Here is a 42879-nt window from a genome sequence, read left to right as displayed (position 1 = left end):
GAAATATCGATCGATTTATTCGTAAGATAGATACCTTAAACACAACCAAAGCGCCTTTAGCACCCTTAGCTCCTATCCCCGTTACCAATAACTCGAAAGATGACAAAAAACAATTGAACACGCGATATCCTATAGGTTCTTTTATTCGGTATCGAGTGGCAAATCAAGTTTATAATAGTTCTTTTGAAAAGGTTGATATTGATTGTTTAGCCAAAGTTGTTGGATATGTTAAGGATGACCAAGATAATCAATATCAAATAGCAGTCAAAGGGATCCGTTTTGTGGATTCTGGAAAGCTGAAATTTGTTACTAATGATCAGTCTAAAATTTGGCAGACAGAAGTTTGTACCATTAAGGAAAGTACATTTAATGTTGAAAACCAAGGACAGACTCATTTCAAAATGCACTTTATTCAACAAGGAGAGGTCTTGAGTAGTTAAAATCGGTACAGGTTTTAATTTTTAATTGAAGGGGGAGAGTTGGGATTGAGCGATCGCCCCTTCAATGCCGAAACCCTTGGTTCTTGCAGTAATATCAGTTTCTCCGATCGCAGACAGACATACCAGGGAGTGGGTTGGGTTTGCAAGGTTTCCCATTTCTCCTTAAAGATTTCTGCCTGGAGATGGTAGTCGCGGTGATGATTCGGGGGACGATTTAAGGTGAGATATAACGTCATCCGGTGAGGACTTTCGCTGGTGTCGGCTAACCAGCACTCAAAGGTATTCTCTTGGTTAAGATCGGCAACAAAGGTAATATGATGCGCTCGAATGGCAATTTGAGTCAATGTATCGGGAATGGGTTTATGGGTGGTTAAGGCACAATTCCAATCAATGGCTAAAATTTGCCCATCTTCAACGACAGTCGCGCGGGAGAAGTTCTTGCAAGCGGTGATTCGAGCCACGGGTTCATACCGAGGTTCGGTAAAGATATCTTCTTTGCTGCCAAAAGCGATCGCCTCTCCTCGATCTAAAACCAAGAGGTCTTGGCAAATGCGATAGGCTTCTTCCAGATTATGGGTGACAAACAGGCTCACTCCAGGATAACTCTCTAGGCGATCGACTAATAATTTCACCATCTGTAAATGCAGATAGGTATCTAAGGCGGAGCAGGGTTCATCGAGGAGGAGAATATCCGGTTGACTGGCTAAAGCTCTGGCTAAGGCGACTCGTTGCTGTTGTCCTCCAGAGAGTTGCTCGGGATAGCGATCGCCAAATCCCGATAAGTATACCGCAGCTAACTGCGCTTCGATATCCGCGCGAGTCATGTTCACTGATTTGGGAATACCAAAGGCAATATTTTCCGCGACAGTGAGATGGGGAAATAGGGCATAATTTTGGAAGACAAGCCCCACGCGGCGCTCGGAGGCAGGCAGATTAATTCCCTGTTCTGAATCATATAAGACTCGACCATTGAGAACAATGCGACCGGAATCTGGGGTATCTATGCCCGCGATACAGCGCAAAATCAGGCTTTTGCCTGCGCCAGAGCTGCCTAAAATCCCCAAAACTTGGCGATCGCTGCTAGTAAATGATACATCTAAAGCAAACTCGCAGAGTGTTTTGCGAATCTGCACGCTCAAATACGGTTCAGACGCTCGATAAACTCGACGATTGACTTGCCGAGAGGAGAGTGACGCTGGAGAAAGCGTCTTCCAACTTTTACTCTTAAACTTACGCCATAAATTGACTAAAGTTACCATCAACAGAGACAAACCAAGCATTACCATGCACCAAAACCAAGCTGTTTCCATAGAACCCGATTCCACCGCTAAATAAATCGCCATCGGAATCGTTTGGGTTTGGTGAGGAATATTTCCCGCTAACATTAACGTCGCCCCAAATTCCCCTAAAGCACGGGTAAATGCTAAAGTCGCTCCCGCCATCAAACCAGGGAACGCCAGAGGTAAACTAATGCGCCAAAAGATCGTCTGTTCTCTTGCGCCCAGGGTTTGAGCCGCTTGGGGAATCGTGCGATCGATTTGTTCAAAGGCAGCTAATGCCGTTTTGTACATCAGTGGAAATGCCACCACCGTTGCTGTAATCACAGTGGCATACCAGGTAAAGACAATATAAATGTTAAACTGGGCAAGAAAAGACCCGATTGGCGTATTTTTCCCGAATATAACCAAGAGGAAAAAGCCTAAAACGGTAGGGGGCAAAACCAAGGGGGATAAAAATAATCCATCCAAAATCGATTTGGCTTTTCCCCGATACCGGAATATCCAGTGAGCAGCAGTGATCCCTAGGAAAAAAGTGATAATCGTGGCAAGCGTTGCCGTTTTCAGGGAGATAAACAAGGGAGAAAAGTTATCGATCATGGCAAGTCCGTGGGGGAATGGGGGAATAGGGGAATGGGGGAATAAATAACAGATTTAATCTAGCAAGTGAGCTATTCTAGCTATCTTTACCGCCATTGATGTACCCCATAGCAAAGGAAACTGCTGTATTAATCCACAGCAAATATTACATCAGAAGCTTTTATCACAGCGAACGCTTCTTTTCCTTCTGCTAATCCTAAGTTTTCGGCGGACGCTTTAGTAATCACTCCAGTGACTTCTACACCGGACGCAATTTCTAAAGTTATTTCAGTATTCACTGCTCCAGTGACCACTTTTTTCACGGTTCCTTTTAAGGCATTACGAGCGCTAATTTTCATTAAATTTATTGGGTTTATAAATCGATCTGTATTCTATCGATATTGCCAGAGAAAAAGAGTATCATAGAGAACAAAATTAGAGTTTTTTTACAGTCTATTGAGCCAGTTGAAATCCATATTCTTGGAAAATAGATTGTGCAGATTCTGTCCAGAGAAAATCAATAAAATGTTGGGCTGGTTCGGGAGATTCTGTCTGCTGTAAAACAGCAACGGGATAAAGAATGGGAGAATGATCGGTTTCGGGAGCTGTGGCAACGATAGTTATTTTATCAGAGAGGATCGCATCCGTTTGATAAACGATTCCCGCATCCACATTTCCCGATTCGACATAAAAGAGGACTTGCCGCGCATCTTTAGCTAAGACAAATTTGGGGCGCAGCAATTCATATAGCTTGAGTTGAGTGAGGACTTCTTTTCCATATTGTCCTGCGGGGACTGTTTCTGGATTTCCTAGAGCAATTTTAGCGATATGCTCTTGAGTTAAGTCGGCAAACGCTTTAATCGAGTTTTTTGTTTTGGGAGTCACTAAAACAACTTGATTTTTGAGTAAATTTTTCCGAGTTTTGGGTTGTAATAAATTCTTGCGCTCTAGGGCATCCATTTGTTGAGGGGAAGCAGAAATAAAGACATCCACTGGAGCGCCTTGTTCAATTTGTTGTTGCAGGGTTCCGGATGAAGCAAAGTTATAAGCAATGAGAGTATCTGATGCCTGTCGTTGATAGGCTTGGGCAATGGGACGCATGACATCCTGAAGACTGGCAGCGACAGATACGGTTAGCTGGGTTTGGGTTGAAGTATCAGGATTTCCAGAACTACAGCTTATACAGACAGTAAGGGTTAGAGCTGTAATGAGATAAAAAAATCCTCGTTTTTTCACGATCGTCACCCCCAAGGTTGTGAGAATGTTTAGATAACCAGGATAAACGAGAATTTTTTAACGCTTAGAAGAGTTGAGCCTCAATAGCTTAAAGCATGGATTTGGTTAACTGCTTGACGGTTTGAAAATGCTCGAAACTGGGAGTTTCAATGTCTCCATCAGCTAATTTTTCTAGTTCGCTGGCTAAACGACGTAAATAGTCAGCTTGTTTTCGGATTCTGTGACTGATTCCTGTATCTCCTGATGCTAGACATTGCGGACATACATCTGTGATATATTCATCAGAACTGCGATAGGCTCGGGCAATGATTTCTTCGGCAAAGAAAATGGTACCACAGAGATGGCATTGGCATTTTTCATCAAAATAGTTACTTTCTAACTGGATTTTCATCAATAGTTTCCTCAGCCGCTTTCTTATCGTGTTTTGATCTAACTTTGATGGACTTGTGCGTTGACTGGATGTCGTTTAACTAGAATTCTAGTATTGGACACTACCATTTTAACAACTTCTTTATCAATCCTGGGGAAGAGATGAGTTGTTCAAAGTAAGAATATCCTGATAAAAAAGCATGGAGGAAGCGATATAGCGCTGCGCGCTAGGGAATGGGGAATAGGGAATAGGGAATAGGGAATAGGGAATGGGGAATAGGTGCTAGATTTTAGTATTGAACCGGAGTCCTAACCCACTCTTTCTCTGCTATAGCGGTTTAATCGGACTTGATATGACGCTAAGAGGAGTGGAGTTCCTTTGTATTGGGGAGATTCGTATGATCTAACAGATCTAATACTTCCTGTTGAGTTAATCCGCGCTTGAGTTGAATGGCGAGAGCGCGCACCTGCTCTAGCAATTGTTGAATTTCTTGTTGTTGGAGAGTAATCTGTTGCTCTTGAAGTAAATTGTACAAGAGCGATCGCCCCGAATGCTTGCCTAAAACTAATTGGTGTTCTAATCCAAGTTCCGCCGGATCGTAAGCTTGATAGGTGTGAGGATTTTTCAGCAAGCCATTAACATGAATCCCCGCTTCATGGGTAAAGGCATTGTCGCCAACGACTGATTTCCAGCGAGGGAGAGTATCTCCCGAAGCTTGCTGTACAAACTGAGAAATATCTCGTAACTGATGGGTATCAATTCCTGATTTTATCCCGTACAGATGTTTGAGGGCGATCGCCACTTCTTCTAAGGCTGCATTTCCGGCTCGTTCTCCCAACCCGTTAACAGTGGTATTGACGGAGGTGGCTCCCGCTTTGACTCCAGCTAAACTATTGGCGACTGCCATACCTAAGTCATCGTGGGTGTGCATTTCGATTGGGAGGGTAAACTGTTGTACCAATTGGCTAACGGTGTCATAGGTGGCAAAGGGATCGAGAATGCCGATCGTATCGCAAAATCGAAATCGACTGGCTCCCCAATCTTGAGCCTTTTGAATCACTTCACTCAGAAATTCGGGGTTCGCGCGGGAAGAGTCTTCTCCTCCGACGGAAACATAGAGTCCACGATCGATCGCAAAAGTAATACTTTCCTCTAGCTGTCGCCACAGTTGAGATATCTTGCCGCCAAACTTCACCTGGATCTGAATGTCGGAAACGGGAATCGAGATATGAACTCGATGCAGTCCACAGGCAAGGGAGGCTTGAATATCTTCAATTTTAGCCCGATTCCAACCGATTAACTCCGCTTTGAGTCCTAAATCAACGATCGCCCGGATGGCATCTGCCTCTTCACCTCCCATTACCGGAATCCCGATCTCCAGTTCTGGAACCCCCATGCGATCGAGGAATTGGGCGATCGCCACTTTTTCCGCCAGGGTAAACGCCACTCCAGCCGCTTGTTCTCCATCCCTCAAGGTAGTGTCATTAATATTAATACTCATGGGTAATCTTCTCCTGTAATTGGGCTTCCAGGGATTCCAGGCGATCTCTTAAAGTGGCGATCGCACTTCCATAAACATCGGGCAAATTTCCATGAGCTAACGGATCGAGGGATTTGCCATAATTTCGCACCACGCGACCCGGAATTCCCACCACCGTGCAATGATGGGGAACATCCTTGAGAACCACTGCCCCGGCACCAATGCGAACATGATTACCAATCTGGATATTCCCTAAAATTTTGGCTCCTGCACCGATAATGGCATGATGTCCGAGGGTGGGATGGCGTTTGCCTTGTTCTTTCCCCGTTCCCCCCAACGTCACCCCTTGGTAAATCAGGGCATAGTCGCCTAAAATTGTCGTTTCTCCAATCACCACCCCCATACCGTGATCGATACAGATGCTCTGTCCTAAACGAGCGCCGGGATGAATTTCCACACCCGTGAAAAACCGAGCGATCGCCGATAGGAGGCGAGGGATTAACCCAATCTGGCGACAGTGCAAATAATGGGCAATGCGATAGAAAATCAAGGCGTGCCATCCGGGGGAACAGAAAAACACCTCTAAAGTATTTCTCGCGGCTGGATCGCGCTCGAAGATCGTCTGAAAATCGAGCCAAATCTCTTGCCAGAGCGATCGCCCCGGCTCATCAGAATAGCCAGGAACACTAGAACTTATCGTTTCATTCACCATGAGTCCATTCCTCACTGAATTTCGACATCAACCACAACCTAAGCCATCTCCTTGACATGCAGAAGCGGCTGCGGCGAGTCGAGTGCATTCAGTTTGTTTGCGCCGTTTGAATTTTGACAGGTCTTCCCCGTCATACACAGCTTTTAAGCCTAGGTTAATAAACCCACTCAGTTCAATAGGCGTAATGCCACATTGACTCAAGATCTGCTTGGGATTTTCTCCCATGCCACTGGCTAAAACAGCACGACAATCTTGCAAGTTATTGGCTAATTTTTGCCAGCGCTCAAATCCGGTTCCCATTTCTGGAGTTAACCGTTCTTCAACCAAGTTATATCCATTTTCTGTCTGTTCCCAAATTTGCAATTGTGGCGCTTGTCCCAGATGCTGATTAACTAAAACGCCTTCAACAGTTGCTACAGCAACATAGGGGCGATTGCTGACTTGTTGGGGGATTTTCCGTTTGGAAGACTCTGCCAAACAACCGGCAAATTCCTGCGATCGGTCTTCACCCAAAAGTCCGACTGCATCAGCCCGACAGCGCGTACAATGGCGCATTTGTGGCAAATACTGTTCGCACTCTTTGCGAATTTGATTCATCATCTTGCCATTGGGTTCAGTCAATTCCTCAAAAGGAGTATCTGGAGTCGGGAACATCGCCATCGCATTGAACAAATCCGCTCCTAATTCTGCTCCTTTTTTCGCCACTTCCACCGCATGATGGTCATTAATTCCCGGCATGATGATGCAGTTGATTTTCACCACTACTCCGGCGGCTTTTAAATTCTTAATCGCTTCCAATTGCCGCTCTAGCAATAACGTGGCTCCTTTTAAGCCTTGATAAACCGTCTTGCCATCCCGAACCCAACGATAAACCTTGCGCGTAATTTCCGGGTCTACTGCATTCATGGTAACGGTGACATGACTGACCCCAATTTCCGCAATTTTGGCAATATATTCCGGCTTTAAATTCAGTCCATTACTCGACAGACAAAGAATTAATTCTGGGTATTCTTCCCGCAATAATTCCATCGTCCGTAACGTTTGCTCTGGATTCGCAAAGGGGTCTCCCGGCCCAGCAATTCCCGCCACAGTAATTCGGGGTTCTTTCTCCAACACTCCATTCATATAATAAAGTGCCTGTTCTGGAGAGAGAACATTACTGGTTACTCCCGGTCTACTTTCATTCACGCAATCATATTTGCGATTGCAATAATTACACTGAATATTACATTTCGGCGCGACGGGTAAATGAACTCGTCCATATTGTCCTTTTACATCGACATTGAAGCAAGGATGTTTTTCGTAATCAATGGCGGTAGTCATTTTAGGTTCTCCGTGATGGTTGGTTTAGGGAATGGGGAATAGGGAATAGGGAATGGGGAAGTGGGGAATGGGGGAGTGGGGGGATGGGGGAATGGGGAGACAACTAATTTCTCCGTGTCCCCGTTTCCCCGCGTCTCCCTATCTCCCCATCTCCCCATCCCCCTATCTCGATATCTCGCTGTCTACAAATAGCCATACCCCACGGGGGAATCGGCTTGTTTCTTATCGATAACGGCGTTAACAATCTGATCGAGAAGGCGCTGAGTTCCTCGATAGCCGAGGTGCAGTAGGCGCTGTCCGCCAAAGCGATCGTGAATGGGGAAACCGACGCGAATCATGGGGATTTGATGTTTGCGAGCAATGGGATATCCTTTGCTGGTGCCAATGATCAAATCGGGTTTAATTTGGTCAATTTGTTCGCCAATTTCGTAGAAATCTACATTGTCGCGGACGGGGACGGGTTCTCTGACGATATCTGCGGTGACGGCTTCTATGGCGGCAGAAAGTTCGCCGCTATTGCCTCCAGAGGCGCAGAGAATCGGTTTAACGCCAACTTCGGCGAGGAAAGCGGTTAATCCTACAACTAAATCTTCCTCTCCGTAGACTACGGCGCGTTTACCAAAGACGTATTTGTGAGCATCGACATAGGCATCGACTAACCGTCCCCGCTCGGATGCATGAATTTGGGGGATGGGTTGTCCGGTGAGTTCTTGCAGGGTGTTAAAGAAGCGATCGCTCTCTCGCAAACCGATGGGGAGTCCCAAGGGGTGCAATGGTAGGTTAAAACGCTCGCGTAACACTTCTCCTCCGGTGCTGCCTGTGCCTTGCAAGACTCGTCCGAGTTCCAAAGTGGCGATCGCCCGATCCATAGCGCGAATATCAGCAACCGGGGTTCCGCCTTCTGGAATCGTCAGATAATCCAGTTGCGCCGGCCCATCCAATGTATCCGAAAAATCAGGTAAAATTGTAGCTTTAATGCCAAAATCTTGGACAACTTCTCGCAGATAGCGCAGATCTGCCGGAGAAACTAAACCCGGCAATACATTTAGGGAACAGGAAACGGAAGGAGCTGAACTTTCTACCCCCACCAATTGTTCAATAACGGCTTTAACCGTGGCATGAAATCCTTCCGCGTGAGTGCCACTATAGCTCGGAGTTGCCACCCGTACCAAAGTCGGTAATGGCTCCTCTTCTTGACCAAATTCTTCTTGAAATTCCAATAAGAATCGTTTCACATCATCGCCGATGGTTTCCGTTAAACAAGTGGTGGCAATTCCCACGACATCGGGATGGTATTTCTCCATGACATTGAGAATACCTTTTTTCAAGTTTGGCCCGCCCCCATAGACGGCATGTTTTTCACTCAGAGAAGACGAGGCAATATCAATCGGTTCTCGGAAATGACTAATAATATAACGGCGCATATACGTTGCACAGCCTTGAGATCCATGCAAGAAGGGAACGCATCCTTCTATGCCTCGAAAAGCAATACAAGCTCCTAGAGGTTTACAGAGTTTGCAGGCATTGGTTGTGGAGACATAAGCCTCGGTTTTCTGCTTGATTTTTATTTTACCCATGATTTTTCCCTCTCCCAAATTGCAACGATCAAAATTTGTCGATTACTCCGGCTGGTTACGTCGAGGCACAAATTGCCAAATGGGAGACATCACCGTAGAGTGAACTTCTTTGGCAAAATTGAGCATTCCGACAAATCCTTCCAGGGCTTCTTTTCGTTCGTGGTTGTGGTCGCAGAATCCAATCCCCAATTTATAGGCAATGGGGCGTTCTTTAACTCCACCCACAAAAATATCCACATCCTTTTCTTTCAAAAAACCAGATAATTCTAAGGGATTAGAATCATCAACAATAATGGTTCCTTCATCGGTGATTTCATGCAGTTCTTGATAATCTGCTTGGGTTCCGGTTTGTGAGCCTACCATGACCACATCCATCCCCAATAACCGGAATGCTTTGACTAAGGAAAAGGCTTTAAATGCACCACCGACATAAATGGCTGCGGTTTTTCCTTCTAAGTCTTTGCGGTATTCGTTCAACTGTCCATAAAGGGTGGATAATTCAGAGCGCACTAACTCTTGCGCTCGTTGCAAAATGGTGGGATCGTCATCGAAGAACCGAGCAACTGAATATAAGGCTTCTGCCATATCTTCAATGCCAAAATAAGAGACTCGCAGGAAGGGGACATCATAGTCTTCTTGCATCATTTTGGCTAAGTCCAGGGTTGCCCCAGAGCACTGCACCACATTCAAGGCTGCACCATGCGATCGCTGAATGTCTTTGATCCGTCCATCTCCAGTAATATTAGCGACTACTTGAATGCCTATTCGCTCAAAATATTCACGGATAATCCAAATCTCTCCAGCCAAGTTAAAGTCACCCAAAATATTAATACTGTGGGGAGAAATGCCGGTGGTATCGCCCATGCCCACTAAGCGAAACATGGCTCGACAAGCGGCATTATATCCGGCTCGTTTATTCCCCTTAAAGCCTTCGGACTGTACGGGAATAACCGGAATGCCTTTTTCTTGGCTTACTCGTTTACAAATTCCTTCTAAGTCGTCTCCAATAATACCCACAATACAAGTTGAATAGACAAATGCACCATTGGGATGATGGCGATCGATTAATTCACATAGGGCTTGGTCGAGTTTTTTCTCACCACCAAAAATCACATCTCGCTCTTGTAAATCTGTGGAAAAACTGAGTCGATGTAATTCTGGGCCGGAAGAGAGCGCGCCACGAATATCCCAAGTATACGCCGCACAACCAATGGGGCCATGAACCAAATGAATGGCATCGGCAATGGGGTAAAGAACGACGCGAGAACCACAGAAAACACAAGCTCTTTGGCTAACCGCACCCGCCAAACTTTCTTTATTGCAAGCAAACTCAAAAGGGCTATTTCCTTTGCGGTGAATTTGTTGCTCTCGCTCTCTTAAAATTCCAGTCATAATTTTGTCCGAATGAGAAGTAATAAGGAAGGGCGCATGGCTTGCGCCCTTGAGGGTATAAATCTTCCTTGACAAAGGGAGGTTATGGCTGTCCCCAACCTGACTCGTGGGGATGGCTTTAAGTGGCAAATAAGTATTCTTCAGCCGGTTGATTGTCTTCAAGTGCATCGAGAATTTCATCGATCGCATCCTCATCCACTTCCCCGTACCAATAGTTGTCTGGATAGACCATCATCACGGGGCCATGATCGCAGAGTTTCAGACAACCGGTAGAAGAGACCAAGACATTATCGAGTCCGCGATCGACCAATTCACCTTCGAGATACTGAATTAAACTCACTGCCTTCTTCTTGTTGCAAACGCCCTGAGCTTCTCCCTTGGTTCTAAAAGAATTACAAACAAAAATGTGGTGTTCGGGTTTCGTTAGTTTACTCATGATATCCTCCTGATTTAGACACAAAGGTTGAGACAGAGCCGACCTGAATCGGCTGTTGCTGACACGAATACGGGGTTGGGGGATCTAGACCATACCCCCTCACCCTTGAGCAATTAATGTTACAGAGCTAACTCAAAGATTTCATCGGGGTCATCCCGATCTTTGCGTTCCAAAATCGTGTTGATAATGTTGCACAACAGATGCATACTTCCCTTATAGCCAACAGAGGGGAAGAAACTGTGACCAACACGGTCTAAAATCGGCCAACCAAACCGGACTAAGGGGATATCTTCCGAACGGGCAATATATTTGCCATAAACGTTGGTAATGAGTAAATCAACAGGATTAGTCTTGATCAATTGATGTAGATAGAACAGATCCGTGTCATCTTTGACGATCGCATCGGGAACCCATTCTTCCAAGATTTCTTTACAGCGTGTGGTGAAATATTTGGAAGCTGTTCCAGTGATTACATACATGGGTTTAGCACCACAACTGACGAGAAACTCAGTTAAGGGAACAATTTGATCGGGATCTCCAGCTAAAGCCACTCGCTTGCCATAGAGATATTGCTGCATATCCGTCATCAGGTCTACTAACCGACCCCGGTCATCTTTCAAGGACTCTGGAACGGCTGCACCTGTGGTTTCTATAATCGCTTGGATAAAGCGATCCGTTGCGGCAATACCGATGGGTAAATCCAACAACTGATAGGGAACCTTGCATTTATTTTCCAGTTCTTTCGCCGCTTGTTTCGAGGCATCTGGCCCCAGAGCCAGAGTTGCGATGCTATCGCCAGTAGTATGCAACGCTTCCACTGAGGTTCCTCCCTTGGGATACATCTCAAATGTTCCCGTTTGCGGCGTATCCACTACATCACTGGTATCTGGGAAGACCACGGAGTTCACCCCAATTTGATCGAGGAGATGCTTAATCTGGCGGATATCGGACGGTTCTACATATCCCGGAATCACATTAATTTGCTGTTGGGGAGTTTCAGTTTTCTCTGAAAGGTACTTGACAATCCCAGCCGTCATATTAGACCAACCCGTCACATGAGTTCCCACATAACTGGGGGTATTGGCATGAATTACCACTTTACCTTCTGGGATAATCCCACTTTCCCGCGCTTCCCGAATCAACGTCGGAATATCATCCCCAATGGTTTCTGACAGACAGGTGGTATTAATCGCAATTACATCAGGGTCGTACAGTTTGTACATAGTCGTGAAAGCTTGGCGCAAGTTTGCACCACCACCAAAGACCGCTGAACCTTCAGTAAACGAACTGGTTGCTGCCATAATCGGGTCGCGATAATGACGAGTTAGGTGCGATCTATGGTAAGAACAACATCCTTGTGAGCCATGGGAATGGGGTAAGCATCCATGAATTCCTAATGCGGCGTACATAGCCCCGATGGGTTGGCACGTTTTGGCGGGGTTAACCCGTAGCGCTTTACGTTCTACAACTTCTTTGGGGGTTGCTTCTAACATGATTTTCTCTCCGAGTTGGGATGAATGAAGGGTGAGAGTTGCAACGAGTTCAGGACAAACCCCCTGCAACTGGAGGAGGGAGGGTAGGGGCTTTCCAGCCCGTTAACCCTAATCCCAAGGGGCTTTGATGTATTGCCAAGTGGGGCTATTGACTCGTAGATCCACATCTTTGGCAAAGTTGACTGCACCTCGGAAACCAGCAAAGGGCCCACCGTAGTCATAATTGTGCAACTGCTTGCAAGGTACGCCGAATTTCTCAATCACGTACTTGTCTTTAATTCCAGAACCAATCAGATCGGGTTTAAAGCGTTTGATCAACACATCGAGTTCATGGTGAGAAATGTTGTCTACTAGCAATGTGCCTTCACCCATATCGGGCATCATGCCTTTGTAGTCATTCATGATATTCTCGTTACGCAGACGTTCCATTTCTGCGTCCGATGGAGGATTATAGCGCTCTGGATCCCGTTCTACATCCAATTCTTCAATGTTGCGACTGTCTGCATCCACCTTGATATTCGGTAGGGCTTGCCGTCCTTCGTAGTCATCCCGGTGAGCAAACTCATAGCCTGCTACAATGGTTTTCATGCCGAGATCTGCAAACAGTTCTTGGTAGTGATGGGCCCGGGAACCGCCAACGAACAAGAATACCGTTTTTCCTTCGAGTCGTTTGCGGTACTGGGTCAACTGAGCTTCGGCGATCGCCAATTCTTCCACAATCACGTCTTCTACCCGTTTTGTCAAAGCCGGATCGTTAAAGAACTTGGCAATCTTACGCAGACTCTTGGCAAAAGCATGAACGCCAATAAAGTTCACTTTCATCCAAGGCGTACCATATTTCTCTTCCATCATGTTTGCCATATAGTTAATGGAACGATGGCACATGACCAGATTTATTTTGGCTAAATGAGCCTTGATCGCATCATCATAAGAGGCATCGCCACTAAATGTGGAAACCACTTTAATGCCACATTTTTCCAGCACCCGCTCAATTTCCCAAGAGTCACCCCCGATGTTATATTCACCCATCAGGTTAACGGTAAATCCTTCGATTTCTTCCGTTTCAGTATCATTTCCAATCCAATGTTGGAAGAAACCATTGTTGGCAATATGGTGTCCTGCGGATTGACTGACTCCTTTATATCCTTCACAGTTAAAGGCAACGACCGGAAGTCCGAGTTTCTGCGTCATTTCCCTAGCCGCACCTTGGATATCATCTCCAATTAATCCCACCGGACAAGTGGAGTGAATCGTAATCGATTTGGGTTGGAAAATATCATAGGCTTCTTGCACAGCCTGTTTCAGCTTATTCACACCACCAAACACAACATCATGTTCGTTCAAATCGGTAGAGAAGCAATAGTGCAAAAAATCTTTGCCATCTTCTCTCGGTTTAAACTGATTGCGTCGAGTTAACCAAGAATAATAGGAACACCCAATCGGACCGTGAACGATGTGTACGCAGTCACCAAATGGCCCCACAACCACACCTTTACATCCCGCAAAAGCACATCCTCTCTGAGTAATAATTCCGGGAGTTGTACGGGCATTAGCGTTAATTTCTTGCTCCGGAATAGATGGGTCACGAACAACAATATGTTTGCTCCGTTTGCGAGCGACTTTTTTCGGATAGGCTTCAATAATTTCCGCAATACTATCCTGGGTCTCTTCCAGACTTATGGGAGACGGAGAAAGCATCACACCTTGTTGTGCCTGTTGGGATACTGATTCAAAATCAGTCGTCGGTGATAATTTTTCAGTCATGGTTTTCTCTCCATTATGTTTGGGGTTCGTAAAGACGAGAGAAGAGAACAATACTTAGAGTTGATCTGCTTTGTATTTCCGCTCTCCCGTCCCGAATTAATCTCACAGTAAATCCGGCTAGTTTGAGATAAATTCTCCTATCATTCGATATCAACTAGATTAGGGACTACTTTAGGCAAAAAACATGCCTGAACCCATTTCATCGATCGCAAAATTACCTTTTTCGCGAGTCCGGATCCGAATACTGTCGAGTACTGGTACTACAAAGATCTTGCCGTCTCCAGCATTCCGGGTTTGATTGATCTTGATGATGGTATTGACTACTTCTTTGACCAACTCATCAGGAACAACTAAACTAACCAAACGCTTGGGAATTAAGCGAGGAACATGAGCAAGTAAAGGCAATACCTCTGATGCATCTTCAGGATGCTTATTTAAGGCATCTACCACTTCTGCTTCCATGGCTTGCCGTCCTCGACCTACAACTTTTACGGCATTAAATCCAGGAAAACCTGCCTTAATCAAGGCTTCTTTGGTCTCATGCATTTTGTTCATGCGAATAATCGCAATCACTTCTTTCATGTCTCTTTCCTCAGTGTTAATCTACAGTAGAATTACAATTGTTAGGGGTTAAACGATCGGTTAAACTGGAGATTCCTATTGGATATATTCTTAGGAATAATATGACCCCTAACAATCAGCAATACAGCGATCAATCTGAATTTAAGTCGTCACTAAAGTTCGAGGAGAAGTTTCAGGTGTGGAAGGGACTAAAACTTGAGCCGTTTCTTTAACACCTGTACTGACGGTGTAGACTTCTTCAACTGGAGTTACGAAGATTTTTCCATCTCCATAGGCTCCTTCGGTTCCGGTACGGGCGCTGTCAAGAATAATCCGAATTACAGTGTCTTTATCTTCGTCGGGGACGACGAACATTAACAGTTCTTTGGGCAGTTCATCGTAGTGAACGTTCCCAATTTTCAAACCCCGTTGTTTGCCTCGACCGTAAACATCAATTTTGGTGACGGCGGGAAAGCCTGCGTTCAATAAGGCTTGCATCACATCAGTGGCTTTTTCTGGTCGAACAATGGCTCGAATAGCGACTGGCATTTGAGTTTTTCCTCCTCAAAAATGAGAAAATACAACAAAAGGAATGGATGTCCGTTGAGAATACGGGTGTATCCTTAACCGAATAATCCATATTTCACGAGTAATTTTTCCAGGTCATCATTAGACACGGGAGTAGGAATGACTTGATTGGTATTTTCATCAATGGCTTTAGCCAAGTTGCGATAATGTTGCGCTTGTTCGGATTCGGGAGCGTATTCAATCACCGTCTTCCGGTTTAATTCTGCCCGTTGTACCATGTTGTCCCGTGGCATGAAGTAAATCATTTGTGTGCCTAATGCGTCGGCTAAAGCCATGATCAGTTCTGCTTCTCGGTCAACTTTACGGGAGTTACAAATCAATCCACCTAACCGAACGCCACCAGACTCGGCATATTTCATAATACCTCGACAAATGTTGTTGGCAGCATACATTGCCATCATTTCACCAGAGGTGACAATATAGATTTCTTGAGCTTTGCCTTCGCGGATGGGCATGGCAAATCCACCACAAACTACGTCTCCTAAAACGTCGTAGAAGGCGTAGTCTAAACCAACTTGTTCTTCATAGGCTCCGAGTTGTTCGAGCATACTGATGGAGGTAATAATCCCCCGTCCTGCACAACCAACACCCGGTTCTGGTCCACCAGATTCAACACATAAGGTTTTCCCAAAGCCTTCTTTGCGGATGTCTTCTAAGTCTACGTCATCGCCTTCTTCGCGTAAGGTATCTAAGACACTTTTCTGGTGTAAGCCACCGAGCAGTAACCGAGTGGAGTCAGCTTTGGGGTCACAACCGACAATCATGACTTTGCGGCCTAATTCAACTAACCCAGCAACTGTATTTTGAGTGGTGGTTGATTTACCAATTCCGCCTTTTCCGTAAACAGCGATTTTCCTCATGATTAAACCTCCTGTTTGGGGTAGTTAAGTAATGGCTTACAGAAGAATCAATAGAGTGGGGTGGTTTAAGACTTCCTCTCTCTATTGACAAACATAAGCCACTACGATTAAAGAGAATAACTTCTGAAACACTGACAATATACTCTGCAAAGTTTTCCTCGATCTAGATGGATTCAGGAATGACTTTACTTTTCTTGCCTACGAATATAGTTATAAACTTTTAAAAGCAAAATAACTGTATATGTGACTACACAAAAAATATTTTTCACTCAATAAAAGTGATCTTGCTTACTTTTTCTGTCTTTTAATTTTAAACAATTACTTTGTTGTTAATTCTTTCTATTTTCTTAGCAAAAACTGGATTATGAAAATGCAGAAATTGATATTATTTAAATATTTTTAAAAGTTAATTTATTATAACAAGATTTTTAATATATTCCCCAAAAAACAGGGCTATATCATGACTAAAGCACGGCTAAACCGTGCTTTAGATAAGGGTTATATGGATTATTTAGAGAAGATAGAGCAGGTTTGTTTCTAAGTCTATAGAGTGCTATTCAATGGCAACGACGATTAAATCATCTGAGACGCGATCGCGCAAAGTTTGCTCAATGCCTTGCTTTAGGGTTGTCAGCACGCTCGGACAACTGCCACAGGCTCCTTTTAAGATGACTTTAACAAGATTACTTTCTATGTCGTAAAGCTCCACATCACCGCCATCCATGGCTACCATCGGACGAATTTCATCATTTAAAATTTGTTGAATTAACGTAATCTTTTGTAATGTGGTTAATGAGGGCAGCTCAGATGCCGGTTCTGGAGAGGCACTGGCGAGTTTTTCGGCTAATTCGACGCAGGTTTCAACAGCAACCTGGTTCATATGCTGCTGTTGTTTTCGTTCTTGGGTCACTTCAGCCAAGATATCGTCAATCTCAGCCAGACAAGAACCACAACCGCCGCCTGCTTTGATATAGTTGGTGACTTGTTCGGCTGTGGTGAGATGATTGTCCTGGATAATGCGTTTAATTTTGCCTTCGGTGATGGCAAAGCAGCGACAAATTAAGGGGCTTTCGTCTTCTTCTTCGGCTTCTAGGGGAATGCCTTTGTAGTTGTAAATGGCTGCTTCTAGGGCTTCTTGTCCCATGACGGAGCAGTGCATTTTTTCTTCGGGAAGCCCTCCTAAAAAGTCGGCAATCTCTCGGTTGCTGAGGGTTAGAGCTTGATCGAGGGTCATGCCTTGAATGAGATCGGTTAAGGCAGAAGAGGAGGCGATCGCACTGGCGCATCCAAAGGTCTGAAACCTGGCATCAATAATTTGTTCGGTTTGAGTATTGACTTTTAGGTGCAACCGCAAGGCATCGCCACAAGCGATACTGCCGACATCACCGACAGCAACAGTTTCATATTCTTCACAGTCGGAGGGGGTAATTTCCCCCATATTATGAGGATTGTTAAATAAATCGATCACTTTATCCGTATAGTCCCACATAGTTCTAGCAGCTCCCTTGAGTTTGAATGGTTAGAAAGGTTGGTCAATGGCTATAGATTTAGCGAGTTTGAGCCAGTTGTTTATCCCCCACTGAACTCAACCAACCGTGCTGTTCGTCGGTGGCATCTTTGAAGGGGGAAATTTGGCGGAGTCGTTCTACAACTTTGGGCATCACTTGCAATACTTGGTCGATTTCTGCGTCGGTGGTATACCGAGATAGGCTAAAGCGAATGGAACCGTGCAAAATGGTGTAGGGCAGTCCCATCGCTTGCAGAACGTGGGACGGTTCTAGGGAACCGGAGGTGCAAGCCGATCCGGAGGAGGCACAAATTCCATAGCGATCGAGGGAGAGTAAGATGGCTTCTCCTTCGATGTACTTAAAGCCGATATTGGTGGTGTTGGGCAGTCTTAAGGCAGGATGTCCATTAAGCTGGGTATGGGGAATGGTGGTTAAAATGCTTTGTTCGAGGCGATCGCGCAACTGTCGGACTTGCTTATTTTCAGTCTCCATCGACTGCATCGCCAACTCAGCCGCTTTCCCTAGAGCAATGATACCGGGTACATTTTCCGTTCCTGCACGTCTGCCTCGCTCCTGATGTCCCCCAATTAAAAGGGGCCGAAACCTTACCCCTTTGCGAACATACAAGGCCCCAATACCTTTTGGAGCGTGCAACTTATGTCCAGATAACACCAGAAAATCCACGGTACTCTCTTTCATGTTCAGGGGCACTTTACCCACCGCTTGTACCGCATCTACATGGAACAAAATGCCCCGTTCTTTGACAATGCGCCCAATTCTTTCGATGGGGAAGAGGGTTCCCGTTTCATTGTTCGCGCACATGACGGACACTAAAGCCGTATCCTCTGTCAACGCTGCCTTCAATTCATTTAAATTGAGTTGCCCTTTCTCATTTACGCCTAAATAGGTGGTGGTATAGCCTTGCTTTTCTAACCGCTTACAGAGGTTAATAATGGCCGGGTGTTCAACTTTAGTGGTAACAATATGGCGCTTATCGGGATAACTGGCTAAGGCAGCCCGAATAGCAGCATTATCCCCTTCTGTACCGCAACTGGTGAAGATCATTTCATCAGGTTGAGCGCCTAATAATTGGGCCACATGTTCCCGTGCTTTTCGTACCGGTTTGGCCAATTGTCCTCCGAAGGTATGCATACTGGAAGGATTCGCATAATAGTCCTGTAAGTAGGGAAGCATGGCTTCTAAAACTTCGTCGGCAATCCGGGTGGTTGCATTATTATCGAGATAAATTGTTGAGGGTCGTACGTCCATGGTTTCGATGAGGATTGAGGATAATTTGGACAGGCATGAATAGCTAAAAACCGGCAATAGCACGTGTTCTACTTGATGGAGATCCAACGTGCTGGTCTGGGTTATCTTGGCGCTATATTGATTGAATAGATTTCTCAACCCATTGACTATAAAAATCTAAGACAGCAGTTTCGATTGTGTTGTAAACTTGTACGACTTCAATCCCGGCTTCTTGCAGGCGACTTTCCGGTAGTGCACCAATTCTAGCCACTAAAACTGCTGTGCAGTCGGATAAGGCGGCAATATTCTCGCTGAGGTCTCCTGGGCCTCCTTCTGGGCCGTGACAATAGGGTTTAACGGTGCGATTTTCCAGAAATTGAGCTTGATGAGCATCAACTTCATAGATGAGGAACTCGCGAGCATGGCCGAAATGCTCGTTGGTTAAACCCTTGTCCTTACTGGCTACTGCAACTCGAATTTTGGGGGGGGGTTTGACAACAGTTGAAGCTGTCATAGTCATAATCTCCTTGCCTGAATGAGAGTTAGGGGCTATCGAGGCAAAAAGGAGAGTGTTATCAGTGTGTTATCCGTATTACCCAATCAAGAGAGTCAATACCTGATAAATCGGAAAAATCTTGACTCTTTATTGATCGGACGTTTTATAGATTCGTTATTCTCTTGTGCCAGTTATACCTCATCTGAATAGGAAGATAAGTTTGATCAATCACAACTTTATGTTTTCTTCATAATCCTTTAATTGCATTCTTGACTTGCATGATGATTATCGGGAAAATGCAACCTTTAAACAATTCAGTGAAAGTTGACCTGGCGATCGCTAGTTTAAAATGACCATGAATTTAAAGTCCTAGGTGAGAAGAAGCTCCCCATAAAATTCGGGGATTACGTTGAAGAAAATCCAAGAAAAAAATAGATGGATTAACGGAATGATTGGACAATAAAGTTAGCTATCAACAGATAAAAGCCCTAGAAATCAATCGTCTATTCATATAGACAAAGTATAGACAAAACTCACATGAATTGAATTGGAAAAATGTGATGTTTTTCAAAAAAAGCTGGTACGCTTAAGGGAATCGTACTGTCGGAGTTAGTAGGCTAGTCATGGTATTTACATTGCCGATAGAAACAACCCAAACGAATTCACAATTGAGTTTAGGGCGAGTTTTGGTCGTCGAAGATGAAGAATTGATTCGAGAAACGGTCGCCTTATCCTTACGGGATGAGGGATTTGAGGTGATCGCGGCTGAAGATGGTCGGGGAATCGTGGAATTATTTCATCAACAACAGGAAGGAGGCGATCGCCCTGTAGACTCTATTGATGCGATCGTTCTCGATCTGATGCTACCTTCGATCAATGGTCTTGACCTTTGCCGTTGGCTGCGTCAAAGAGGTCATACTGTACCAATCCTCATTCTCAGTGCCAAAGGCTCAGAAACCGATCGCGTCGTCGGATTAGAAGTTGGAGCAGATGACTACCTTACCAAACCATTCGGCGTGCGAGAATTAGTGGCCAGAGTGCGCGCCCTCCTGCGGCGCAACCGCTATCCCATTCCCGAATCTTGTCCCTCAGTCCTGAGAATCAAAGACATTACCCTATTGGCCCAAGAATGCCGCGTCATCGTCCGCGACCAAGAAATTAACCTCTCTCCCAAAGAATTCCGCTTACTCGAACTCTTTATGAACCATCCTCGACGAGTATGGTCGCGAGACCAACTGATCGAGCGCATTTGGGAACCCGACTTCATGGGAGATACCAAAACCGTAGATGTACATATTCGTTGGCTACGCGAAAAAATTGAACTCGACCCCAGTCACCCAGAATATTTACTGACTGTTCGTGGATTTGGATACCGCTTTAGCTAACTAAAATCGCCCCATTGAAAATGCGATCCAAACCCTAGGCGATGAGGTGATAATCAAGAGAAGCTATGATTGTGCCACTACTCGGATTCTTACTGGGATTAGCGGTAGGCTTGTTCCTATGGCTAGGATGTCAATTTCGCTTAGAACAACAAATCAAGCGAATCCTACCTGAATTGACCTCTGGTTCAGGACTGATGCGCCGGTTCCCCGAACGTCTAGTAAGGGCGATCTCCCATCAACGGAAACATCAATACCATCTACAACAAGATATAGATTACTGGAAATCAATCCTCACTTGTGCCCCCCTAGGACATTTACAAGTTGACGATCAAAATCAACTCATCTGGTGTAACGCCCAAGCCTATCAACTCTTTGGCATTAGTCCTCCAGAACTCAACAGTCCTCGCCTACTGCTGGAAATTGTCCGCTCCTATGAGTTAGATGAACTGATCGAGCAAACCCGCACGACCCAAAAACCGGTCGAAAAATACTGGAACTTTCAACCCATTGCGCCAACAGTAGAACCGCAGAATACTCAGAGATCGCTCAAACCCAAAATTGCCCTGAAAGCCTATAGTATTCCTCTGTCGAAAGGTCGCGTCGGAGTTTTCTTGGAAAACCGCCAAGAACTGCTCACTTTAGCCAACCAGCGCGATCGGGCCTTTTCCGATGTTGCCCATGAACTCAAAACTCCCCTGACCTCCATTCGTCTCGTCGCCGAAACCCTTCAAACTCGCCTCAATCCCCCCCTGCGCAACTGGATCGATCGCCTCCTTTCCGAAGTCATTCGCCTTAGCGATATTGTCCAAGTCCTTCTCGATCTAAGTCAACTCGAACGGGGATCGACCTATAGCCTGAACTGGAAACCCATCAACCTACCTGACCTGATCCGCTCTTCGTGGATCGCCCTCGAACCCCTAGCCCGTCAGAAACAACTCCAACTGCAATATTCTGGCCCAGAACGGCTATTGATCCACGGCGACGAACATCGCTTATGTCGCGTGTTCATTAATCTCCTCGACAACAGCATCAAATACAGTCCCCTCCAAGGTCAAATATGGGTTAAACTCAGTATAGAAGAATGCCCAAACTCAACCACTCCATCTCAGAAATGGGTGCATCTTGAAGTTATTGATGGCGGTGTAGGTTTTCCAAAAACTGACTTACCCTATATCTTCGAGCGCTTCTATCGGGGAGAACCCTCCCGTGCCCGAGTCCTCTCTAGCAGCCAAACTTCTCCCGCTCTGTCCTCCAATTCATCTGACCCTCCCCGTACCGCCTTAACTCACAGTAGTGGATTAGGATTGGCCATTGTCCGGCAAATTGTTGAAGCTCATCAAGGATGGGTGAAGGCCAGTAATCATCTAGAAACCGGAGGAGCATGGATTGAAATTTATCTACCTCAACAGCCATCAGGGGATTTGAATAAACCTTAATCTCTACCTTGATTAATTCTCGCCTCCCCTAATCCGTTCAGACTACTGAGTTAAGGCAAAGGTAATCATTTTGAGTTTTTTAATTTTGAATTTTTAATTGAACTCCCCCCCGTTCTGGGCAACTTCTTGTAAGATTTGTAAAGATTACCCAGTTGTCAGCAACTGGGACTGCCAGTCAAGCAAAACTTTTTTCTTCGCTAACCTCTTAACCTAACCCTAAAACTGGTGAGTATCACAACAATGATGGAGGCTGATTCGAGTCATCTACCCAGGGATGAACGATTACAAAAAATTTTATCTCGTTGGGGTGTCGCGTCCCGACGACAGGCAGAGGTGATGATCCAACAGGGTCGCATTCGCATTAATGGTCAAGTGGTGCATCAACTCGGCCAGAAAGCGAACCCCGATCGCGATGCGATCGAAATTGATGGTTCTCTCCTTTCCCTTCACCATCGTCCCCAACCCCTTTATATCTTACTGAACAAACCCTTAGGAGTGATTTGTACCTGTGCCGATCCTCAAAATCGCACTACCGTTTTAGACCTCCTTCCTCCTACTCTGTCTCACCATACCGGTCTTCACCCGGTCGGTCGCTTAGATGTTGATTCGACGGGGGCAATATTGCTCACCAATGATGGAGACTTGACCTTTCAGATGACTCACCCTCGCCATAGTATCCCCAAAACCTATCGCGTTTGGGTCGAAGGAATTCCCCCAGAATCGGTTCTCGAAGACTGGAGAAACGGTATAGTCTATGAAAACATCCAAACTCTACCCGCTAAAGTCAGGCGAATGAGATCGCAAGGCACTCACAAAACTTTGCTGGAAATTGTCTTATGGGAAGGTCGGAATCGGCAAATCCGTAAGGTGGCCCAAACCCTAGGGTATCCCGTGCTGAGTCTCCATCGGAGTGCCATTGGCTCAATTCAACTCAAAGCCTTACCTAAAGGGCAATATCGATATCTGAGAACCTTGGAAATTACAGCTTTGAGAGGAAACTGTGGTACAAACAGATCGGTGGTGAAGGAGCGTAATTGATGAAGAAACAGAAAACCATACAATCCTCAGTCAATGAGTTTGATTCCTTGAAGAGCGTCTTAATTGACCTGGGGTCTCAATTACGAGATCGCCGTCAGGAAAAAGGTTTGAGTTTAGACTACATTGCCACAAAAACCCGTATCCGACAACGCCTGCTTGGGGCGATCGAAGAGGGAAAACTCGAACAACTCCCAGAACCCGTTTATGTCCATTATTTCCTTAGACGCTATGCCGATTTTTTAGGACTCGATGGTTCTAGTTTTGCCAGTCCCTTCCCTTCAGAGTCTCGATTTAACTTGCTTAAGGCCTCTTGGATGCGTTGGCCCATGTGGCAACTGCGCCCGGTTCATTTGTATTTGTTATATGTGGCTATTATTTTTGGTTCTGTCAATGGCCTATCCTATTGGATTGAGCGTTCTGTGGGGTCGTCTGTCGATTATTTAGTTGAACAACCTGCACCAGAAATCGAAGCGATCGCCTCTAGTCCCCCTTCACCCCTAGGGATTCCCTCGGAACCCTCCCCCGCTTCCCTAGTCGTCAAATCTGAACCCGATCCGAACTCCATCGAACCGGTTCGGGTCAGCGTGATCGTCACTGAACCGTCTTGGATATTAATTGAAGCGGATGGAGAAACCGCTTTTGAAGGAACTCTGACTGAAGGAACCCAACAAACCTGGGTTGCCCATCAAAAATTGATTATTGTAGCGGGTAATGCTGGAGCGGTTTCTGTTGCCCTCAACGAAGGGAAATCTGAAAAACTGGGAGAACCGGGTGCTGTAGAAGAAGTGATCTTTACAGCGAACCAGCTCTCCCGCAGTTAACTGCCCTTTGAGGATCTACCATAGAGTTGGGTGAGCAGTTGGAGGCGATCGCACAACCATGTACCAATCGAGTCTGGACGATAACGCCAACTCCAATTTCCCTCAGCCTGTCCAGGAGTATTCATCCTTGCTCGCTCATCTAAACCCAAAAAGTCCTGCATGGGAATAATGGCCCAATTGGCCACAGAAGACAAGGCTAAACGAATTAAATCCCAATGAATACCATTGGGACTCAAATGACCCAAATAATTCACCACGCGATCGCACTCCCAATCGGGTAGATCGTTCTCAAACCAACCCAAAGTCGTATTATTATCATGGGTTCCCGTATAAACCAAGCAGTTGCGCGGTAGATTATAGGGCAAAAACGGATTGCCAGCATCGGAACCAAACGCAAAATGTAAGACCCTCATCCCTGGAAATCCAAACTTATCCCGCAGAGCTTCCACCTCTGGGGTAATCACTCCCAAATCTTCAGCTAATATGGGCAGCTTACCTAACATCTGCTCCAATTTCTCAAAAAACGCTTCTCCAGGGGTGGGCATCCAAGTTCCATTCATCGCCGTTTCTTCCCCTTCAGGAACCGCCCAAAAGGACTCAAACCCCCGGAAATGATCGATCCGAATCCAGTCCACATACTCTAACATGGTCTGGAAGCGATGAATCCACCACTTAAAATCAGTCTTCTCTAGATACTCCCAGTCATACACTGGATTTCCCCATAACTGACCCGTTTCACTAAAATAATCCGGGGGAACACCTGCCATCAGTTCCGGTTGACCGGTTTCTGGATCGATCAAAAAGTTGTCCCGGTTAGCCCAGACATCCGCACTATCATGGGCAACATAAATGGGAATATCCCCAATAATGTCCACATTCTGCTCATTGGCATAGGCTTTGAGTGCTGCCCATTGTTGAAAAAACTTAAATTGGGTAAACTGGTGGTAAAAAATTCTCTCTTGTAACCGCTCTTTAGACGCTTCCAGAGCGCTTTTTTCCCGGTTAATTAACGCTTCATCCCATTCATACCAAGGTTTTCCCTCCCGATCGTCCTTGAGGGACATATACAGAACATAATCCTCGAGCCAACTGGCTTTTTCTTGGCAAAAGGTTTCAAAGGCTTCTTGCGTTTCGCTGGAGTCCTCGATTTGTCCCTGAAAGTTTTGGCAGGCTTTTTCCAATAGGGCTGTTTTCACGGCAATTACCCGCTCAAAGTCTACCCAATCTAGGGGAAATTCAGGCAAATGAAGAAAATCATCTTCTTGGAGTAAACCGTCATCCTTGAGATACTCAGGACTAATAAGCATGGGATTACCAGCCATGGCTGAGTAGCACATATAGGGGGAATTTCCAAAACCGGTTGGCCCTAAAGGCAAGATTTGCCACAGTTTTTGGTGCGTGTGGGCAAGAAAATCAACAAAGCGATATGCTTCGTGGCCTAAGTCTCCAATACCAAACCGACTCGGAAATGAAGTGGGATGGAGTAAGATGCCACTAAGTCTAGAAGAGGGCATATTCTACAATTGGCGTATTTCGCAGCTAACATGATGACCTTATCATGTTCTTGGGGTGTCCTTGGGTTTAAATTTGGTGAATAGGCAAATCTTTAAATATTTCACTTGACTATGCAGTATCGTAATCCTACGCCTACGGTTGATATCATTATTGAGATGATTGACCGCCCTGAGCGCCCGATTGTGTTGATTGAACGTAAAAATCCTCCGTTTGGATGGGCAATTCCTGGGGGATTTGTTGATTATGGGGAGTCGGTGGAAACGGCGGCTATCCGAGAGGCGAAGGAGGAAACCGGGTTATCGGTGGAGTTGGTGGAACAGTTCCATGTGTATTCTGAGCCGGGGCGCGATCCTCGGCAGCATACTTTATCGGTGGTGATGATTGCAGCGGCTATGGGGGAACCCCAGGCGGCTGATGATGCTCAGAATTTGGATTTGTTTGAGTTGTGGCAAGTGCCGCCCAATTTATGTTTTGACCATGACAGCATTTTGAAAGATTATTGGATGTACCGCAATTATGGCTTGCGTCCCCGATTGTTTTAAGTGGATGGAGGAAGAAGAATGACTCGTAAAGTGGTTAATACTCAGAAGGCTCCAGCTCCCGTTGGGCCCTATAATCAGGCGATCGCCGCGAGCGGTCAGATGTTGTTTGTTTCTGGTCAAATTGCGATCGATCCTAGCACCAATCAATTGGTCTATACCGATGATGTGGCCAAGCAAACGGAACAGGTGATGAATAACCTGAAAGCGGTTTTAGCCGAGGCTGGCGCTTCCTTTGCAAATGCCGTGAAAATGACTATTTTCCTCAAGGATATGAATGATTTTGCTACCGTCAATCAGGTGTATTCAGGTTATTTTGACCCGGAGAATGCCCCCGCTCGCGCGTGTGTAGAGGTGTCGCGCTTGCCGAAAGATGTTTTGGTCGAAATTGACTGTATTGCAGTTCTTTAGGGAATGGGTAATGGGTAATTAATGATTCCCCCATTCCCCCATTCCCCTATCCCACCAATTCTGCTGGTGAAGACCGGCGAAGGGCAACCGGTTCAGCTTGGGAGAGGCGATCGCTGCCCTTTAACTGCTTTAATTGATCTAATAGGGTCTCCAGCAGTTCAATATGATCTTGGGTAAAGAAAATTGAGAACCCATTACCCCCTAAAGAATATCCCGGTACATAGAGCGAAACCTGATCGTGACGAGGGTGACTGGTCAAAATCGTCATTTCCGTGCCATCAAGCTTATAGGTCGTATCTGTCCAAGTTTGAGCCATTGTTTTGCCTCCAATCGCTGCGTTGATTATTTTTTCAACGCCCTTATCCTAGCCCAAATCTATCCCGACCGGCAACCCATTTTTTGATTTTTTATTCAAACTAGAGATAGGATAGATTTGTAATGGAGAAAACGAATGACCACAGAAACATTTGGTAAAATTCTGCGTAGGGCACGCAAAGACAAAGGCTATTCCCAAAGGAGTCTTGCCGCTTTGGTCAAGCTTGACTTTACCTACCTGTCCAAGCTAGAAAACGATCGCGCTGACTATCCTCCCAAAGAAGATGTCATCCGCTCCCTGGCCAAACATCTCGACCTTGAACCCGATATGCTGGTTTGTCTAGCTGGACGCATTCCTCACCAATATGAGGAACTGCTCAAGCAAAATGCCCAAGCCATGCCCATGCTCCTGAGACGCTTACGAGAAAACCCTGACTTCGCCGAAAAAATCTTTCAAGCAGCCAGTGAGGATGCCCCCAGTTGAGTTTAATCAAACCCTACCGCTTTTATCCCAAACCAGAAATTGAGCGTCGGGCCAACGACCTCCTGTTACGCATGGAATTTACCCCGAACTGGAAACCCTCTTGGCCCCTAGAAGTAGACCGTATCGCTGATTTTCTAGATTTGGGAGTGGTTTGGGATCGGATTCCCTCGGACGAATACGGGCCCATTGCGGCCCGTATTCTCCCCTTGAATCGTCAAATTGAACTTAATGAAGAAATTCTCAGCTTACCCGAAGGATTTCAAGCCTCTACCCTAGCCCATGAAATCGGCCATTGGATGCTGCATATCAACCATGCAGAAGTCAGTGAAGAAGGACAATGTAATCTGAGCAGCAGTAGCGATTCTTTCTTGTGTCGTCCGAATAGTTCCTTAACCGAACTCGAATCGATTGAGTGGCAGGCACAATACTTTGCCAGTTGTCTGCTGATGCCAGAGAACATCCTTCTCGAATATTGTCATCGCCAAAATCTTACTCGGTGGTCTACCCTATACCAACTCCGGGATCAATTAGGGGTTACCATCTCGAATTTAGTCAACCGTCTACAAGATTTAGGTTGGATTTACATTCCCCAGGGGTCTAGAAAACTGATGTTAGGCCCAGTGAACCGTGAATCGGCAACACAATGGTCAGGGTAGTTGAGCAATTTAATAGTGATAGTTATAGGGTTTCTCTCTTCTATTGCCTATTGCCTAGCGCTATAATCCGATTAAGGGTTAAACAGGATTGGTAGGGACGAACAACCGTTCACCCCTACCAATCCTGTTTTTCCAGATAGATCGTGGTGTATCAACCTGAATTGAAATAAATATATCTCAACAATTTTTCCCTAGCGAGACATGCGTCGCTTACGCCGAGCCGCGACTGCTTTACGCTTGCGTTTCTCTTGAGGGGTTTCAAAATGACGGCGGCTTTTCACATCCGCCAGGATTCCGGCTTTCGACACTTGGCGCTTAAAGCGACGTAGAGCTGAATCAATTCCTTCGTTTTCTCCGACTACCACTTGGGTCATTCTTGTTCTTTTCTCCTAATTTAAGTGAATGGTTGGGTGAATAAGTTTGACTCTATTCTATACCATTTTCATTGATTCGTAGCCCTCTCCCACGAGAGAGAGACTGACAGGAGTGAGATAGGGTTGTAGGGGCATTTCATGTCGCGAAGCGAAACAGCCAGAGAGCTACTACAGTTATGAACCTTAGCGCCCCTTGAATAGAGAACCAAACGCACCAACGCCTAAAAGTGCCAAAACTGCCGAAGGTTCGGGGATTTTTCCCAGATCGCAGGCAGAACTTATCCCGGTAACGGCAGTTTGACACTCATCTGGTTTCCAACTAGTGGAAATATCATTAGGTGAAACGGCTACCTGGTTATTGAGCAAATCTGAACTGTAGAACACTCCATTATTGAATTTCTCCATAACTATTAAATCCCTTTGGCTCTTTTAGTCTTTGAGATACAGCACTTTGTGCTGTTATGGAGTACACTATTCCCTAGTACAAAGCACTATCAATGGGGTTGAAATTTTTGTAAGCGCAGAGCGTTGGTAACAACAGAAACGGAACTTAACGCCATCGCTCCCCCGGCAATAATGGGATTGAGTAACCAACCGAAGAAAGGATATAAAATACCGGCGGCAATGGGGATGGAGGAGGTGTTATAAATAAAGGCGAAAAATAGGTTTTGGCGGATATTGTTTAGGGTGGCATGGCTGAGTTGAATGGCGGTGATGATGCCTTGTAAGTCGCCAGAAATTAAGGTGATGTCGCTGGCAGAGATCGCCACATCGGTTCCTGTACCAATGGCTATGCCGACATCGGCTTGCGCTAAGGCAGGGGCATCATTGATACCATCGCCAACCATGGCGACTAATTTACCGTTTTGTTGCAATTGGCGCACTGTATCGGCTTTGCGATCGGGGCGCACTTGGGCGACAATCTGGGTAATACCAACTTGTGAGGCGATCGCCTCTGCTGTCTTCTGATTATCTCCTGTGAGCATCACTACGTCTAACCCCATGCGCTGTAGGCGTTTAACTACAGTTTCTGAAGAGGGTTTGAGGGCATCGGCGATCGCCAATATTGCTTCCACCTGTCCATCCACTGCCATCCAAATTACCGTTTTTCCGGTACTCTCCCACGGCTCCTGATACTCGCTCAATGGCACACCCTGAGACGTTTTCACCGCCAGATCGACCCCACACTCTTCCATCCATCGCCGAGTTCCCAGTTGGATGAGGCGATTGCTAATATAACCTTGCACGCCACAGCCAGGAACTGCCTGAAACTGCTCCGGATCGCTAAAACCCTTTTTAATACCCTGACGTTTGCAATAGTCCACTACAGCCTGTCCTAGGGGATGCTCAGAGGATTTTTCCAAGCTTGCTGCCAGGTGCAAAAGTTTCAATTCATTGCCGTGGGCAGTTCCCAGAACGGTGATATAGTCCGTAACCGTGGGTTTCCCTTCTGTCAGGGTTCCCGTTTTATCTAAAACAATGGTTTGCACCTGATGGGCAAGTTGCAAGCTTTCGGCTCCTTTGATCAGAATTCCCTGTTGTGCCCCTTTCCCGGTTCCCACCATCACCGAGGTTGGCGTGGCTAACCCCAAAGCGCAGGGACAGGCAATGACTAAAACACTGACGGTGGTTACCATGGCTAGGGTGAGGTTGCCTGTCAACAGTATCCAGGTGAGAAAGGTGAGGACGGCTATGGCTAAAACCGCAGGCACAAACCAGGATGTGACGCGATCGGCTAATTTCTGAATGGGCGCTTTAGAACTTTGGGCATCTTTCACCAACTGGATAATCTGCGCTAAAACGGTATCTTTGCCTACGCGGGTGGCTCCCATCTGAAAACTACCCATTTGATTGATCGTTGCGCCAATAACTTCATCACCGGGCTGTTTATCCACTGCGATACTTTCCCCAGTAACCATGGATTCATCAACCGTTGAGGAACCCTGAATGACTCTACCATCGACGGGAATTTTTTCGCCCGGACGGATGAAGAGGCGATCGCCCACTTGCACCTCGGTTAACGGAATTTCCTGCTCTTCCCCATCCCGCATCACCCGTGCTGTTTTCGGTTGTAAACCTATCAGAGCGTGAATGGCTGATGAAGTTTTCGATCTGGCTTGATGCTCCAGCATTCTTCCCCATAAAATCAGGGTAATAATCACCACAGCAGCTTCATAATATACATCTGCACTCAAGCCTTGAACTTCAAAAAATCCAGGAAATAGCGTCGGAAACAAAGAATAGCAATAGGCTGAACCCGTCCCCAAAGCCACCAAACTGTTCATATCCGCGCTCTTGTGTTGAAAGGCTTTCCAGGCTCCGACAAAAAACGAACGACCACACCAAACCATGACCGGAGTTGACACCATCCATTGCAACCAAGGATTATGGAGCCAATGGGGCCAACCCGGTATCGAAAGTCCAGTCATCATCGGGAAAGAACCCACCACTAACAGAACTGAAACCGCTCCCCCTAGCCACAGTTTTTGTTGTAACTGTTGTAGCTCTAGATCGGAGTGTGCTTCTCTCTCTTCCTCTGAAGGAAGATTGGCTTGATATCCTGCATCTGCAGCTACTTGTTGAATCCGATCTAAACTAACAGCACGAGGATTATATTGAACGGTTGCTTCCCTGAGGGCAAAATTAACAGAACAGTTCGTAACCCCTGATATGCCTTGAATCAGGTTTTCAACCCGTTGGGCACAACCGGCACATGACATGCCTTCTACTTGTAGCGTTTGCTGTTGCATAACCTTCACCCTCTAATCTATTGCCTAGAGTGTAAACACTCCACCCAACTGGAGAGTCAAGGGGTGGGTTGATGGAGTATAGTGTTGAATTCTCTCTCGCCATGTACCACAACCGATCGCCAAGCCTAAGCCGAAAGCTCCAGCGCGATGGGTGCGAGCTTTGTCTAATCTCCACAGGAGATCGAAGATTAACGGCAAGTGTTCGAGGGCAATACCAATACCAGTATCTTGGATAGAAACAGCGATCGCATCCTCTTTTTGCTTGAGGGAAACCGTGATGGTGCGGGCGGCAGGGGTATAGTTTAAGGCGTTTTCGAGAAGATTGGCAAATAAGCGTTGTATTGACACTCCCCAGTCTAAAGGCACTTACTCTGAGCATCAAACAATCTGACTGAAGTCTGTTGCGATCGCCCATGATTTGATAGGCTAAATAAACAATCAACCCTTGCAAACCTCAATCATATCAATTTAGGATCGTCAATGCTCAGTGTTTTGATCTGGGGCCCGGTTTTAGGTGCAGCAGCGATCGCCTTCTGGCCCGCTGAAATCAAACCTGAAACCATACGCAAACTGGCCATTGCCCTCGGCCTTTTCCTATTGGGTTGGACAGTGGCGATCGCTCTCCAATTTAATCCCCATCAGTCCCAACTGCAATTGACAGAATTCGTACCTTGGTTAGAAGCCCTAGGCCTAACCTACCATCTGGGCATTGATGGCCTATCCTTTCCCCTCATCTTACTCCACAGCTTATTAACATTCGTCTCCATTGCAAGCAGCGATCGTCAAATCCAACGGCCTAGGCTCTATTATGCCCTGCTATTGCTGCTTAACTCCTGCGTTTCTGGAGCCTTCTGTTCCCAAGATTATCTCCTGTTCTTCCTCTTCTATGAACTCGAACTGATTCCCCTCTATCTCCTGATCGCCATCTGGGGTGGAAAGCGCCGAGGATATGCCGCAACTAAATTTTTAATGTATACCGCCGTTTCCGGTATTGCCCTCTTGGCTTCATTCCTGGGCATCACCTGGTTAAGCGGAGCCAGTACGTTTAGCTATGACCCGGCGATCGCTCAAACCCTACCTTTGGGAACCCAACTGATCCTCCTTGGGGGTCTCCTGCTTGCTTTTGGCATTAAAATTCCCCTGGTTCCCTTCCACACCTGGCTTCCCGATGCTCACGTCGAAGCCTCTGCTCCCATCTCCGTTCTCCTCGCTGGCGTATTGCTGAAACTGGGAACCTACGGACTGCTCAAGTTCGGCCTCCTCCTGCTTCCTGATGCTTGGAGTCTCCTCGCTCCTGGCCTAGCAGTTTGGGCTGCTGTTAGCGCCATTTATGGAGCCTTGAGTGCGATCGCCCAGACCGATATGAAAAAAATGGTCGCTTTCAGCTCCGTCGCCCATATGGGCTATATATTGCTCGCTGGTGCAACGGCAACCTCCCTCAGTTTCCTAGCGGCGATCGTGCAAATGGTTAGCCATGGTTTGATTTCTGCTGTTCTCTTTCTAGTCGTGGGAGTCGTCTACAAAAAAACCGGAACCCGCGATCTCAATATCTTAAAAGGACTCCTGAACCCAGAGCGCGGACTACCCCTCATTGGCAGCTTAATGATTATGGGAGTGATGGCCAGCGCCGGAATTCCCGGTATGATTGGGTTTGTCTCCGAATTTCTCGTCTTTTGGAGTAGTTTTCCCACCTTCCCCATACCCACCCTCACCTGTATGGTGGGAACCGGCTTAACTGCTGTTTATTACCTCCTCTTAGTGAATCGTACTTTCTTTGGCCGCCTTTCCGAAGTCGTGCAAAACCTACCCCCAGTGCAGTGGTCAGATCGCATTCCGGCGATCGCCCTAACCCTCTTGATCGTCTTCTTCGGTCTCTTTCCCAGTACCCTCGTCCAGTGGAGCGAAGCCACCAGTACGGCCATGTTTCCGAGTAACACCATTTTGAGTGGGCAAGACACGGGGGCACGGAGACACGGGGACACGGAGAATTCTGCATTATTCCCCTATTACCCATTACCTATTACCTATTACCCATTACCCCATGATCGCCCTTTCCCCCTCTAAACATCCCCTTGCCTCCTACATTGAACGTCTAGAAGCCGGTGGTGAATTGCTACCCCACTCTCAAGAAAATCTTCTGGAAGTAGTGGGTATTCTCAAAAGCTATGGAGTCGTTCTGGATGCCTATTCCAAAAACCTGATTTATATGGCTCAGGAACAGTTTTTAGTCCTCTTCCCCTTCTTTAAGTACTTTAATGGGGAAATAACTCTGCAAAAACTGCTCAAACATTGGTGGCACGATCGCATTAATTATGAATATGCCGAATATGTCATGCGCGTGATGCTCTGGCATGGCGGTGGAGAAATGGATACCTATCTCGATAGCCCCACCTTTGCCCAATATGCAGAACAGGCGATCGCGGCTAAAATTAAATACAACCCAGGGGTGCAACTACTCCATAAACTCTTTCCCGACTTTCTCCCCGAACAAGTACGGCAAATGGTCTATACCAGTGCCCTAGGTCAGTTTTGGCGCGTCATGAGTGATATGTTTATCGACCTCTCAGACCGCTACGATTGCCAAGAGATCCAATCTATTCCCCAAGTCGTCGAGCATGTTCTCGCGGGTTTAGTCGCTGCCGCCAATACCCCCATCACCTACACAGTAACCATTAGCGGTAAACCCTACGACCTCATTCCCCCTTCCCAAAACTTCAAATTCTTAATGGAAACTGCCGTTCCCTACGTCGATACCATCTTCTTTCGCGGCACGCCCTTCCTCGGAACTGTTTCTTACAACGCCCAAGCTAGACAAATTCCAGGAAAACAAGCGGAATTTAACTATGGAGCACTTTACGCTGACCCCCTCCCCACCGGAGGTGCAGGCATTCCGCCCACTTTACTAATGCACGATATGCGCCATTTTCTCCCCGATTATTTACACGAATTCTATCAACGCAGTCGTCGCGGCGAAGATGACCTGTTAGTGCAAATTTGTGTCAGTTTCCAGAAGTCCATGTACTGCGTCACCACAGCAGCCATGAAAGGACTGACTCCCTATCCCCTCGACACCCCCGATCCAGAGCAAAAACAGGCTAACCGCGCCTATTTTGAATCCTGGATGGATCGCTTTCTTACCTCTCGCCTACTAGAGGTCAATCAAGGCTAGGAAATCATGGAAATTAATGAGTTATGATTGCAGCTCAAATAAACTTAAGGGCGCAAAATAAGCTAATGATTATTAAGAGTTTGAGTTACTGAATTATTCGGACTTGATATGAGTTGGTAGGAAAGCGTAAAACTAGATTTTCCCTATTGCCTATTCCCCAGCTTCTGCAAGAAGCCTAGTAGAAAAAAAAGGATGCTACACCGTCGAACGTTTCAGCTCAAGAAGTAAATACTTTACTGCTGCCAAAATGGGGCGAACTGCAAAGCTAGGAATTTGGGTGTCCTGTGCCAACCTCTCCAACTGGCGATCGCCAGGTAGCATCCTCTTCGGAAGGGTTTCTTTCGCTCTTTCTGATCCTGATGATAGCGCAAGAATATCGATAGGGGTAATGCACTATTGATAATAAATATGATAGATTTATATCTATGAATAAAATTTTCTAATTGAGGAACAGGTTTTGAGGCAAGCTACTCTGCATCAATTAAAAGTGTTTGAAGCCGCAGCCCGTCACGGCAGCTTTACGCGGGCAGCAGAAGAGTTATATTTAACCCAGCCTACCATTTCCATGCAAGTAAAGCAATTAACGAAGGCTGTGGGAATGCCTTTATTTGAACAAATTGGTAAACGATTATATCTGACGGAGGCAGGTCAGGAACTTTTCGCGGCTTGCCGTGATGTTTTTGACCGCATATCCCAGTTGGAAATGACCATTTCTGACTTAAAGGGATTGAAACAAGGACAGCTTAAACTCAGTGTAATCACTACTGCCAAATATTTTGTTCCTCGCTTACTAGGGCCTTTTTGTCAACGCTATCCAGGTGTAGATTTTGCCCTTCAGGTGTTTAACCATGAAGGATTACTAGCCCGCATGTCCGAAAATCTTGACGATCTCTATATTCTCTCCCAAGTGCCGGAAAATTTAGATGTGGCAGCTCACCAGTTTCTGGAAAATCCCTTAGTTGTTTTAGCCCAGCGAGAACATCCCCTAGTAGGACAACAAAAGATTCCCATCGAGCGCTTATCTGGGGAACAGTTTATTATGCGGGAAGAGGGATCGGGAACTCGTCGTGCCGTTGAGAAACTGTTTAATCAGGAGAATATTAGCGTTAAAGTGAAACTGGAATTAGGCTCAAATGAAGCCATTAAACAGGCGATCGTGGGCGGTTTAGGTCTGTCGGTGCTATCCTTGCATACCTTAGCCCTAGAAGGCGCTACTGGAAAGCTGGCAATCCTTGATGTGGAGCATTTCCCCATTGAACGCAATTGGTTTGTCGTCTATCCCAATGGTAAACAGTTATCCGTGGTTGCAACAGCTTTCTTAGAGTATCTGTTGGATGAAGGCAAAAAAGTGGCTGAAGAAACAGCCATGGAAAAGCTTCACTAAGGTCTGTTTTAGATTAGGGAAACATTAACCGGGTGATAGCCAGTTGTAATCGTTGGGAAGATGACAAAGGCGATCGCCTCACTTAACCTATCCCAAATTACTCTATGATTAACATCGATACTCTAGTATTGTTCTTTCTTTGCGTAGTTTCTCTCGGTTAGACGAAGCCCAGCACAAAGCGATCGATATTCATGCTAGCATGGGCATGACTCGAGAGACTTTGGCTAAAATATTTGATCCTTTTTTTACAACTAAACCCATAGGAAAAGGAACGGGGCTAGGGATGGCGATCGCTTACCAAATTGTGGTAGTAACCCACGGAGGAACCCTGGAAGTCGAGTCAGAATTTGGCAAAGGAACACAGTTCTGCATAGGCTTGCCTGTCAACAATTACCTGGGTGGACATGAGTTAAGTTTTGATAATGACTAGCACCGGGCGCTATATAATGCACTAAAAGCAATGCAAAATGCGATCGCTCATGCCTGAATCTTCTGTTTCCCCCGCTTCCTTAACTTTTGCTGTCAGCTTAGATGCGGCTCCTTCAGAGGAGACTCCGGATCAACCCGTTGATACTGTGGCTTCAGAACTGCCTGCACCCCTCCCCGAAACTCCACAGCAAGAGGATCGATCTCTAGAGGGGGTTGCTGAGGGAAGCCAAGGTGCAGAATTTGACCCAGAGTCACCCCCGGAACAGCGATCGCTCAAAGATATTCCGGTAAAGTTGAAATCCCAAGATACTCATTTTCAGTTGGTTTTACCCCCAGAGGGGGAATTAAGCTGTACTTGGACGGAGTTGTTTCAACAAATTCAGGTGTTGCTCAAAGGCAGCGATCGTCTGCGAGAATCGAATGTACCGGTTCATTTAATCGCCGAAGACCGTTTATTGGATATGCGCCAACTCCAGGCGATCGCCGATATTCTGAAACAATCTCAACTTCAATTAGAACAGGTGGAAACCCAACGCCGCCAAACTGCCGTAGCAGCCGCCACTTGTGGCTATTCGGTGCAACAAGTTACCCGCACCGATCCCCTCAAGTCGGCTCCCTCCCAACCCCTACAACTGCAAGAAGAACCCCTCTATTTACAGACGACGTTGCGATCGGGTGTGGAAATTCGTCATAAGGGAACTGTAATTATCCAAGGAGATGTTAATCCCGGAGCCTCTATTGTTGCCGATGGCGATATCCTGATTTGGGGAAGATTGCGAGGAGTTGCCCATGCGGGGGCGATCGGGAACCCAGAATGTGTGATTATGGCTTTAGATATGGAGCCAACTCAAGTCCGTATTGCTGGTCAAGTTGCCAGAGCGCCCCAACATTCCTTGCCTAAACCCTATCCAGAGGTTGCCTACGCCACCCCCGAAGGTATTCGTATTGCTGGAGCTATGGATTTTCAGAAAGTCCGTCAAGCTCTAGCTGATGAACAACCAGAAGTTTAATTAACTCTGTTTTCAGGTTGTTTGTAAGTGAGGCCTATTACCGGAGTTGTTATCCCAATCTAGAGCATATTGGCTTTGATATTTGGGTTGGATCGCATGTTTAGGATGTCTGCCGCGATCGCCATCATTGAAGTATGAGTCTCATTCGGATAAGCTTTGGGGATAGCGTTTCATTGACCAATACTGGCGATCGGCAAACATGCCTTGGTGAACTACTTCAAACCCATGCCGCTGATAGAACCGCACGGCTCCGGGAGTAGTTGTTTCTAAATAACAAGGCATCTTGGTGCGATCTAATTCTTCCAAGACTGGCTGAAGCAGCATTCCTCCAATTCCTTGTCCCTGGCATTTTGGCGAAACGCCTAGCATTCCTAAATACCAGTGAGGTTCTGGAGAAAGCTGGTCGTGCATTTGAATCTCCATGTTTAAGAATGCCAAAAATTCCTGTATCCGATTCCAACGCATATACAATGGACTGATGATGAGTCCTGATGTTAGCACTTGCCAGAGCTGTGGCAGCGAAATGTGAAATGCTTCTGGAGGTAACCAAATGGCTACTCCTTTAGGATCGTCAGCAGTGGTATAAATGTGACCGTATAGCTGCGCGAAGTTGAGAAAGGATCGGCTAAAGTGCTGAAGCGCCCTTTTCTTGGCTGCGGTTTCTTCCGGCAAAAAGTAACCGATCATAGGATCTTGGCTGAATGCGGCTGCAAGATATTCTGATGCTATTGTAAAATCGGATGGTTTCAGAGGAACAATATTCGCATTCGCGATCGCTTTTGCCGGATTTTGAGTTGCGTCTTGCATTTGATGACCTTGCATGAAAAATCTCCTTCAAATTGGATTGAAACGATATGGAACTTCCCAGAATCAGCGAGTTGATTGACTGTTAGAGGTTGTCAATACTGACTTAATCGGTCGATGGAACAGAGCGCGTCATCGTTAATAAGGTTTCCACAACGCGATCGCGCATTTCTGCATTGGGTACAAGCATTTGAAAGACTTCTGAAAACCATAGTCCATCAATAGCTAACTGAATAATCCTGGCCTGTACTGGATCGAGTCCGTCGGCTTCAAGATGTTGATTAAACCGCTCTTCATAAGCTGCAAAATACTGCAATAGTTCAGGTGGTATTTCGACAAGGATGGATGATAAACGGGCGAACAAGGCAAGGGATTCTTGACTTATTCGTTCCGTAGAACGGACATAAGCTCTGAGCCACTGTCCCGGCGTTCCCGGTGCATCATCTTGTTCAAACTCATGCTGTAGAGCTGCTTCAAAATTTTGCAGCAGTTGCTCACCCAAATTAATAATCAATGCATTCTTATTCGGAAAGTGATAGAGCAATCCTCCTTTGCTAACTTCTGCTTGTCGAGCAACTGCATCCAGGGTTAATGCTTCCACACCCTTATTCAGGATGACTTGACTCGCAGCGTGCAAAATTTTTTCACGAGTTGCCGATCTCGCTTTTGACTTTTGATCGACTGCCATAGTAATAGCCTCAAAACCAGGTGTAGACAATAAATGTAATTCACACTTTTATCGGCAAGCCGCACTGGGTTAAAGGCTGGATTACCAAGAGCGAAAATTCATTTACAAATTCACTATACCGTCCAGACGGTATAGTGTCAACTCTTTTTAGAAATGAATGCCTCCAGCTCAAGCAAATAGGGTATCCTGGGGCTAAATCTTCAAGTGAGGAAATAGCAAAATGAACCATCCGATACGATGTAGATGTGGTTGTCTTCAGGGGAGTGTTGCCAATGTTAATCGTGCTAATCGGGTTATTTGTTATTGTCAGGAATGAATCGAAAAAACCCTAATCTCCCATGTCCTACAGCAGCGTTAAAACTCTTGCCAGCATCCAAAGCACCTTTGACTTGAGCTTGATGAAAGCCAAAATCTATTGATCCAAACCCCACCCTGTCAGCCTAGGGACTACCTCGCGATGGGCTAAGGCTATTTGGTACTCTGGTCTACTAAAGACGAGTTGGGGAGGAAAAAACCTTGAGATTGGTGATTTTGGGCGGCCCGGGTGCGGGGAAAAGTACACAAGCGAGGGGTTTGTGCGATCGCTTCCAGATTCCGTTAGTGTCTATGGGAGGGATTCTGAAAAGGGCGATCGCCGAGCAAACAGAATTAGGTGTACAATGCCAACCCTATGTAGAACGGGCAGAATTTGTACCCGATCCGATTTTAATTGCTTTTATCCGCGATCGCCTCCTACAAACTGATACCACGACTGGATGGCTCCTAGAAGGTTATCCTCGCACCGCATTTCAAGCCGAAGAACTCGATTTTTTACTCGATGAGCTACAGCAACAACTCAACTGGGCTATCTTCCTAGATACCTCAGAAACAGTAATGATGGAAAGGCGGTTAGCCATGGGTGAATCAGAAGATCTGCCCCACTTAATCGAACGACGGATTGAACTCTTTCAAACTCGAACTGTCCCCATTCTGGATTATTATGACAAACGTCAGCGACTACTCACCGTCGATGGGAATCAATCCCAAGACCAAGTGCTGGCCGAACTGCAAACTCGACTGATAGCAAATTCCAGGGAACATTAAGATATTATGGCTCTACCCCGTCCTGATGGTCGTCAACCGGATCAGCTCCGTCCCATTCGGTTTGAACGCGGTTTCACCAAGTTTGCTTGGGGTTCAGTCCTCACCAGTTTTGGCGATACTCAAGTCTTGTGTACCGTATCCGTACAAGAGAGTGTACCCAAATTTTTAGAAGGAACGGGGAAAGGATGGCTCACCGCAGAATATCGGATGCTTCCCAACGCTACTCCCCAACGCCACCCTAGAGAACTCTTGAAATTATCAGGACGCACACAAGAAATTCAACGGTTAATTGGACGAAGTTTAAGAGCATCTTTAGACTTAGAACAGTTAGGTGAGCGCACCCTAACCGTCGATGCCGATGTCCTGCAAGCAGATGCCGGTACTCGTACCGCCTCCATTACTGGAGGATATGTGGCTGTAGTGGATGCCATTAATCAATTACTAGCACAAGGTAAATTAACCCAGTCTCCTTTGCGTCATCGAGTCGCCGCTGTCTCCGTTGGATTACTTGAAGGCGAACCCTATTTAGACCTGTGCTACGAAGAAGATGTCATTGCCCAAGTCGATTTTAACGTGGTCATGAACGATCGCCTAGAGGCGATCGAAGTTCAAGGAACCGCCGAACAGGGCAGCTTTAACCGTCACCAACTCAATCAGATGCTCGATAGGGCAGAAGTAGGAATTGAGCATCTCTTGACTGCTCAACAGGATGCTCTCTCTTAAGTTAAATCGGGAGACATAGAGAACAGCCATTACCCATTACCCATTACCCATTCCTATTACTCCCCGATCGAACACTTGATGATCCGTACCTATTGCTTGGACAAGGATGCGATCTTCATAAACCTCATAAGCGGCAAAACTCAGACGAGACGCAGAATGAGCTGTCCATGTTGAACGACCGACATCCCGTACTCCTGCCCCTGCTCCACAAATGAGGTAGGTTGTACCATTAATCGCATACGTTCTTTCATAGACATGCTCGTGGCCATTAATATACAGTTGCACCCCATATTTTTGAAATAACGGTGTGAGAGTTTCAATTAATTTGGTGTTTAATCCATAGTGAGCAGAAGAATAGATTTGGTGATGGCCAAACACAATTTTCCAAGGAGCATCGGATTGGCTTAACTCTTGCTTCAACCAAGCCAATTGGTTTACCCAGTCTGCGTTAGAATTGGTATCTAAAGCCCAAAATTGCACACTGCCCCGACGGAAACTGTAGTAGCGTTTGCCTCCCATATTGAACAGAGGATATTGGGTTTGAGGCACACCATTATCCGTGCGAATATCGTGATTTCCTAAACAGGCATAAAAGGGAACACCTTGTTCAAGCAAGGGGCGATAGGGGTCTTCAAAAACGGCTTTACTTTTTTCAATTTCACCATTGTTGTAAATATTATCTCCCGCTAAAACCACCAATTCACAGGGGAATTGTTGGGCGTACTGAACCATGGCTGAGGACACTGCATATTGGCCCTCGGCCCCAGTTCCAGTATCAGCAACAGACATAAACCGCAGCAAGGGAGAAGCTCCATCTGGGAAGCTTAGATGATTCTTGGAGATATCAGTTTTTAAGGAGGGTTGAAAGAGATTCGCCACTATCCCTTTACCAATTACCCATCCGAAGGCAATTCCAGTTCCCCAACGCAGGAGTTCACGACGTTTCATTTTCATTACAGTTTGAGTTTATCTATATACTAAGTTAGAGAGACCGTATTGCTTTATGGGCTGTATACTTAAAGCTACCTAATAATGTAGCTCACAATCGTCCTTTCTAGAGAATGCCTAAGAATTTAATTCAAGAAGCGGGTGAAGTCCTGTAAATGTGAGAACTCAGGGTATGTCAAGCCTTTCACCTACTCCACCAGAAGAGAATACTCCAGAGCCGAATGGCGATCGCTTTTTAATCTGTGGTTTAGGTCGTCTCGGTCAAGAATGTGCGATCGCCTTGAAAAATTTTGGAGTCGTTGTCAGCGCTATTGAGCAAAGTCCTCCTGCTCAGTGGGAATTATCCACAGTTCCTGAGTTATTAGATACATTAATTGTGGGAGATTGTCGGCAACTGCACATTCTCGAACAGGCTCAAATTCAAGCGTGTCGAACCGTTTTAATTGTCACTAGCAATGAAGAAGTCAATGCCCAAACTGCTTTAGCCGTACGCCAACTGAATCCAAATATCAGAATTGTTGTGCGTTCTGCCGCCCATAATTTGAATCAACTCTTGAGCGAACAGTTGGGTAACTTTTTTGCAGCCGAACCGACACAAATGATTGCTAGTGCCTTTGGTTTAGCTGGTTTAGGTGCAGAAACCTTAGGCTTTTTTGAGTTAGATGGCCAGAGTATACAAGTGATGAGTCATGAACTCACGCCTTATTGAATGGCTAACGCTATTTGAATGGCCAGAAGCCTTTTACCACATACATTCAACACGCTGAACCTTGAAAAAGTGTTGAAAGTGTGTTGAACATGGATACCTACATAAAACAGGCATGGAACCTGGTAACTGAGTATTTCCACTCTAACCAGATTGAAATATCCAAGTATGTTGACCACGAACTGGTGAGGACTTACCTGAAAGCTGGACAGAAGAGTGCCCCCAAAGGTATTCGGATTGTCAGTAGCGGCAACCGTCTGTATCTCCGGTTTAAGACCGCTACCAAGCCAGCAACGGTGAATAATTCCTGTAATGAGGACTTCACCCGCGAAAGAAATCTACCCTTCCACCATGAGGAAACGGCTAGCCAATTATATCAACCAAGTAGGAACGGGTTTCACTCAAACTCATGCCCTACGTCACCTGGCAAATTATCATAGGAAGCTTGCTGGTCTGACGCGCGACCAGCGTGCTTTATCACTGGGACCTCAGGGGGTGACAACAGGCTTGAATCTAAGGCTATGCTTGGCTTTGAGCCTTTAAGATGGCGAAAAAATTTCAGCTACTTTTTGGGCAAATAACCCTCTAACCTAATGTTATGGTTATGCGATCGCGACCTTTGAGTTGATGTTTTCAGCAAAATACCATCGAAAAAGGTCGTTATAGCCACCTTTGAGCTGCCTTGTCACCCCTTGAGCACTGGGACATTCCCAAACCATGAATGATAAGTACGATAAACACCAAACCACCAGGAACCAAGTCAATCTTCTCATGGCAGATATCTCCGAGAAATCAGAGAATCAAAGGCTAAAAGATGAACTCACCCAAGCTAAGGAGACCATCAAATCCCTAGAGGAAACCATTCTCTTCC

45 protein-coding genes are annotated in these 42879 nt (G+C 46.0%); 17 read left to right on the top strand and 28 right to left on the bottom strand.

The window, feature by feature from the left end; translation table 11 throughout:
- The coding region (locus AC3A14_RS10950) for a hypothetical protein (protein ID WP_487778999.1) at positions 1-440 on the top strand (440 nt) is incomplete at its 5' end.
- Between the two features lie 14 nt (positions 441-454).
- On the opposite strand, the gene modB is transcribed toward AC3A14_RS10950, so the two are convergent.
- From modB to AC3A14_RS10860, 18 genes are all read right to left on the bottom strand, one after another.
- Positions 455-2317 (bottom strand): molybdate ABC transporter permease subunit, encoded by a 1863-nt coding sequence (gene modB, locus AC3A14_RS10945; RefSeq protein ID WP_318732304.1) that lies wholly within the window; start codon positions 2315-2317, stop codon positions 455-457.
- A gap of 128 nt (positions 2318-2445) precedes the next feature.
- Positions 2446-2655 (bottom strand): TOBE domain-containing protein, encoded by a 210-nt coding sequence (locus tag AC3A14_RS10940; RefSeq protein ID WP_318698719.1) that lies wholly within the window; start codon positions 2653-2655, stop codon positions 2446-2448.
- Positions 2656-2749: 94 nt separating this feature from the next.
- Positions 2750-3541 (bottom strand): molybdate ABC transporter substrate-binding protein, encoded by a 792-nt coding sequence (gene modA / locus AC3A14_RS10935; protein ID WP_318720034.1) that lies wholly within the window; start codon positions 3539-3541, stop codon positions 2750-2752.
- Between the two features lie 79 nt (positions 3542-3620).
- Complete coding sequence (locus tag AC3A14_RS10930) at positions 3621-3923, bottom strand: hypothetical protein (RefSeq protein WP_318732303.1); 303 nt, start codon at positions 3921-3923, stop codon at positions 3621-3623.
- A gap of 337 nt (positions 3924-4260) precedes the next feature.
- The gene (gene nifV / locus AC3A14_RS10925; RefSeq protein WP_318732302.1) at positions 4261-5403 is read right to left on the bottom strand and encodes a homocitrate synthase; all 1143 of its coding nucleotides are present in this window, start codon (positions 5401-5403) and stop codon (positions 4261-4263) included.
- Complete coding sequence (cysE, locus tag AC3A14_RS10920; RefSeq protein WP_318732301.1) at positions 5393-6094, bottom strand: serine O-acetyltransferase; 702 nt, start codon at positions 6092-6094, stop codon at positions 5393-5395. Before cysE ends, nifV begins: the two co-directional genes overlap by 11 nt.
- A 27-nt stretch (positions 6095-6121) precedes the next feature.
- Entirely contained in the window at positions 6122-7417 is a 1296-nt protein-coding gene (nifB, locus tag AC3A14_RS10915; protein WP_318732300.1) for a nitrogenase cofactor biosynthesis protein NifB, read from the bottom strand.
- A 182-nt stretch (positions 7418-7599) separates the two neighbouring features.
- A complete protein-coding gene (locus AC3A14_RS10910) occupies positions 7600-8994 on the bottom strand; it encodes a nitrogenase component 1 (protein ID WP_318698725.1) in 1395 nt (464 codons plus the stop codon).
- Between the two features lie 42 nt (positions 8995-9036).
- Positions 9037-10386, bottom strand: coding sequence for a nitrogenase iron-molybdenum cofactor biosynthesis protein NifE (nifE, locus tag AC3A14_RS10905; RefSeq protein WP_318698726.1), 1350 nt, complete (start codon positions 10384-10386; stop codon positions 9037-9039).
- A gap of 118 nt (positions 10387-10504) precedes the next feature.
- The gene (locus AC3A14_RS10900) at positions 10505-10822 is read right to left on the bottom strand and encodes a (2Fe-2S) ferredoxin domain-containing protein (RefSeq protein ID WP_318698727.1); all 318 of its coding nucleotides are present in this window, start codon (positions 10820-10822) and stop codon (positions 10505-10507) included.
- Positions 10823-10941: 119 nt separating this feature from the next.
- Positions 10942-12315 carry a nitrogenase molybdenum-iron protein subunit beta gene (gene nifK, locus AC3A14_RS10895; protein ID WP_318698728.1) on the bottom strand — a complete coding sequence of 458 codons (1374 nt, stop codon included), beginning with the start codon at positions 12313-12315 and terminating at the stop codon, positions 10942-10944.
- 108 nt (positions 12316-12423) lie between these two features.
- Entirely contained in the window at positions 12424-14013 is a 1590-nt protein-coding gene (nifD, locus tag AC3A14_RS10890) for a nitrogenase molybdenum-iron protein alpha chain (RefSeq protein WP_413039083.1), read from the bottom strand.
- A 237-nt stretch (positions 14014-14250) separates the two neighbouring features.
- Positions 14251-14661 (bottom strand): P-II family nitrogen regulator, encoded by a 411-nt coding sequence (locus tag AC3A14_RS10885; protein WP_318732298.1) that lies wholly within the window; start codon positions 14659-14661, stop codon positions 14251-14253.
- A gap of 141 nt (positions 14662-14802) precedes the next feature.
- Positions 14803-15189, bottom strand: a complete 387-nt coding sequence (locus AC3A14_RS10880; protein WP_318698731.1) for a P-II family nitrogen regulator — start codon at positions 15187-15189, stop codon at positions 14803-14805.
- Between the two features lie 74 nt (positions 15190-15263).
- Positions 15264-16088 (bottom strand): nitrogenase iron protein, encoded by an 825-nt coding sequence (nifH, locus tag AC3A14_RS10875; RefSeq protein WP_271937326.1) that lies wholly within the window; start codon positions 16086-16088, stop codon positions 15264-15266.
- Positions 16089-16641: 553 nt separating this feature from the next.
- Positions 16642-17577 carry a Fe-S cluster assembly protein NifU gene (nifU, locus tag AC3A14_RS10870; protein ID WP_318698732.1) on the bottom strand — a complete coding sequence of 312 codons (936 nt, stop codon included), beginning with the start codon at positions 17575-17577 and terminating at the stop codon, positions 16642-16644.
- Positions 17578-17635: 58 nt separating this feature from the next.
- Positions 17636-18865 (bottom strand): cysteine desulfurase NifS, encoded by a 1230-nt coding sequence (nifS, locus tag AC3A14_RS10865; RefSeq protein WP_318732297.1) that lies wholly within the window; start codon positions 18863-18865, stop codon positions 17636-17638.
- 112 nt (positions 18866-18977) lie between these two features.
- Positions 18978-19358 (bottom strand): NifB/NifX family molybdenum-iron cluster-binding protein, encoded by a 381-nt coding sequence (locus AC3A14_RS10860; protein ID WP_318732296.1) that lies wholly within the window; start codon positions 19356-19358, stop codon positions 18978-18980.
- Between the two features lie 605 nt (positions 19359-19963).
- On the opposite strand from AC3A14_RS10860, the gene AC3A14_RS10855 reads away from it, so the two are divergent.
- The 4 genes from AC3A14_RS10855 to AC3A14_RS10840 all read left to right on the top strand — a co-directional run bounded on the left by AC3A14_RS10855 (position 19964) and on the right by AC3A14_RS10840 (position 24020).
- Complete coding sequence (locus AC3A14_RS10855; RefSeq protein WP_318732295.1) at positions 19964-20725, top strand: response regulator transcription factor; 762 nt, start codon at positions 19964-19966, stop codon at positions 20723-20725.
- A 65-nt stretch (positions 20726-20790) separates the two neighbouring features.
- Positions 20791-22161 carry a sensor histidine kinase gene (locus tag AC3A14_RS10850; RefSeq protein WP_318735851.1) on the top strand — a complete coding sequence of 457 codons (1371 nt, stop codon included), beginning with the start codon at positions 20791-20793 and terminating at the stop codon, positions 22159-22161.
- 243 nt (positions 22162-22404) lie between these two features.
- The gene (locus AC3A14_RS10845) at positions 22405-23199 is read left to right on the top strand and encodes a pseudouridine synthase (RefSeq protein ID WP_413039084.1); all 795 of its coding nucleotides are present in this window, start codon (positions 22405-22407) and stop codon (positions 23197-23199) included.
- Complete coding sequence (locus AC3A14_RS10840) at positions 23199-24020, top strand: helix-turn-helix domain-containing protein (protein ID WP_318732292.1); 822 nt, start codon at positions 23199-23201, stop codon at positions 24018-24020. Before AC3A14_RS10845 ends, AC3A14_RS10840 begins: the two co-directional genes overlap by 1 nt.
- On the opposite strand, the gene malQ is transcribed toward AC3A14_RS10840, so the two are convergent.
- Entirely contained in the window at positions 24017-25534 is a 1518-nt protein-coding gene (gene malQ / locus AC3A14_RS10835) for a 4-alpha-glucanotransferase (RefSeq protein ID WP_318732291.1), read from the bottom strand. The two genes, AC3A14_RS10840 and malQ, sit on opposite strands and share 4 nt — an antisense overlap.
- 111 nt (positions 25535-25645) lie before the next feature.
- Between malQ and AC3A14_RS10830 the strand changes: the two genes are divergently transcribed.
- The gene (locus AC3A14_RS10830) at positions 25646-26077 is read left to right on the top strand and encodes an NUDIX hydrolase (RefSeq protein ID WP_271937312.1); all 432 of its coding nucleotides are present in this window, start codon (positions 25646-25648) and stop codon (positions 26075-26077) included.
- A gap of 18 nt (positions 26078-26095) precedes the next feature.
- Positions 26096-26485, top strand: coding sequence for a RidA family protein (locus AC3A14_RS10825; RefSeq protein WP_318732290.1), 390 nt, complete (start codon positions 26096-26098; stop codon positions 26483-26485).
- Between the two features lie 46 nt (positions 26486-26531).
- Here the strand turns inward: AC3A14_RS10825 and AC3A14_RS10820 are convergent, their stop codons facing one another.
- Positions 26532-26801, bottom strand: a complete 270-nt coding sequence (locus AC3A14_RS10820) for a hypothetical protein (RefSeq protein WP_271937310.1) — start codon at positions 26799-26801, stop codon at positions 26532-26534.
- Positions 26802-26936: 135 nt separating this feature from the next.
- Between AC3A14_RS10820 and AC3A14_RS10815 the strand changes: the two genes are divergently transcribed.
- Entirely contained in the window at positions 26937-27284 is a 348-nt protein-coding gene (locus AC3A14_RS10815) for a helix-turn-helix domain-containing protein (RefSeq protein ID WP_318698748.1), read from the top strand.
- Positions 27281-27940 (top strand): ImmA/IrrE family metallo-endopeptidase, encoded by a 660-nt coding sequence (locus AC3A14_RS10810; RefSeq protein WP_318732289.1) that lies wholly within the window; start codon positions 27281-27283, stop codon positions 27938-27940. Before AC3A14_RS10815 ends, AC3A14_RS10810 begins: the two co-directional genes overlap by 4 nt.
- A 191-nt stretch (positions 27941-28131) precedes the next feature.
- Here AC3A14_RS10810 and rpsU read toward each other — a convergent pair whose 3' ends face one another.
- From rpsU to AC3A14_RS10790, 4 genes are all read right to left on the bottom strand, one after another.
- The gene (gene rpsU, locus AC3A14_RS10805) at positions 28132-28314 is read right to left on the bottom strand and encodes a 30S ribosomal protein S21 (RefSeq protein WP_271937305.1); all 183 of its coding nucleotides are present in this window, start codon (positions 28312-28314) and stop codon (positions 28132-28134) included.
- A 183-nt stretch (positions 28315-28497) separates the two neighbouring features.
- The gene (locus tag AC3A14_RS10800; protein WP_318698746.1) at positions 28498-28719 is read right to left on the bottom strand and encodes a PEP-CTERM sorting domain-containing protein; all 222 of its coding nucleotides are present in this window, start codon (positions 28717-28719) and stop codon (positions 28498-28500) included.
- A gap of 89 nt (positions 28720-28808) precedes the next feature.
- Positions 28809-31064, bottom strand: coding sequence for a heavy metal translocating P-type ATPase (locus tag AC3A14_RS10795; protein WP_318732288.1), 2256 nt, complete (start codon positions 31062-31064; stop codon positions 28809-28811).
- 24 nt (positions 31065-31088) lie between these two features.
- Positions 31089-31412, bottom strand: coding sequence for an ATP-binding protein (locus AC3A14_RS10790; RefSeq protein WP_318732287.1), 324 nt, complete (start codon positions 31410-31412; stop codon positions 31089-31091).
- 132 nt (positions 31413-31544) lie between these two features.
- On the opposite strand from AC3A14_RS10790, the gene AC3A14_RS10785 reads away from it, so the two are divergent.
- A complete protein-coding gene (locus AC3A14_RS10785; RefSeq protein WP_318698743.1) occupies positions 31545-33128 on the top strand; it encodes an NADH-quinone oxidoreductase subunit M in 1584 nt (527 codons plus the stop codon).
- Positions 33106-34233, top strand: coding sequence for a CO2 hydration protein (locus AC3A14_RS10780; RefSeq protein ID WP_318732286.1), 1128 nt, complete (start codon positions 33106-33108; stop codon positions 34231-34233). The genes AC3A14_RS10785 and AC3A14_RS10780 overlap by 23 nt, the downstream gene beginning before the upstream one ends.
- Before the next feature lie 195 nt (positions 34234-34428).
- On the opposite strand, the gene AC3A14_RS10775 is transcribed toward AC3A14_RS10780, so the two are convergent.
- Complete coding sequence (locus AC3A14_RS10775; RefSeq protein WP_318732285.1) at positions 34429-34554, bottom strand: hypothetical protein; 126 nt, start codon at positions 34552-34554, stop codon at positions 34429-34431.
- A 136-nt stretch (positions 34555-34690) separates the two neighbouring features.
- Here AC3A14_RS10775 and AC3A14_RS10770 point away from each other — a divergent pair, with 136 nt between their 5' ends.
- The 3 genes from AC3A14_RS10770 (at position 34691) to minC (ending at position 37056) form a co-directional block, all read left to right on the top strand.
- On the top strand, positions 34691-35617 hold the full coding sequence (locus AC3A14_RS10770; protein ID WP_318732284.1) for a LysR family transcriptional regulator: 927 nt from the start codon (positions 34691-34693) through the stop codon (positions 35615-35617).
- A 139-nt stretch (positions 35618-35756) separates the two neighbouring features.
- Positions 35757-36047: a sensor histidine kinase gene (locus AC3A14_RS10765; protein ID WP_318732283.1), complete on the top strand. Its 291-nt coding sequence runs from the start codon at positions 35757-35759 to the stop codon at positions 36045-36047.
- Between the two features lie 49 nt (positions 36048-36096).
- Positions 36097-37056: a septum site-determining protein MinC gene (gene minC, locus AC3A14_RS10760; RefSeq protein WP_318732282.1), complete on the top strand. Its 960-nt coding sequence runs from the start codon at positions 36097-36099 to the stop codon at positions 37054-37056.
- 141 nt (positions 37057-37197) lie between these two features.
- Here the strand turns inward: minC and AC3A14_RS10755 are convergent, their stop codons facing one another.
- Positions 37198-37878 carry a GNAT family N-acetyltransferase gene (locus AC3A14_RS10755; RefSeq protein WP_318732281.1) on the bottom strand — a complete coding sequence of 227 codons (681 nt, stop codon included), beginning with the start codon at positions 37876-37878 and terminating at the stop codon, positions 37198-37200.
- An 88-nt stretch (positions 37879-37966) separates the two neighbouring features.
- Positions 37967-38548, bottom strand: coding sequence for a TetR/AcrR family transcriptional regulator (locus AC3A14_RS10750; protein ID WP_318732280.1), 582 nt, complete (start codon positions 38546-38548; stop codon positions 37967-37969).
- A gap of 525 nt (positions 38549-39073) precedes the next feature.
- On the opposite strand from AC3A14_RS10750, the gene AC3A14_RS10745 reads away from it, so the two are divergent.
- Entirely contained in the window at positions 39074-39631 is a 558-nt protein-coding gene (locus AC3A14_RS10745) for a nucleoside monophosphate kinase (protein ID WP_318732306.1), read from the top strand.
- A gap of 6 nt (positions 39632-39637) precedes the next feature.
- On the top strand, positions 39638-40354 hold the full coding sequence (gene rph, locus AC3A14_RS10740; protein ID WP_318732279.1) for a ribonuclease PH: 717 nt from the start codon (positions 39638-39640) through the stop codon (positions 40352-40354).
- Between the two features lie 36 nt (positions 40355-40390).
- On the opposite strand, the gene AC3A14_RS10735 is transcribed toward rph, so the two are convergent.
- The gene (locus tag AC3A14_RS10735) at positions 40391-41308 is read right to left on the bottom strand and encodes a metallophosphoesterase family protein (RefSeq protein ID WP_413039082.1); all 918 of its coding nucleotides are present in this window, start codon (positions 41306-41308) and stop codon (positions 40391-40393) included.
- Positions 41309-41474: 166 nt separating this feature from the next.
- On the opposite strand from AC3A14_RS10735, the gene AC3A14_RS10730 reads away from it, so the two are divergent.
- Entirely contained in the window at positions 41475-42011 is a 537-nt protein-coding gene (locus AC3A14_RS10730) for a potassium channel family protein (RefSeq protein WP_318732277.1), read from the top strand.
- Positions 42012-42879: the final 868 nt, after the last annotated feature.

The organism is Roseofilum sp., from assembly GCF_982964205.1.
The sequence above is the reverse complement of the archived record's forward strand: the minus strand, read 5'-3'. Positions and strand labels throughout refer to the sequence as shown.

Excerpts from the sequence above, each read along its gene's own strand:
- modB (WP_318732304.1), bottom strand. The coding sequence starts at position 2,317 with ATGATCGATAACTTTTCTCCCTTGTTTATCTCCCTGAAAACGGCAACG.
- AC3A14_RS10940 (WP_318698719.1), bottom strand. The coding sequence starts at position 2,655 with ATGAAAATTAGCGCTCGTAATGCCTTAAAAGGAACCGTGAAAAAAGTG.
- AC3A14_RS10930 (WP_318732303.1), bottom strand. The coding sequence starts at position 3,923 with ATGAAAATCCAGTTAGAAAGTAACTATTTTGATGAAAAATGCCAATGC.
- nifV (WP_318732302.1), bottom strand. The coding sequence starts at position 5,403 with ATGAGTATTAATATTAATGACACTACCTTGAGGGATGGAGAACAAGCG.
- cysE (WP_318732301.1), bottom strand. The coding sequence starts at position 6,094 with ATGGTGAATGAAACGATAAGTTCTAGTGTTCCTGGCTATTCTGATGAG.
- nifB (WP_318732300.1), bottom strand. The coding sequence starts at position 7,417 with ATGACTACCGCCATTGATTACGAAAAACATCCTTGCTTCAATGTCGAT.
- AC3A14_RS10910 (WP_318698725.1), bottom strand. The coding sequence starts at position 8,994 with ATGGGTAAAATAAAAATCAAGCAGAAAACCGAGGCTTATGTCTCCACA.
- nifE (WP_318698726.1), bottom strand. The coding sequence starts at position 10,386 with ATGACTGGAATTTTAAGAGAGCGAGAGCAACAAATTCACCGCAAAGGA.
- AC3A14_RS10900 (WP_318698727.1), bottom strand. The coding sequence starts at position 10,822 with ATGAGTAAACTAACGAAACCCGAACACCACATTTTTGTTTGTAATTCT.
- nifK (WP_318698728.1), bottom strand. The coding sequence starts at position 12,315 with ATGTTAGAAGCAACCCCCAAAGAAGTTGTAGAACGTAAAGCGCTACGG.
- nifD (WP_413039083.1), bottom strand. The coding sequence starts at position 14,013 with ATGCTTTCTCCGTCTCCCATAAGTCTGGAAGAGACCCAGGATAGTATT.
- AC3A14_RS10885 (WP_318732298.1), bottom strand. The coding sequence starts at position 14,661 with ATGAAAGAAGTGATTGCGATTATTCGCATGAACAAAATGCATGAGACC.
- AC3A14_RS10880 (WP_318698731.1), bottom strand. The coding sequence starts at position 15,189 with ATGCCAGTCGCTATTCGAGCCATTGTTCGACCAGAAAAAGCCACTGAT.
- nifH (WP_271937326.1), bottom strand. The coding sequence starts at position 16,088 with ATGAGGAAAATCGCTGTTTACGGAAAAGGCGGAATTGGTAAATCAACC.
- nifU (WP_318698732.1), bottom strand. The coding sequence starts at position 17,577 with ATGTGGGACTATACGGATAAAGTGATCGATTTATTTAACAATCCTCAT.
- nifS (WP_318732297.1), bottom strand. The coding sequence starts at position 18,865 with ATGGACGTACGACCCTCAACAATTTATCTCGATAATAATGCAACCACC.
- AC3A14_RS10860 (WP_318732296.1), bottom strand. The coding sequence starts at position 19,358 with ATGACAGCTTCAACTGTTGTCAAACCCCCCCCCAAAATTCGAGTTGCA.
- AC3A14_RS10855 (WP_318732295.1), top strand. The coding sequence starts at position 19,964 with ATGGTATTTACATTGCCGATAGAAACAACCCAAACGAATTCACAATTG.
- AC3A14_RS10850 (WP_318735851.1), top strand. The coding sequence starts at position 20,791 with ATGATTGTGCCACTACTCGGATTCTTACTGGGATTAGCGGTAGGCTTG.
- AC3A14_RS10845 (WP_413039084.1), top strand. The coding sequence starts at position 22,405 with ATGGAGGCTGATTCGAGTCATCTACCCAGGGATGAACGATTACAAAAA.
- AC3A14_RS10840 (WP_318732292.1), top strand. The coding sequence starts at position 23,199 with ATGAAGAAACAGAAAACCATACAATCCTCAGTCAATGAGTTTGATTCC.
- malQ (WP_318732291.1), bottom strand. The coding sequence starts at position 25,534 with ATGCCCTCTTCTAGACTTAGTGGCATCTTACTCCATCCCACTTCATTT.
- AC3A14_RS10830 (WP_271937312.1), top strand. The coding sequence starts at position 25,646 with ATGCAGTATCGTAATCCTACGCCTACGGTTGATATCATTATTGAGATG.
- AC3A14_RS10825 (WP_318732290.1), top strand. The coding sequence starts at position 26,096 with ATGACTCGTAAAGTGGTTAATACTCAGAAGGCTCCAGCTCCCGTTGGG.
- AC3A14_RS10820 (WP_271937310.1), bottom strand. The coding sequence starts at position 26,801 with ATGGCTCAAACTTGGACAGATACGACCTATAAGCTTGATGGCACGGAA.
- AC3A14_RS10815 (WP_318698748.1), top strand. The coding sequence starts at position 26,937 with ATGACCACAGAAACATTTGGTAAAATTCTGCGTAGGGCACGCAAAGAC.
- rpsU (WP_271937305.1), bottom strand. The coding sequence starts at position 28,314 with ATGACCCAAGTGGTAGTCGGAGAAAACGAAGGAATTGATTCAGCTCTA.
- AC3A14_RS10800 (WP_318698746.1), bottom strand. The coding sequence starts at position 28,719 with ATGGAGAAATTCAATAATGGAGTGTTCTACAGTTCAGATTTGCTCAAT.
- AC3A14_RS10795 (WP_318732288.1), bottom strand. The coding sequence starts at position 31,064 with ATGCAACAGCAAACGCTACAAGTAGAAGGCATGTCATGTGCCGGTTGT.
- AC3A14_RS10785 (WP_318698743.1), top strand. The coding sequence starts at position 31,545 with ATGCTCAGTGTTTTGATCTGGGGCCCGGTTTTAGGTGCAGCAGCGATC.
- AC3A14_RS10780 (WP_318732286.1), top strand. The coding sequence starts at position 33,106 with ATGATCGCCCTTTCCCCCTCTAAACATCCCCTTGCCTCCTACATTGAA.
- AC3A14_RS10775 (WP_318732285.1), bottom strand. The coding sequence starts at position 34,554 with ATGCTACCTGGCGATCGCCAGTTGGAGAGGTTGGCACAGGACACCCAA.
- minC (WP_318732282.1), top strand. The coding sequence starts at position 36,097 with ATGCCTGAATCTTCTGTTTCCCCCGCTTCCTTAACTTTTGCTGTCAGC.
- AC3A14_RS10755 (WP_318732281.1), bottom strand. The coding sequence starts at position 37,878 with ATGCAAGGTCATCAAATGCAAGACGCAACTCAAAATCCGGCAAAAGCG.
- AC3A14_RS10750 (WP_318732280.1), bottom strand. The coding sequence starts at position 38,548 with ATGGCAGTCGATCAAAAGTCAAAAGCGAGATCGGCAACTCGTGAAAAA.
- rph (WP_318732279.1), top strand. The coding sequence starts at position 39,638 with ATGGCTCTACCCCGTCCTGATGGTCGTCAACCGGATCAGCTCCGTCCC.
- AC3A14_RS10735 (WP_413039082.1), bottom strand. The coding sequence starts at position 41,308 with ATGAAAATGAAACGTCGTGAACTCCTGCGTTGGGGAACTGGAATTGCC.
- AC3A14_RS10730 (WP_318732277.1), top strand. The coding sequence starts at position 41,475 with ATGTCAAGCCTTTCACCTACTCCACCAGAAGAGAATACTCCAGAGCCG.